The organism is Ancylobacter crimeensis (assembly GCF_023016805.1).
GTDB classification, from domain to species: domain Bacteria; phylum Pseudomonadota; class Alphaproteobacteria; order Rhizobiales; family Xanthobacteraceae; genus Ancylobacter; species Ancylobacter crimeensis.
In genome coordinates, this window is the sequence record NZ_JALKCH010000005.1 from 342,697 (window position 1) to 389,515 (window position 46,819).

Annotated in this window: 32 protein-coding genes and 1 tRNA gene; 18 read left to right on the forward strand and 15 right to left on the reverse strand. The window is 66.8% G+C overall.

Translation table 11 applies throughout. The annotated features are described in order from the left end of the window. Positions 1-142 precede the first annotated feature (142 nt). The 6 genes from MWN34_RS09630 to MWN34_RS09655 all read left to right on the forward strand — a co-directional run bounded on the left by MWN34_RS09630 (position 143) and on the right by MWN34_RS09655 (position 8,329). Positions 143-613: an RNA polymerase sigma factor gene (locus MWN34_RS09630; RefSeq protein WP_247028784.1), complete on the forward strand. Its 471-nt coding sequence runs from the start codon at positions 143-145 to the stop codon at positions 611-613. Positions 614-806: 193 nt separating this feature from the next. After that, complete coding sequence (locus MWN34_RS09635) at positions 807-1,823, forward strand: FecR family protein (protein WP_247028785.1); 1,017 nt, start codon at positions 807-809, stop codon at positions 1,821-1,823. 133 nt (positions 1,824-1,956) lie between these two features. Beyond that, on the forward strand, positions 1,957-4,380 hold the full coding sequence (locus MWN34_RS09640; protein WP_247028786.1) for a TonB-dependent siderophore receptor: 2,424 nt from the start codon (positions 1,957-1,959) through the stop codon (positions 4,378-4,380). After that, positions 4,377-5,423 (forward strand): ABC transporter substrate-binding protein, encoded by a 1,047-nt coding sequence (locus tag MWN34_RS09645; protein ID WP_247028787.1) that lies wholly within the window; start codon positions 4,377-4,379, stop codon positions 5,421-5,423. Before MWN34_RS09640 ends, MWN34_RS09645 begins: the two co-directional genes overlap by 4 nt. A gap of 8 nt (positions 5,424-5,431) precedes the next feature. After that, positions 5,432-7,417: a Fe(3+)-hydroxamate ABC transporter permease FhuB gene (gene fhuB / locus MWN34_RS09650; RefSeq protein ID WP_247028788.1), complete on the forward strand. Its 1,986-nt coding sequence runs from the start codon at positions 5,432-5,434 to the stop codon at positions 7,415-7,417. A 9-nt stretch (positions 7,418-7,426) separates the two neighbouring features. Beyond that, positions 7,427-8,329: an alpha/beta hydrolase gene (locus tag MWN34_RS09655; RefSeq protein WP_247028789.1), complete on the forward strand. Its 903-nt coding sequence runs from the start codon at positions 7,427-7,429 to the stop codon at positions 8,327-8,329. Between the two features lie 64 nt (positions 8,330-8,393). Here the strand turns inward: MWN34_RS09655 and MWN34_RS09660 are convergent, their stop codons facing one another. Both MWN34_RS09660 and MWN34_RS09665 read right to left on the reverse strand, forming a co-directional pair. Next, positions 8,394-10,394, reverse strand: coding sequence for a MacB family efflux pump subunit (locus MWN34_RS09660; protein WP_247028791.1), 2,001 nt, complete (start codon positions 10,392-10,394; stop codon positions 8,394-8,396). Between the two features lie 13 nt (positions 10,395-10,407). Further along, positions 10,408-11,658, reverse strand: a complete 1,251-nt coding sequence (locus MWN34_RS09665) for an efflux RND transporter periplasmic adaptor subunit (RefSeq protein ID WP_247028793.1) — start codon at positions 11,656-11,658, stop codon at positions 10,408-10,410. 337 nt (positions 11,659-11,995) lie between these two features. On the opposite strand from MWN34_RS09665, the gene MWN34_RS09670 reads away from it, so the two are divergent. Continuing rightward, on the forward strand, positions 11,996-13,252 hold the full coding sequence (locus MWN34_RS09670; protein WP_247028795.1) for a DUF763 domain-containing protein: 1,257 nt from the start codon (positions 11,996-11,998) through the stop codon (positions 13,250-13,252). Between the two features lie 8 nt (positions 13,253-13,260). Here MWN34_RS09670 and MWN34_RS09675 read toward each other — a convergent pair whose 3' ends face one another. After that, positions 13,261-13,551: a hypothetical protein gene (locus MWN34_RS09675; protein WP_247028797.1), complete on the reverse strand. Its 291-nt coding sequence runs from the start codon at positions 13,549-13,551 to the stop codon at positions 13,261-13,263. 18 nt (positions 13,552-13,569) lie between these two features. Further along, complete coding sequence (locus tag MWN34_RS09680) at positions 13,570-13,971, reverse strand: hypothetical protein (protein ID WP_247028798.1); 402 nt, start codon at positions 13,969-13,971, stop codon at positions 13,570-13,572. On the opposite strand from MWN34_RS09680, the gene MWN34_RS19610 reads away from it, so the two are divergent. Further along, a complete protein-coding gene (locus tag MWN34_RS19610) occupies positions 13,896-14,321 on the forward strand; it encodes a 4-oxalocrotonate tautomerase (protein WP_281502944.1) in 426 nt (141 codons plus the stop codon). The two genes, MWN34_RS09680 and MWN34_RS19610, sit on opposite strands and share 76 nt — an antisense overlap. A 179-nt stretch (positions 14,322-14,500) precedes the next feature. Here MWN34_RS19610 and MWN34_RS09690 read toward each other — a convergent pair whose 3' ends face one another. Beyond that, entirely contained in the window at positions 14,501-14,758 is a 258-nt protein-coding gene (locus tag MWN34_RS09690; protein WP_247028800.1) for a hypothetical protein, read from the reverse strand. 199 nt (positions 14,759-14,957) lie between these two features. On the opposite strand from MWN34_RS09690, the gene MWN34_RS09695 reads away from it, so the two are divergent. Continuing rightward, a complete protein-coding gene (locus MWN34_RS09695) occupies positions 14,958-15,266 on the forward strand; it encodes a hypothetical protein (protein WP_247028801.1) in 309 nt (102 codons plus the stop codon). A 60-nt stretch (positions 15,267-15,326) separates the two neighbouring features. Here the strand turns inward: MWN34_RS09695 and MWN34_RS09700 are convergent, their stop codons facing one another. The 3 genes from MWN34_RS09700 to MWN34_RS09710 form a co-directional block, all read right to left on the reverse strand. Further along, entirely contained in the window at positions 15,327-17,663 is a 2,337-nt protein-coding gene (locus MWN34_RS09700; protein ID WP_247028802.1) for a Tex family protein, read from the reverse strand. Positions 17,664-17,761: 98 nt separating this feature from the next. Further along, entirely contained in the window at positions 17,762-18,823 is a 1,062-nt protein-coding gene (gene selD, locus MWN34_RS09705; protein WP_247028803.1) for a selenide, water dikinase SelD, read from the reverse strand. Between the two features lie 184 nt (positions 18,824-19,007). Further along, complete coding sequence (locus MWN34_RS09710; RefSeq protein WP_247028804.1) at positions 19,008-19,316, reverse strand: TlpA family protein disulfide reductase; 309 nt, start codon at positions 19,314-19,316, stop codon at positions 19,008-19,010. Positions 19,317-19,612: 296 nt separating this feature from the next. On the opposite strand from MWN34_RS09710, the gene fdnG reads away from it, so the two are divergent. From fdnG to MWN34_RS09745, 7 genes are all read left to right on the forward strand, one after another. After that, complete coding sequence (gene fdnG, locus MWN34_RS09715; protein ID WP_247028806.1) at positions 19,613-22,702, forward strand: formate dehydrogenase-N subunit alpha; 3,090 nt, start codon at positions 19,613-19,615, stop codon at positions 22,700-22,702. 15 nt (positions 22,703-22,717) lie between these two features. Further along, complete coding sequence (gene fdxH, locus MWN34_RS09720; RefSeq protein ID WP_247028808.1) at positions 22,718-23,707, forward strand: formate dehydrogenase subunit beta; 990 nt, start codon at positions 22,718-22,720, stop codon at positions 23,705-23,707. Between the two features lie 98 nt (positions 23,708-23,805). Continuing rightward, a complete protein-coding gene (locus MWN34_RS09725; RefSeq protein ID WP_425532088.1) occupies positions 23,806-24,459 on the forward strand; it encodes a formate dehydrogenase subunit gamma in 654 nt (217 codons plus the stop codon). Between the two features lie 162 nt (positions 24,460-24,621). Then, positions 24,622-25,533 (forward strand): formate dehydrogenase accessory protein FdhE, encoded by a 912-nt coding sequence (fdhE, locus tag MWN34_RS09730; RefSeq protein ID WP_247028810.1) that lies wholly within the window; start codon positions 24,622-24,624, stop codon positions 25,531-25,533. Between the two features lie 7 nt (positions 25,534-25,540). Beyond that, on the forward strand, positions 25,541-26,980 hold the full coding sequence (gene selA, locus MWN34_RS09735; protein WP_425532080.1) for an L-seryl-tRNA(Sec) selenium transferase: 1,440 nt from the start codon (positions 25,541-25,543) through the stop codon (positions 26,978-26,980). After that, positions 26,977-28,974, forward strand: a complete 1,998-nt coding sequence (gene selB / locus MWN34_RS09740) for a selenocysteine-specific translation elongation factor (protein WP_247028811.1) — start codon at positions 26,977-26,979, stop codon at positions 28,972-28,974. The genes selA and selB overlap by 4 nt, the downstream gene beginning before the upstream one ends. A gap of 194 nt (positions 28,975-29,168) precedes the next feature. Beyond that, a tRNA-Sec gene (locus MWN34_RS09745) sits at positions 29,169-29,264 on the forward strand. Positions 29,265-29,347: 83 nt separating this feature from the next. Here the strand turns inward: MWN34_RS09745 and MWN34_RS09750 are convergent. Genes MWN34_RS09750 through bcsA form a run of 4 tightly spaced genes read right to left on the reverse strand, consistent with a single transcriptional unit; the run spans position 29,348 to position 37,825 of the window. Further along, positions 29,348-31,912 (reverse strand): hypothetical protein, encoded by a 2,565-nt coding sequence (locus MWN34_RS09750; protein WP_247028812.1) that lies wholly within the window; start codon positions 31,910-31,912, stop codon positions 29,348-29,350. Then, the gene (locus MWN34_RS09755; RefSeq protein WP_247028813.1) at positions 31,903-32,958 is read right to left on the reverse strand and encodes a family 8 glycosyl hydrolase; all 1,056 of its coding nucleotides are present in this window, start codon (positions 32,956-32,958) and stop codon (positions 31,903-31,905) included. Before MWN34_RS09755 ends, MWN34_RS09750 begins: the two co-directional genes overlap by 10 nt. Continuing rightward, the gene (locus MWN34_RS09760) at positions 32,958-35,627 is read right to left on the reverse strand and encodes a cellulose biosynthesis cyclic di-GMP-binding regulatory protein BcsB (protein WP_247028814.1); all 2,670 of its coding nucleotides are present in this window, start codon (positions 35,625-35,627) and stop codon (positions 32,958-32,960) included. Before MWN34_RS09760 ends, MWN34_RS09755 begins: the two co-directional genes overlap by 1 nt. A 5-nt stretch (positions 35,628-35,632) precedes the next feature. Continuing rightward, entirely contained in the window at positions 35,633-37,825 is a 2,193-nt protein-coding gene (bcsA, locus tag MWN34_RS09765) for a UDP-forming cellulose synthase catalytic subunit (protein WP_247028815.1), read from the reverse strand. 256 nt (positions 37,826-38,081) lie between these two features. Between bcsA and bcsN the strand changes: the two genes are divergently transcribed. Continuing rightward, positions 38,082-39,140 carry a cellulose biosynthesis protein BcsN gene (bcsN, locus tag MWN34_RS09770; protein WP_247028817.1) on the forward strand — a complete coding sequence of 353 codons (1,059 nt, stop codon included), beginning with the start codon at positions 38,082-38,084 and terminating at the stop codon, positions 39,138-39,140. 163 nt (positions 39,141-39,303) lie between these two features. Here bcsN and MWN34_RS09775 read toward each other — a convergent pair whose 3' ends face one another. Further along, positions 39,304-40,413 (reverse strand): hypothetical protein, encoded by a 1,110-nt coding sequence (locus MWN34_RS09775; protein ID WP_247028819.1) that lies wholly within the window; start codon positions 40,411-40,413, stop codon positions 39,304-39,306. After that, complete coding sequence (locus tag MWN34_RS09780; protein ID WP_247028821.1) at positions 40,407-41,837, reverse strand: hypothetical protein; 1,431 nt, start codon at positions 41,835-41,837, stop codon at positions 40,407-40,409. Before MWN34_RS09780 ends, MWN34_RS09775 begins: the two co-directional genes overlap by 7 nt. 350 nt (positions 41,838-42,187) lie before the next feature. On the opposite strand from MWN34_RS09780, the gene MWN34_RS09785 reads away from it, so the two are divergent. After that, the gene (locus tag MWN34_RS09785; RefSeq protein ID WP_247028823.1) at positions 42,188-44,632 is read left to right on the forward strand and encodes a transketolase; all 2,445 of its coding nucleotides are present in this window, start codon (positions 42,188-42,190) and stop codon (positions 44,630-44,632) included. Positions 44,633-44,712: 80 nt separating this feature from the next. On the opposite strand, the gene pyk is transcribed toward MWN34_RS09785, so the two are convergent. Then, positions 44,713-46,305 carry a pyruvate kinase gene (gene pyk, locus MWN34_RS09790; RefSeq protein ID WP_247028825.1) on the reverse strand — a complete coding sequence of 531 codons (1,593 nt, stop codon included), beginning with the start codon at positions 46,303-46,305 and terminating at the stop codon, positions 44,713-44,715. Positions 46,306-46,819: the final 514 nt, after the last annotated feature.

Sequence of the window (46,819 nt, forward strand, 5' to 3'; positions counted from 1 at the left end):
CGGTTGACGGCATTACATTAGAGTATCTCTAAATCATTGATATTGTGCGGCTTTTTCTGTCCGTCTAAAACGACGCGAGGCTGGTGGCGGCGGCGCGTTCGAGGGGAGGCAGATGGCGGGAGAGCTGAAGGCGGCATTCAGCATGCACGCCCCCGAGCTCGGCCGCTTCCTGCGGCGACGGCTGGGCGACCCGCATGCGGCGTCCGACCTCGTGCAGGACACCTTCCTGCGCGTGGTCGAGCGACCGGAGACGCGGGTGCAGGATCTGCGCGCCTATCTGTTTGCCATTGCCCGCAACCTGCTGCTCAACCACGTGAAGCAGGAAGCCCGCCGACGCACCGATGCGGTGCCGCATGAGTGGATGGCGGAGGTTGCCGCCGACGTTCCCACGCCGGAGGACGAGGTGCATTCCCGCCTCGAACTGGAGCGCCTGCACCGCCTCATCGCCGCCTTGCCGCCCCGCACCCAGCAGATCTTCGCGCTCAACCGCATCGACGGGCTTTCCCACGCCGATGTTGCCCGTCGGCTCGGCCTTTCGGAGAGCGCGGTGCAGAAGCATCTGGCGCAGGCCGTCCTGCATGTGACCCGCGCCCTGCGCGGGCAGGGCGCCTGAACGGGCGGCATCCGTCACCGCGACCGCCTCACATGCCTGCGCCTCATCTCCCGGCCGTTCTCCCTACCGTCCTTCCCGCCGTTCTTCCCCCCTCGCCATCCGCCCGCGACATCGTCTAAAAGCGCAAAAATGTCCCGCGCGGCAGTGTGGAATTTCCGTCCCCGGTTGTCTTAACCATCAGGGGCGAGGCTGGATGATGGACGAGACGGTGAAGGCGGCGCAGTGGGAGGCGATCGAGGCGGCGGCGGCCGAATGGGTCGCCCGACTGGATGGCGGCCCGCTGGATGCCGCCGAGCGCATCGCCTTCCGCGACTGGCTCGACGCCCATCCCGACCATCGCCCGGCCTTCGACGAGGTGCACAGCGCCTGGCGCAGCCTTGATCCGCTGCGCGGGCGGGGCGAGGACTGGCGCAGGGCCGGGCCGCCGGCGGCGCCCCCGGCGCGGGGCCGCGCGGTGCGTCGCGGCGCGGCGGTGCTCGGCCTGCTGGCGGTGCTGGCGTTGGGCGCGCTCGGCCTCGACAGCCTCGGCTTCGGCATTCGCGACCTCGCGATCGCATGGCGGGCCGACCACCGCACCCTGGCGGGCGAGCGCCGCCATCTCTCGCTGCCGGACGGCTCGGAGGTCGAGCTCGGACCGGACAGCGCGCTCGCGCTGCATTATTCGGCCACCGAGCGACGGGTATCGCTGCTGGCGGGCGAGGCCTATTTCGCTGCCCGGCCGGTGTCGCAGGACGAGTCGCGCGCCTTCGTGGTCGAAGCCGGCGGCGGCTCGACCACCGCGCTCGGCACCGCATTCACGGTCAATCTGGAGGATGACTGTGCCGAGGTGGTCGCCCTCGAGCACAATGTGCGCGTCGCGCTGTCGACCCCGAAGCCGGCCGCCGGCGAGGAGGTGGTGCTCGCCCCCGGCGACGCGGTGCGTTATGGCGAGGCGCGCGGCCTCGGCCGGGTCCGGCGGGTGGATGTCGCGCGCAAGACCGCGTGGCGGCGCGGGGTGCTGGTGTTCGACGAGGAGAGCCTCTCCGATGCGGTGGCGACGCTGAACCGCTATCGCACCGGCCGCATCCTCGTGCTGGGCAGCGCGCTGAAGAGCCGCGAGGTGACCGGCGTGTTCCAGGCCAGCGATCTCGGCGACGCCATCGACGCCATCGCCGGCGAACTCGGCGCCCGCCGCCGCAGCCTGCCGGGTGGGCTGACTGTGCTCTATTAGCCACAGCCCGCACCCGACCGTCAAAAAATCGTCGCGGGACGTACGGTCACGGCGCCGTGAGTTGTCTCCCCCTTCGAGAGGCGGGCGCGAGGCGCCCCGACCGGGGGATGACGAGGCGATGGCGAGCGGCAGGATGGGGATGTTTTCGGGGCGCGACGGACACACGGCGCGGCGGCGCTTCACAGGCGGGGTCGCCCTTCGGGTTCTGGCCGCGGCCCTGGTGCCGGCGGCGGCCGGCCTGTTGCCCGTCGCTCCCGCCGCCGCCCAATCGGCCCAGCAGGTCGCCTTCAACATTCCGGCGCAGGACCTGAACGGCGCGGTGCTGGCCTTCGGGCAGGCGAGCGGGGTCTCCGTGTTCTCCGACGCCAGCAAGCTGCGCGGACGCCGGTCCTCGCCGGTGGTCGGCACCATGACGGCGCAGGAAGGTCTCGGCCGGCTGCTGGCCGGGACGGGCCTCAGCTATCGCTTCACCGGCGCCAACCGCGCCACCATCGTCGACTCCTCGAGCGCGGCGACTGGCGGGGCCGGGCAGGGCGAGACGCTGGACACGGTGGATGTCGAGACGGCCGGCAACGGCACGGTCGGCTATGTCGCCACCCGCAGCACCGCCTCCACCAAGACCGACACCCCGCTCATCCAGACGCCGCAGTCGATCTCCGTGGTCACCCGCGAGGAGCTCACCGATCGCGCGGTGCAGAGCCTGATCGACGCGGTCGCCTACACCCCCGGCGTGCGCACCGGGCAGAGCGGCTACGATCCGCGCTACGATGCGTTCTCCATCCGCGGCTTCGACGTGACCTATACCGGCATCTATCGCGACGGGCTTCGCCTGCCGGGCGCCAACATGTCGGTCTTCAAGATCGAGCCCTACAATGTCGACAGCGTCACCGTGCTGCGCGGCCCGACCTCGGCGCTGTACGGCCTCGGTTCGCCCGGCGGCCTCGTCGACGTCACCTCCAAGCGCCCGGTCGACAAGGAGTTCGGCGAGATCGAGGGCAGCGTCGGCAGCTGGAACTGGTTGCAGGGCCGCTTCGATGTCGGCGGCCGCCTCGCTTCCGACGGTTCGGTGCTCTACCGCCTGACCGGCGTCGCCCGCGATTCCGGCTCGCCGAACACGCTCGGCGAAGGCGACAACGACATGTACTCCATCGCCCCGGCGGTGACGTGGCTGCCCAACGATTCGACCCGCATCACCTTCCTCGGCGAGCTGCAGAAGTCGAAGACCCCGGCCTCGCTGCCCTACTATGCCTGGACCGGCGAGGGCGACACCTTCAGCAACGGTTCGTCCGACTACAACGCCACCGACCAGGAACAGGGCCGGATCGGCTATGCGCTGGAGCACGACTTCAACGACGTCTTCACCTTCCGCCAGAACCTGCGCTACGGCGCGGCCAGCACCTATGTGCGCTACAATGGCATCTCGGAGGAGGACCCGAATGCGGGCACGGCGAGCCGCTACACCGGCTTCGTGCACGACAACATCAATTCCTTCGTGGTCGACAACCAGCTCCAGGCCAAGTTCAACACCGGCGCGATCGAGCACAAGGTCCTGGTCGGCCTCGACTATTCCTATCTGGCGCTGAATGGCGGCATCGGCTACGGCACCGCCTCCGACATCGACCTCGCCAGCGGCGCGCCGCTCGGGCCGGTCTACGACCCGCCGATGAACGCCTCGCGCTACCGCCAGAAGACGAACCAGACCGGCATCTATGTGCAGGAGCAGGCCAATATCGACCGCTGGATCGTGACCCTGACCGGCCGGCAGGACTTCGTGACCCAGCGCGACAATGATCTGCTTTCCGACACCTCGGAGAAGACGGACGACACCGCCTTCACCTACCGCGCGGGCCTGACCTACCAGTTCGACAATGGCATCGCGCCCTACGTCTCCTACTCCACCAATTTCGCGCCGAACACGGGCGTCGACGCCAACAACAACAGCTTCGATCCCACCACCTCGCGCCAGATCGAGGGCGGCGTGAAATTCGCTCCGCAGGGCTTCGACGGCTTCTTCACCGCCTCGGTGTTCCAGATCGACCAGGAGGACGGGCTCGTCACCGACGAGAACAACCCGTTCTACCAGGTGCAGACCGGCAAGGTGCGTGGGCGCGGCTTCGAACTGGAGGCGGTCGCCAATCTCGGCGCCGGGCTCAAGGTGCGCGGGGCCTATTCCTATCTCGACATCGAGAACACCGGCGGCGACCCGGAGACGGTTGGGCTGAAGCTCAGCGGCAATCCCGAGCACAGCTTCTCGGCCTGGGCGGATTACGAGTTCCAGCCGGGCACGGCGCTGGCCGGGCTCGGGATCGGCGCGGGTGTGCGCTATATCGGCTCGTCCTTCGGCAATTCGCTCAACACCATCGAGAACAGCGCGGCGACGCTGGTGGACGCCAAGATTTCCTATGAGCTGGAACATCTCGGCACCCGCTTCAAGGGCTGGAGCATGCAGCTCAACGCCACCAACCTGCTGGACGACGACTACATCACCTGCGATGCCGGCTATTGCTACAAGGGCCAGCCGCGCACCCTCGTCGCGGGCCTGAAGTACCGCTGGTGAGAACGGACGGCCTGCAGGGCGCGGCATTCGGGCCGCGCGTGCCGCCGGCCGCCTTTTCGCGGCGCCGGCTGCTGGCCGGCGGCCTTGCGGCGGCGGTCTTCGCCGCGGGGAGCCTGCCAGCGGGGGCGGTCTTCGCGGAAGAAGGCCTCGCGGCACGTTTCGCCGGGCCGGCCTCCGCGGCGCCGCCGCGTGTCGCGGTGCTGGACTACGGCCTCGCGGAAACCATGCTGGCCTTCGGCCTGCCCCCCGTCGCGCTGGCGGAGGCCGACGACTGGGAGACATGGGTGGTCGAGCCCGCCTTGCCGGAGGCCATCGTCAATCTCGGCGCGGCGCAGGAGGCCAATCTCGAACTTCTCGCCGCGCTCGCGCCGGACCTCATTCTCTCCACCCCGTGGCTCGCCCGCAGCGAGGCCCGGCTCGCCCGCATCGCCCCGGTCGAGACCTATGCGATCTATGCGCCGGGCGTGACCTCACCCTATGAGGCGAGCGTGACCCAGACCCGTCGCCTCGCGGCCCGCCTCGGCCGCGCGGCGCAGGGCGAGGCGCTGGTCGCCGCGGCCGGCGCGCAGATGGACGCCATCCGCGCCCGGCGCACCGCGCGCGCCCCGGAGCCGGCGCTGCAAGGGCCGGTGCTCCTCGTCAGCTTCCTCGATGCCCGCCATGTCCGCGTCTATGCGCCGAACGGCCTGTTCGGCGAGGTGATGGCCCGCTGCGGCGTCGCCAATGGCTGGACGGGCGAGACCAATTACTGGGGCTTTGCCGCGGTGGGCATCGAGCGGCTGGCCGAGATGAACGCCGCCCGCCTCATCGCGCTGGAGCCGGTGCCGTCCGACGCCGCCGAGGTACTGGACCGCTCTCCGCTCTGGAACAGCCTGCCCTTCGTGAAGGCCGGCCATGTGCAGCGCATTCCCGCGGCGCTGATGTTCGGCATGCTGCCCTCGGCCATGCGTTTCGCCCGGCTCCTCGACGCGGCGCTCGACGCCCCGCCCGGCAACCGGCTGGGCTGGGCCGCGCCGCGGCAGGGGATGCACGCCCATGGGTGACGCGCCCCATGGCTGAGCCCCGCCGCCTCGTGCTGCCGGCGGTGGCCGGCGGGTTGCTGCTGCTCGCCGCCGCGATGAGCCTCGCCGCGTTCGGCCGTCGCCTGCCGCTGCCGTTGGTGCCGGGCGCGCTCATGGCGCCGGACCCTGCCGACATCCGGCAGATGCTGGTCGCCTACAGCCTCGCCCCGCGCATGGCGAGCGCGCTGATGGCCGGGGCGATGCTCGGCCTTGCCGGAGCGCTTCTGCAGGCGGCCTTGCGCAACCCGCTGGCTTCGCCCTCCACGCTCGGCATCGCGGCCGGAGCCAATCTGGCGCTCTCCGTGGTCACGCTCTGGGCGCCCGGCCTGCTGGCGTTGGGACGGGAATGGGTGGCGCTGGGGGGCGGGCTCGCCGCCGCCGGGCTGGTGCTCGCGCTCGCCTGGCCGAGGCGCCTGGCTCCGCTCTCTGTGGTGCTGGCCGGCATGGTGAGCGTCGCCTGCGGGGCACTGGCGGCGCTGCTCGCTCTGTTCAAGACCCATTATCTCGCGGGTCTCTTCATCTGGGGCGGCGGTTCGCTGTCCCAGCAGGACTGGACCATCCCCGCCTTCCTCGCCCCCCGTCTCGCACTGGGCACGGGCCTTGCCGTGCTGCTGCTGCGCCCGCTCACCCTGCTCGGGCTGGACGATGCCCATGCCCGCAGCCTCGGCGTGCCGGTGGCGCTGGTCCGGCTTTGCGCGCTGGCGCTGGGCGTCGGGTTCGCGACCTCGGTGGTGAGCGTGGTGGGCGTCATCGGCTTCATCGGGCTGGCGGCGCCCGCGCTCGCCCATGCCGCCGGGGCGCGCCGTCTCGGGGAGCGCATGCTCGCCTCGGCGGTCATCGGCGCCGGGGTGCTCTGGCTCACCGACAGCACTGTGCTGCTGGCGACCGGGGAACTCGGGGAGATGGTGCCGACCGGCGCGGTTACCGCGCTGTTCGGCGCCCCGGTGCTGCTCTGGCTGCTGTCGCGGCCCCGATTGGTGGCGCTCGCCCCGCCGGAACTCGCCGAGCCCCTGCCGCGCCACGGCCGGCCCCGCCGGGTACTGGCGGGACTCGTCCTTGCGCTGCTCGCGGTAGTGGCCGCCTCGCTCATGATCGGCCGCGGGCTGGAGGGCTGGAGCCTCGACCATGGCGCCGCGCTCGACGCGCTGCTGCCCTGGCGGGGCCCGCGGGCCTTCGCCGCTCTGGCCGGCGGGGCGATGCTGGCACTGGCCGGCAGCCTGTTGCAGCGGATGACCGGCAACCCGATGGCGAGCCCGGAGGTGCTCGGCGTCAGCGCCGGTGCGGCGTTCGGGCTCATCGCCGTGCTGCTGGTGGATTCCGCGCCGGGGCGGAGCCTTCAGCTCGGCGGCGCGGCGCTGGGCGCGGCGGTGGCGCTCGCCGCTATTCTCGCTTTCGCCCGGCTCGATCGCGGAGCGCCGGAACGGGTGCTGCTGGCGGGCGTAAGCCTCGGGGCGATGTTCGACGCCCTCGTCACCGCGCTGCTGGCGAGCGGCGATCCGCGCGCGGCGCTGCTGCTCGGCTGGATGACCGGCTCGACCTATGCGGCGGAGCCGATGGATGCCGCGCTCGGCCTCGGCGTCGCCGCGCTCGGCCTCGCCAGCCTGCCGCTGCTGGGGCGCTGGCTCGACATCGTGCCGCTCGGGCCCTCGGTGGCCGGGGGGCTGGGCCTGCCGGCGCGGGTGAGCCACGGCGTCATCCTGCTGGCGGCGGCGGGCCTGAGCGCGGCGGCGACGCTGATCGTGGGTCCGCTCACCTTTGTCGGGTTGCTGGGCCCGCACCTCTCCCGCCGTCTCGGCCTCGGCCGCGCGCTGCCGGAACTGCTCGGCGCCGCACTGGCCGGCGGCCTCGTCATGGTGCTGGCCGACTGGGTGGGCCGGCTCGTCGCCTTTCCCTGGCAGATCCCCGCCGGCCTTGCCGCCACCTTCATCGGCTGCCCGGTGCTGATGCTGCTTCTGGCCCGAACCCCGTCCCGCTGAACGGCAGAGATGATGACACACGCCACCGACGCCCCCCTCGCCACCGAGGCGACCCCCGCTTTGATCGCCGACACCGTGCAGTTCGATCTCGCCTCCGCGAAGGGCGGCGAGCCCTGGCGGATCTTCCTCCATGTCCCGCGCAGCGAGCCCCCGGAGGCCGGCTGGCCGGTGCTGCATCTGTTCGACGGCAATGCGGTGATCGCCACCGCCGTCGATGCGTTGCGGATCCAGTCGGCGTGGCCCTCCGGCACGGGGGTCCATCCCGGCGTGATCGTGGCGGTCGGCTATCCGACCGACGGCGCCTATGACGGGGTGCGCCGCTCGTGGGATCTCGGGCCGCCGCCCGGCGAAACCTATCCGCCCTTCACCAAGGACGGTCCCCCCGTGCGGACCGGAGGCGCCGACGATTTCCTCGCCTTCCTCGAAGAGGAGCTCGCCCCCGAGATCGCCCGGCGGGTGAAGGTGGACCCGTTGCGGCGCGCGGTGTTCGGCCATTCCTTCGGGGGGCTGTTCGTGCTGCACGCCCTGTTCCGCCGCCCGCAGGCCTATAGCCGGCTCATTTCCGCGAGCCCGGCGATCTGGTGGGAGGGCGCCGGCATCGTGGCACGCGCGGAAGGCTTCCTTGCCGAACCCCCCGCGGGCCTCGACGCCCGGCTGCTGCTGCTGGCGGGCGAATATGAGCAGAAGCTGGCGCCGTTCCAGATCGGAGCGCAGGACGCGGAGAAACGGCAGGCAGCGTTCAAAGACAGCCGCATCGTCGACTACACCGCCGAGATGGCCGGGCGTCTGGCCGGCGTGCCGGGCCTCGCGACCTCCTATGAGCTGATCGGCGGGGAGACCCACATGTCGATCCTGCCGCAGGCGGTCAACAAGGCGGTGCGCTTCGCCTTCGGGGTCGACGGCGCCGCCTGACGACGACAGGCCGGCATCGCCTGCGCGATGCTGGCCTCATCGTCCACCTCACTGCACTGATCGGTCAGTCGCGCGCCAGCGCTGCGACGGGGTCGAGCAGGGAAGCGTTGCGGGCCGGCAGATAGCCGAAGACGAGGCCGATCACGGTCGAGCACAGCACCGCCGCGACGATCGAGACTGTGGAATAGACGAGCTGGAAACTCGCGCCGAACAGCGCGAAAGCCGCCCCGAATCCCAGCGCAAGCCCGATGCCGAGCACGCCGCCGATGAGGCAGACCAGCACCGCCTCGATGAGGAACTGCTGCAGGATGTCCGCCCGCCGCGCCCCCACGGCCATCCGAACCCCGATCTCGCCGACGCGTTCCGACACGGACACCAGCATGATGTTCATGACCCCGATGCCGCCCACGACCAGCGAAATCACGGCGATCGCGGCAATCAGCAGGGTGAGGGTTTCGGTCGTGGCGGTGATGGTCTTACGGATGTCGTCGGTGTTGATGATGAAAAAGTCTTTGGAACCATGGCGTTGTGTAAGGAACTGGGTCACCGCCTGCTCGGCGAGGTCGGTTGAGGCATCATCGGCGACGCGCACCGTGATGCTGCGCAGCGACATCGAGCCGAGGAAGCGGGCCTGCACCGTCGTATAGGGCAGGTAGACCGAGAGATTCTGGCTGGAGCCGAATCCGCCCTGCTGGGGCTGGGTGACGCCCACCACCCGGCACGGCACCTTGCCGACCAGAATGACCTGCCCGACCGGGCTGCCTGGAAGATCCGAGAACAGCGCCTTGCGGGTGTTCTCGTCGATCACGGCGTCCTGCGAGCGGTTGATGATCGCCTCGGCGTCGAAGAACCGGCCCTCCGCCAGCTTGGTGCCCTTGGCGATGAAATATTGCTCGCTGACCCCGTTCACCAGCGCGCTCGCCTCCTTTGAGCCCACCCGGACGGTGGATGAGGTCGAGACCGTCGGCGTCACCGCCGCCACATAGGGCAGCGTCGCCAGCGCATCGGCATCGGCCACGACCAGCGTGGTGATCTTGGCCGAGCGGACATCGCCGAAATCCTTGCCAGCAAAGATTTCCAGCGTATTGGTGCCGAGCCCGGAGATGTTCGCCAACACCCGCTGCCGCGAGCCTTCGCCGAGCGCCACCACGCACACGACCGAGGCGATGCCGATGATGATGCCGAGCATGGTGAGCACGGTGCGCAGCCGGTTCGCCATCATCGCCAATACCGCCATGCGGAAGGCCTCGCCCACCCGGCCGATATAGGCGCGCATCCGCTCGAAACGGCTCGGCGGAACCGTTGTGGAGGGCGCCTCGTTCTCGACTGGCGGCGATGCCTCTTCGCGGCGGCGGTCGGCGATGATCTCGCCGTCGCTGATTTCGACGATGCGCCGTGCCCGGTTCGCCACCGCCATGTCGTGAGTCACGATGATGACGGTGCGACCTTCGGCGTTCAGTTCCTCGAGAATCCTCAGCACCTCCTCGCCGCTGCGCGTATCGAGCGCGCCGGTCGGCTCGTCGGCGAGGATGACGGCGCCGTCATTCATCAGCGCGCGGGCGATGGAAACGCGCTGCTGCTGGCCGCCGGACAGCTGGCCCGGCCGGTGGCCGAGACGTTCGGCCATGCCGAGCCGTCCGAGCAGGGCGGCCGCCCGTTCGCGCCGGGCCTCCGGCGAACGGCCGGCGTAAATAGCGGGAATCTCGACATTTCCGAGCGCGGTGAGCTCGTTGAGCAGGTGATAGCGCTGGAAGATGAAGCCGAAATGCTCGCGCCGCAGCGCCGCCAACTCGTCCGGCCCGAGGGCACCGGTCTCGCTGCCGGCGACGCGATAGCTCCCCGTGCTCGGGCGGTCGAGGCAGCCGAGAATGTTCATGAGCGTGGACTTGCCGGAGCCCGACGCGCCGACGATCGCCACCATCTCGCCGGCCTCGATGGTGAGGTCGATGCCCTTGAGCACCGTGAGGACACCTTCGCCGGACGGGTAGTCGCGGCGGATGCCGGAGAGGCGGATCAGCGGTTCGCGGGGAACGGAACCGGCTGCGGTGTCTCCGCGTCGTGTCACGGCGTGCATCGGCTCAGAACCCCATGGGCGGGGGTGGCCCGCGGCGCGGTTCCGTGCTCGCGGCCGCCTGCCCGGCAACCGCTGCGCCGATCACCACGCGTTCGCCTTCGGAAAGCCCCGAGCGGATTTCCGCGGTCACCTTGTTGTTCAGGCCGACCTCGACCGGGCGGACGCTGACCTGCCCGTTGCCGTCGAGCACTCGCACGACGACCTTGCCGTCGGCTCGCGTGTCGAGGGCCGGGGAGGGAACGACGAGCACGCCCTGCGCGGCGCCGAGCACGATGTGGACCTCCGCCGTCATGTAGGTGCGCAGCGTGCCGTTCGGGTTTGGAACGGTGAAGATGCCGTTGTAGTAGATGGCCTCCGAGCTCGATGAACTGGAGGACGAACTGGAGCTCGAACTCGTGGTCGAGGACGAGAAGCTGGAATCGCTGCGGATCGATTCCGGTGCGGGCTCGATAGCCTGGAGCGTCGCCTCGATGCGCTTGGTGGCATCGCCGAGAATGGTGAAATAGACCTTCTGACCCGGCTTCACATGCACCACGTCGGCTTCCGAAATCTCCGCGCGCACGATCATCGTGTCGAGTTCGCCGAGGATCATGATGGTCGGGGTCGACTGGTTGGCATTGACCGTCTGGCCTTCCTGGCTGGTCACGGCAAGCACCGTGCCGTCGATCGGCGCGGTGATGCGGGTGTAACCGAGATTGGCCCTTGCGGTCGCGACCGCGACCTCGGCTTCGGCGATCTGGGCGTCCAGCGCAGCGATCTGGGCACGGGTCACCGCCACATTCGCGACCGCGGTGTCGTAATCGGTACGCGAGACCGCGTTCTTTTCCACCATCTGGCTCTGCCGCTCCAGCGTGGCCACGTTGAGTGTGAGGGTGGCCTGCTTCTCGGTTTGCTGGGCCCGGACATTGGCGAGCGAGGCTTCCGCAGTCTTGAGGTCGTTCGATTGGGTGGTCGAATCGATTTCGGCCAGCAGGTCGCCGCTCTTCACGGTATCGCCGACCGCGAACTTCACCGCGGTGATGCGCCCGGAGACCTGTGCGCCGACGGCGACGAGCTTGACCGGCTTCAGCGTGCCGGTGGCGAGCACGGTCTGTTCGACATTGCCGCGTCCGACCACCGCCGTGAGGTAGGATGGCGCAGCGGGGCGTGCATAGCGCTTATATCCATACCAGCCGCCGGCGGCGAGGGCTGCGAGAAGGATGAGGAGGACGATGCGCCGGCCGGTTCGGCGCGGGAGCGTGGCAGTTCCGTTCATTGCGTTCCGTAACGTTGCGCAAGGGCCTTCATGGCCGAAGGAGGAGCCGGGCCGGCGCCCGGCGGAAGACAGTCGCTTCGCATTTGCGAAGCCAATCGACGCGAGATGTAACGGTAATCCGTCTTTGTTGCAGCCATAGCTCGCAACATTTCTGAAGATTGCCGGGGTGAAAAATGCGACGGAATCGACGAGCAACCGCTCCGAAGAGCAGAAGGCCGCGTTTCTCCTTTTTTCTGTGACCAAGACTTCGGCTTCAATTCTATGCCGGAACGCGATATGTTCCCGATTTGATCGCGGATGCGGATTTTGCGCCGCGATGAGGAAGACAGGTCCGGTCATGGCGAAACGCAGCGGCAGCGCGGATCTTCCGCTCCATGGCGGCCGGGTGCCGGCCTGGTTGGGCGACCGGATGACCCGACTCGGCACCGTGATCACGCAGGCCATCATCCAGCATTACGGACGCGACGAATTCCTGCGCCGCCTCGCCAACCCTTTCTGGTTCCAGTCCTTCGGCGCGGTGATGGGGATGGACTGGCACTCCTCCGGCATCACCACCAGCGTGCTCGGCGCATTGAAGCGCGGACTGGCACCGCTGTCGGGCGAACTCGGCCTGACCCTATGCGGCGGCCGCGGCAGGCACTCCCGCCGCACGCCGGACGAACTCGTTGCGGTGGGCGAGCGTGTCGGGCTCGACGGCGGTGCGCTTGCCCATGCCAGCCGGTTGGTCGCCAAGGTGGACAGCGCCGCGGTTCAGGACGGGTTCGATCTCTATCTGCACGGTTTCATCATCGCCGATGACGGCGCCTGGGTCGTGGTGCAGCAGGGCATGAATGAGGAGCGGCGGCAGGCGCGGCGCTACCACTGGCAGTCCGAAGGGCTGAAGAGCTTCCTCGACGATCCGCACAGCGGCATAGATGGTGCCTCGCGCGGCGATATCATCAATCTCGCGGATCGCCGTGCGCGTTCCTCGCGGAACGGGCAGCTCTCTCTGCTGTCTGATCTCGGGCCGGACGGGATCGCGCGCGAATGGGGGGCGCTCGCCCGGCAGGCGCCGAACACCGCGCCGGAGCCGGAGGAAGCGCCGCAGCTCCTGCTGCCTCATCTCGTCATGCCGGCGCGCCACGAGGTGCGGGCCGAGGATATGGTGCCGCGCCGGCTCCACGCTGCGCTTGCCGCGGCGGCCGAACGGGGGCCGAAAGACTTCGCCGAGCTGCTGCTGGTGCCCGGTGTCGGAGCACGGACGGTCGAGGCGCTGGCGCTGGTGGCCGAGGTGGTGCATGGCGCGCCGTGCCGGTTCAGTGACCCGGCGCGATTCTCCTACGCCCATGGCGGCAAGGACCGGCATCCCTTCCCGGTGCCGCTGAAGGTCTATGACGAGACTATCCGGGTCATGGGAGCGGCGGTTGCCAAGGCGAGGCTCGGTCGCGAGGAAGAACTGGCCGCACTGCAGCGACTGGACCGCGAGGCCCGCCGCATCGAAGGGCTTGCCGGCGGGCGGAGCTGGGACGACATCGTCGCGGACGAGCGCGCCCGCTCGCCCGGCTATGGCGGACGCAGCGTGTTCGGATGGGAAGGCCACGCCGCCGGGTCATGAGACCGTGCTCAGGAGCGCGTCCTGCCGGCGGCGTGAATCCTGGAGGTCAGGCTGGCGAAATCGAAATCGCCATCGGTGCTGTCCATCGCGGCGCGCAGGAATCGGATGGGAAACTGCACCGCCTCGCAATTCGCCGGACTGAGCACCGACCCGTTGGCCCGGCTCGGTGCCGCCCGTTCCGCGGTGTCGAGCACGGCGGCGATCTCTTCGTTCGAAAGCACACCCTTGCGCCGCAATGCGTCCATGAGGGCGGTAAGCACCACGATAAGGCCTTCGAGCTGCAGATTGGCGGTGTTCATGGAAGCTCCTTCCGGCGTTCAGCGAACCCTGCGCGTGCCCGCGACAAGCGCAAGGGCGGCGATGATGCAGGTCGCGATGATCGTCCTTTTTGCCGGCGCTGTCCCGTCCGCCTCGGACGCCGGTCGCAGGGCATGATCGACCCCCGTCCCGAGCGCGGAGAGGATCGCGGCATCGATGACGGGATGGAAACGCAATGGTCGCCCTGCATGACGCTGCCAGCGCTCCACAAGAGCCATCCACAGCGTCGTCACGGCCTGTCGGTTGGCAAAGCCGAGCGCGGCTTGGAGTGTCTCGCCATAGCGCCGGTGGGCGGGTCGCAGGACGCGTGTTCGGCCGGTAGCGGATGTCGCGAGCAGGCACGCCGCGACTGCGCTCGCGGCCAGTCCCGAAAGGAGGATGCGGGTGGAGCAGGAGGGCATCGGTGGCCTCCGATAATGAGCAATGGGCGGCATGTGCACAGGCAGTCCGACAATCACGCGGGCGGCGTACGTGTTCGCGATCCCACTGCCGCTCTCGACGCATTGGATCGAATGGGCGATACCGACGCTCCAGTCCTTTTCAGCGAGAGAGTGCCATGCCGTCGATCCGTGTCGAACTTCTTCCGGGCCGCACCAATGACCAGAAGCGGGCCTTCGCGGAGGCCGTGACGCGCGAGAGCGTGCGCATCCTCAATTGCGTGCCCGAAGATGTGGAGATCATCTACACCGAAGTGTCGCGCGACGATTGGGCGGTGGCCGGAAAGCTGCTGAGCGATCCCAAGGGCGATTGATCCGTAGCGCTGGCAACAAGAAGCCCCGGCATAGGCGATGTTGGGGCATAGAGCTGGAGGTTCGGGCGGACCGCTTGGGGTTTTCCGGCGCTGCCTCAGGGCGTTGGCGGCTGAACGTGTCCGACACATGAAAATGGCGCCCGTTGCATCGCACCGGGCGCCATTTTCTCGAGCTTACGTCAGTTGGTGACGGCGCGCTTCAGCTTCTGGCCCGGGCTGTTCTTGCCCTTGTAGAGATTGTGGGTCAGCGGCTCGTAGACGGGACGGTGAGCGTTCTTGCGCACCTGCTCCTTGCGGATCTGCTCATGCGTCTTCAGCTGGGCATTGCGGTTGCTGGTGCCGAACTTCTTGAGTTCAGGGGACTGCGCATAGGCAGCCGGCACCGCAACCGAAAGCGCGACGGCGGCAGCGAGGGCGGTGATGAGGTGGCGCTTCATGAAATCCTCCGGTCATTCGACACTGCGGGTCGGCTGACCCCGCGTTCATAGCCATTCAACGCCCGTTGGAGGTTTCCGGTTCCCGTCGAATCCGCCGACTTCCGCTGGGGCATGAACGAGGGACATCGCTCGTGGAGTGGAACGTTCGCAACCGGCGCGGGCTTATTCCGGCGACATCTCAAAGCTGAAGGACAGTCCCATGCGCGATCCCCGTCTGCTCGACCAGAACCCCGTCGTGGTCGATCCCGCCAATGTCGATGCGGTGCTCGACGACCGCCCGACGCCCGTCACCAGCCCGAAGGATCCGCCGCTCGCCGAGGTCGACGATAAGGATGTCGATGCCTCGGACAAGGCCGACGCCGAGGCCCAGAACGAGGAAAGCGATGTGCCGGCAGGCGAGGGCAGGCCGGTCGCGGATGTGGCGCGCGAGGATGCCATGCTGATCGACGTGCGGCCCGACGAGCCGGAGCTCGATCTACCGGTCGAGGACGACGACAAGCTGGCGTAACGACCAGCGTCCTGTATGAGAGCGAAGGCCCGGCGCATTGCCGGGCCTTTTTGCGGGCCTCTATTTGCCGCGTTTCATCGCTTCCGCCAAAGCGGCGGCCAGCGCGCCGGAAGGGCCGGCATTGCGTGCCGTGTCCGGTTGCCGGGGCACGCGGGCCGCTCCCTTTGGCGATGTCCGGTCTTGCTGGGGGCCGGCGTCGCGCGTCTGTGCCGCGCCATCCTTGCGCATGGACAGGCTGATGCGCTTGCGCGGCACATCCACCTCCAGCACCCGGACCTTCACCACGGCGCCGGCCTTGACCACCTCATGGGCATCCTTGATGAAGCGGTCGGCAAGCTGGGAGACGTGGACCAGACCGTCCTGATGCACGCCGATATCGACAAAGGCACCGAAGGCCGCGACGTTGGTGACGGTGCCTTCCAGCAGCATGCCGGGCTTCAGCTGCTTGATATCGTGAACCTCGTCGTTGAAGGTCGCGGTGCGGAATTCCGGCCGTGGGTCGCGGCCCGGCTTTTCCAGCTCGGCGATGATGTCGCGCACCGTGGGCAGGCCGAAGGTGTCGTCCACGAAGACGCGCGGGTCGAGCGCCTTGAGCGCCGCGCTGTCGCCCATGAGGGTGCGCACGTCCCGCCCGCAGGCGGCGACGATCCGCGCCGCGACGCCGTAGGCCTCCGGGTGAACGGAGGAGGCGTCGAGCGGCTCCTTGCCGTTCGGAATGCGCAGGAAGCCGGCGCATTGCTCGAACGTCTTGGGGCCGAGCCGGGCGACCTTGAGCAGTTCCCTGCGGGAGCGGAATGGCCCGTTGGCGTCGCGATGGGCGATCACGGCCTCGGCCAGTGACGAGCCAAGCCCGGAGACACGCGCGAGCAGCGAGGCCGAGGCGGTGTTGAGGTCGACACCCACCGCATTCACCGCATCCTCGACCACGGCGTCCAGGGCGCGGGCGAGGCGGTACTGGTCGACATCGTGCTGGTACTGGCCGACGCCGATCGACTTGGGGTCGATCTTCACCAGTTCGGCCAGCGGGTCCTGCAGCCGGCGGGCGATGGAAACCGCGCCGCGCAGCGACACGTCGAGGTCGGGAAACTCGTTGGCTGCCGTCTGCGAGGCGGAATAGACCGACGCGCCGGCCTCCGAGACCACGACCTTCATGGGACGCTTTTCCGCCGGCATCTCGGCGAGGAGGTCGGCCACCAGCCGATCGGTCTCGCGGCTGGCCGTACCGTTGCCGATGGCGATGAGCTCCACCTTGTGCCGGACGATGAGAGAGGCCAACTCGGCCTGTGCCCCTCGCACGTCATTCTTCGGTTGGAACGGGTAAACGGTGGAGGTGCCGAGCAACTTGCCCGTGCCGTCCACCACCGCGACTTTCACGCCGGTGCGGATGCCGGGATCGAGCCCCATGGTGCAGCGCGAACCGGCTGGCGAGGCAAGCAGCAGGTCCTTGAGGTTGCGGGCGAAAACGCGGATGGCTTCCTCCTCGGCACGCTCGCGCGCCTCGGTCATCAAGTCTATGGAGAGGTTGAGCGACAGCCGAACCCGCCACGCCCAGCGCGCCACCTCCGCCAGCCACTGGCTGCCCGGCTTTCCGTCCGCCGCGATCTGCAGGGCGTTCCCGATCATGCGCTCCACCGGCTTGAGCGGGGAGGCGTCGTCGGCATCGACGTCGAGCGAGAGGTCCAGCACCTCCTCATTGCGCCCGCGCAGCATGGCGAGAACACGGTGGCCGGGGGCGCTGGACCACCGCTCGGTGTGGTCGAAATAATCGGCGAATTTGGCACCGGCCTCCTGCTTGCCATCCACCACCTTCGCTCGGAGCATCGCCTTCTCGCGCATATGGGTGCGCAGCGAACCGAGCAGGTCGGCATTCTCGGAGAGGCTTTCAACCAAGATGTCGCGGGCGCCCTCGAGCGCGGCCTTCACATCCACGACCTCGCCGGTGACGAACGGAGCCGCAAGTTCGGCTGGAACCTTGCCGCGATCGGCGAGGATGGCCTCGGCCAGCGGGCCGAGCCCGCGTTCGCGGGCGATCTCGGCGCGCGTGCGGCGCTTCGGCTTGTAGGGCAGGTAGATGTCTTCGAGCTCCGCCTTGGTCGTCACCGTCGCGAGGCGGCCTTCGAGCTCGTCGGTGAGCTTTCCCTGGGTGCGGATCGACTCGATCACCGCCGTCCGCCGCGCCTCAAGCTCGCGCAGATAGGAGAGCCGCTCCTCCAGCGTGCGCAATTGGGTGTCGTCGAGGCCGCCGGTCACCTCCTTGCGGTAGCGCGCGATGAAGGGAATGGTCGCTCCGCCGTCGATCAGCTCTACCGCCGCGGACACCTGCGGCGGACGCGCCCCGATCTCCTCTGCGATGAGGCGGGCGATCTGGATGTTCTGGGCGGGGGTGGTCGCGGCCATTCCGGTCTCGTCGGTTCGTCACGGGGCGCGAAGTCTAGGTGCGGCAGCGCTGCCTGCCAATGGTCGGCTCCAGCTTGTGGATGAACGCTGCTGCGGACCTAAAGAACCCGCAGGACGGGCTCGCCCGCAGCCGCCCGGCCGATGATTGCGGCGGCGGGATAACCCTCGGCGATCATCCGGGCGACAAGCCCGGATGCCGCTTCCGGCGCACAGGCCACGAGAAGGCCGCCCGACGTCTGGGGGTCAGTCAGTACATGGCGGGCCGCGTCCGGCAGGCCCTCCGGCAGAACGACGCCCTCGCCATAGCTCGCCCAGTTTCGGTGCGACGCGCCGGTGACGTAGCCGGCTTCCGCGAGTTCTCCGGCGTGGGCGAGCAGCGGTAGCCGGTCGCGCTCGATCTCGATCGTCAGCTCCGAGCCGCGCGCCATTTCGAGCCCGTGGCCGAGGATGCCGAAGCCGGTCACATCTGTGATGGCGTGCACGGCCGGATCGCCGCCGAGCACCGTGCCGATGCGGTTGAGCAGCGTCATGCTGGCCACCATCTCGGCATAGGCCGGTGGCGACAGCGCCTCCTTCTTGAAGGCCGCGGAGTAGATTCCGACGCCGAGCGGCTTGGTAAGGATCAGCGCATCGCCCGGACGGGCATCGGCATTGCGGCGGATGGCGCTGCGCTTCGCTGTTCCGATCACCGCAAGGCCGTAGATCGGCTCGGGCGAATCGATCGAATGGCCGCCTGCCACAGGGATCCCCGCCTCGCCCGCCACGCTGGCGCCGCCCTTGAGGATCTCGCGCACCATCTCGATCGGGATCTTGCCGAGCGGCATGCCGAGGATGGCGAGGGCGAGGATGGGCCTGCCGCCCATCGCATAGACATCCGAGATGGCGTTGGTCGCCGCGATCCGGCCGAAGGTGAAGGGGTCGTCCACCATCGGCATGAAGAAATCGGTGGTGGCGATGATGCAGGTCTCGTCGTCGAGCGCCCAGACCGCCGCATCGTCTCCGGTTTCGGTGCCGACGAGAAGATTGGCGAACGGTCCCGCAGCGGGCTGATCGGACAGGAGGTCGCGCAGCACGGCGGGCGCAAGCTTGCAGCCGCAGCCGCCGCCATGGGCCAGGCTGGTGAGGCGCAGAGGTGGGGTGGCGGTCGGGGTGTCGAGCATGGCAGGTCCTCGGGGGTGCGTCGGCCGGATGCGGGGTGACGGGCAGGAAGCGAGTGCTGCGGCAGCGGCAGGCGACGTCCAGTCGACAGGATCATCAACGACCCGCGCATTTCGGCCGGTGCCGTCGCTGCCGAAGCTGGTGCGCGGCGTGTCGAAGCCCCAGGCACGGAATGCCACGCGGTTTTCATCGACGAGAATCGGAAAGTCTACGGGAGCGGCGTGGTAAAGATGGGCTCGCCGGTTCCTCCCCGCATGGCGCACACCAGGTGGCGAAGAAATGCACGATCACCGCGCGGTCGTGCAACGCGTCGAAACGGTATTCGACACCATCGAGATCCCGCGGTGAAAGAGCAGGTGCCTGGGATCCGCCCAATGAAGAGGCGCACGCGCCGGGCGGCGCGAGCATCAGAAACAGCGTCACTGCCGGCAGCAAGGCGTGAGCAGCGATGCGATCCTTCGAGCCCCGGCACGCGGGAGCGACGATCTCGTTCACTATGACGTGCACTTTGCCGTCTCGGCATCAGCATCGTCAACCGATCGGCAGGCTCGGGCGGCTCACATGACGTTGAGGATATTACGTAAAGTCATAACGTTATTTTCGGTGAGGAATAACGAATTTCACTTCGCCTGAAACGCGTTCGAAACGGCTTCAATCTCAAGCGCTTGTGTTGAGTGCTCGACCTTTTGCCTGTTTGACATTGGACAAGGTCAAAAATAGCTTTGGAACCGATCGTACCCCGTCGGGGTCAATCCTGCGGCGACTCGAGAGCTGGTCGGGAGGGACTTGAGATGAACATGGAGCTGTCGCGGCGCGCGTTCTTGCGAACGGCGGGTGCGGGGCTCGCGGGGACCACGTTGGGAGCCATGGGCTTCGGCGCGGTCGAGGAGGCGATGGCGGCGGCCATCCGGCCCTTCAAGCTCGCGAACACCACGGAGACACGCAACACCTGCACCTATTGCTCGGTGGCCTGCGGGATCATCCTTTATTCGAAGGGCGATCTCAGGAAGGGCGAGCGTGCGGAGATCACCCATGTCGAGGGTGACAGCGATCACCCGACCAATCGCGGCACCCTGTGCCCCAAGGGTGCGGCGCTGCTGGATATCATCCATTCGAAGAGCCGCCTCCAGTTCCCGATGCTGCGCAAGGCTGGCTCCGACCGGTTCGAGCGGGTCTCATGGGACGAGGCGCTCGACAAGATCGCCCGGGCCATGAAGGATGATCGCGATGCCAATTTTATCGCGACCAACAAGGACGGCGTGACGGTGAACCGGTGGACCACCACCGGCTTCCTCGCTGCCTCCGCGACCACCAACGAAACCGCGTGGTGCACCTATAAGGTGGTGCGCTCGATGGGAATTGTAGCGTTCGACAATCAGGCACGCGTCTGACACGGCCCGACGGTGGCGAGTCTCGCCCCAACATTTGGCCGTGGCGCTATGACGAACGCCTGGACGGACATCAAGAATACCGACCTTGTCGTGATCATGGGCGGCAATGCGGCGGAAGCTCATCCGTGCGGCTTCAAATGGGTCACCGAGGCGAAGGCCAATCGCGGTGCGAAGCTGATCGTCGTCGATCCGCGCTACACGCGCTCGGCATCGGTGTCGGACTATTACGCACCGATCCGGCAGGGTTCGGACATCGCCTTCCTGATGGGCGTCATCAATTACTGCATCCAGAACGACAAGGTGCAGTGGGACTATGTCAAGGCGTTCACCAACGCCGCCTACGTCGTGAAGGACGGCTTTGCCTACAAGGACGGCTTGTTCACCGGCTATGACGAGACCAAGCGCGACTACGATCGGTCGAGCTGGGACTACGTTATCGGCGAGGACGGTTATGCAGTGGTGGACGACACCCTGCAGAATCCGCGCTGCGTGTGGAACCTGCTGAAGGAGCACGTCTCGGTCTACACGCCCGAGATGGTGAACCGCATCTGCGGCACCCCGAAGGACAAGTTCCTGAAGGTGTGCGAGATGGTGGCCGAGTGTTCGTCCAAGACCAAGACCATGACCTCGATGTACGCGCTTGGCTGGACGCAGCATTCAAAGGGTGCGCAGAACATCCGCGGCATGGCCATGCTCCAGCTCATCCTGGGCAATATCGGCGTGCGCGGCGGCGGCATGAATGCGCTGCGCGGACATTCCAACATCCAGGGGCTCACCGACCTCGGCCTCATGTCGAACCTTATCCCGGGCTATCTCAATATCCCGACCGAAAAGGAGAAGGACTTCGCCACCTACATGTCGACCCGCGGCTTCAAGCCGTTGCGGCCGAACCAGATGAGCTACTGGCAGAACTACAAGAAGTTCTTCGTCAGCTTCCAGAAGGCGATGTGGGGCAAGGCGGCGACCCTCGAGAACGACTGGAGCTATAGCTGGCTCCCGAAGCTCGACGTGCCTTCCTACGACATCCTCCGCGCCTTCGAGATGATGAAGAACGGGCAGATGAACCTCTATTTCTGCCAGGGGTTCAATCCGCTGCAGGCGGTGCCGAACAAGGCCAAGCTCGCCGAGGCGCTCGGCAAGCTGAAGCTGCTCGTCATCATGGACCCGCTGGAGACCGAGACCGCCCGGTTCTGGGAGAACCACGGCGTCTACAATCCGGCGGACCCCTCCGCGATCAAGACCGAGGTGCTTCAGCTTCCCACTACATGCTTCGCCGAGGACGAGGGCTCGCTCGTCAATTCGGGGCGCTGGCTGCAGTGGCATTGGCCGGGCGGTTCGCCTCCCGGCGAAGCCAAGACTGACAGTGCGATCATGGCAGGCGTCTTCCTGCGCCTGCGCGATCTCTATGCGAAGGAAGGTGGCGCCTTCCCGGATCCCATCGTCAATCTCGACTGGCGCTATGCGGACCCGAAGGAGCCGAAGGCGGAGGAACTGGCGAAGGAGATGAACGGATACGTCATTTCCGACGTGATGGATCCTGCCGATCCGACAAAGAAGGTGCTGGAGGCCGGCAAGCAGCTCGCGAGCTTCGGCCTGCTGCGCGACGACGGCACAACGGCCTCGGGCTGCTGGATCTTCACCGGTTGCTTCACCGAGGCCGGGAACATGATGGCGCGACGGGACAATTCCGACCCCGACGATACCGGCATGTATCTGAAGTGGTCGTTTGCCTGGCCGGCGAACCGGCGCATCCTCTACAACCGCGCTTCGTGCGACATCGACGGCAAGCCGTGGGATCCCTCGCGCAAGCTGATCGAATGGGACGGCGCGAAATGGGCCGGCTATGACGTGCCGGATATCGCGCCGACCGCCAAGCCGCATGATGTCGGGCCGTTCATCATGAACCCGGAGGGCGTTTCGCGCCTGTTTACCCGAGGCATGATGCGGGACGGGCCATTCCCCGCGCATTACGAGCCGTTCGAAAGCCCGGTGGTGAATGTCGTTGCCCCGAAGATCAAGGGCAACCCTGTCGCGCGCGTGTTCAAGGATGATCTCAGCCAGTTCGCCGAGACCGCGTCGCCTGAATTCCCCTATGCCGCGACCTCCTATCGTCTGACGGAGCATTTCCACTACTGGACCAAGAACAATCACGTGAACGCGGTCCTTCAGCCGGAGTCCTTCGTCGAACTTTCGGAGGAGCTGGCGAAGGAGAAGTCGATCACCAATGGCGGCTGGGTGCGGGTCTGGTCAAAGCGCGGCTCGCTCTACGCCAAGGCCATGGTGACGAAGCGCATCCGTCCGCTCACCTGCGACGGCAAGACGATCCATGTGGTTGGCATCCCGATCCACTGGGGCTTCATCGGCGCCGCGCGCAAGGGCTTCCCCGCCAATGTGCTGACCCCCTTCGTGGGTGACGCCAATATCGAGACGCCGGAGTTCAAGGCCTTCCTCGTGAACCTTGAAGCGTCCAGCGGACCGGCAACGAGTTGAGGGAGGCGGAGAACCATGTTTCCACCCATTCCGAATCCCTCCGTCGATCCCGCGGCAGCCAAGGCGCGGTTCAGCGACGCCGACCTTATCCGCCGTTCGGCTTCCGAGATCACGCCTCCGGCCCAGCGGCTGACCGAGGTCGCCAAGCTGATCGACGTGACGAAATGCATCGGCTGCAAGGCGTGCCAGTCGGCATGCCTTGAGTGGAACAACCTGCATGAAGAGATCGGGATCAGCGACGGCACCTACACCAATCCGCCGGACCTGACCGAGAACAGCTTCACGCTGATGCGCTTCACCGAGTGGGTGAACCCCGAGACGGAAAATCTCGAATGGCTCATCCGCAAGGACGGCTGCATGCATTGTGAGGATCCGGGCTGCCTGAAGGCCTGCCCCTCGCCCGGCGCGATCGTGCAATATTCCAACGGCATCGTGGATTTCATCCACGAGAACTGCATCGGGTGCGGTTATTGCATCAAGGGTTGCCCCTTCAACATACCGCGGGTCTCCAAGGCCGATCATCGCGCTTATAAATGCACGCTCTGCTCGGATCGCATCGCCGTGGGGCAGGGACCGGCCTGTCAGAAGGCCTGTCCGACGCAAGCCATCGTGTTCGGCACCAAGGAAGAGATGAAAGGTTGGGCGGATTTCCGCATCAAGGACCTGAAGTCTCGCGGCTACGCCAATGCCGGGCTCTATGATCCGCCGGGCGTCAGCGGCACGCATGTCATGTATGTGCTGCATCACGCCGACAAGCCCTCGATCTATGCCGGGCTGCCGGACCATCCGCGCATCTCGCCCATCGTCGAGACGTGGAAGGGCGTGACCAAATATGTCGGCCTCGCCGCTATGGGCTTCGCGGTGGCAGCGGGCTTCATCCACCATCTCATCGCCGGCCCGAACCGGGTTTCTCCCGAGGATGAGGCGAATGCCGAACGGCTGACAGGCGTGGCGCCTTCCGGCTCCACACCCTCCGATGGTCATGAGGCAGGGAGGACGACATGACCGGCACGCCCTCGGACGAACGGCACTCCACCGTCCCGCCGCCGGCCTCTGAAAAATATGATGTGGAAGCCGGGGATGCGGTGCATCCCGGCCGCCCGGTGACGGTGGATCGCTATTCGGGACCCGCGCGGTTCAATCACTGGATCACGGCTGCCAGCCTCGTGCTTTTGGCCCTGTCCGGCATGGCGTTGTTCACGCCGAAGCTGTTCTTCCTTACCGCGCTGTTCGGCGGAGGGCAGTGGACGCGAGCGATCCATCCGTGGATCGGCGTCGTACTCTTTTTCTCCTTCCTCGGTTTGTTTTTCCGATTCTGGCGGGCGAACCTGCCGGCGCGTGAAGATGTGGACTGGGTGGCCCATTCCGGAGACCTGCTGGCCGGGCACGAGGAGAAGATGCCCGAAGTCGGCAAATACAATGCCGGGCAGAAGCTTGTTTTCTGGTCGATGTCCGGGCTCATCGCGGTCCTGATCACCAGCGGCATCGTGATGTGGGACCAGTATTTCTATCCCTTTACCACCATCGAGCAGAAGCGTATCGCGATCCTTGTGCACTCCATCGCGGCGGTGCTCGCGATCTGCGTCTGGATCGTCCACGTCTATGCGGCGATCTGGGTGCGTGGAACCTTCAGCGCAATGACTAGGGGGCACGTCACCGGCGGCTGGGCGTGGCGGCATCATCGCAAATGGTTGCGGGAACTGGTGGCACGACCGGGGAACGGTCGCAATGCGCCGCCGCATTCTCCCGCGGAGTGACGGTTCTTGAGCTTCACGTGCTCGCCGGAACGGGCGGTCGCGCTAGGTTAGGGTGATCGGTAAGCGTGGTCCGTCTCTTTCTCTTGGAGAGATGACAGAGGCGCTGCCCAATTGGTTGCTGGGCTTTATGACACGTGGCCCGTGGGGTTCGTGGAGGTTTGCTTGTCGAGTTCTATCCAGCCGGATCCGACCGCCATTGGCGAGGTCTCGACGCCGCCCTTCGTGGTCCTTCCGGATCCCGCGCAGTTGTTCGCGAGCCGGGCCGATCGGCTCGATTATGCCGCGCCTTACAGTCCGCTTGGCCCTTATCTGCGTTTCCTTGCCGGTCTTTCGCGGGCACAAGCTGCAATCCTTCCGGGTCTGCCCGAACTCGATCCGCCGGCAGACGCGGCTGTGGAGCGCGCGCGCGCGCATGGCATGCCGCCGCTGAACCGCGGAACCATCGAATGTGATGATGCGCTGGAGATAACGCTGCGCCGGCTGTTTTCGGAAGTCGCCCCCCTGCCGAAGCCGGAAGCCGCCGCCGATGCCTTGCAGGCGGTGGCTGCGGCCGACCGGGCCGCCCTTGGCGAGATGGTGGGCGATCTGCTTGGCCACGCCGTTGCCGTAGAGCGCCTCGCCGAGCATGTCTATGTCGCGGCGGCCCTTGAGCTCCATGTTTCGCGCCTTGCAGCCCGCCTTGATGCCGAACGGCTGGTGCCGGTGGGCGATGGCCTCTGCCCGGCTTGCGGAGGGCCGCCGGTCGCCTCGCTCATTGTCGATCGTCCGCATGCCCATGGCAGCCGCTACTGCGTCTGTTCGCTCTGCAACGTCCAGTGGAATTTCGTCCGTATTCGCTGCGTGTCCTGCGGCGAGACCAAGGGCATTGGGTATCAGGGGATCGACGGCGGGCCGGAGACCATAAAGGCCGAAACGTGCGACCATTGTCGGTCCTATGTGAAGGTGTTCTACCAGAACAAGGATCCCAGCCTCGATCCGGTAGCGGATGATGTGGTGAGCCTTGGGCTCGACCTGCTCATGAAGGAGGGCCCCTATCGGCGCGCCGCCTTCAATCCCTATCTGCTCGGCTATTGAGGGTGCGATGAGTGAGGACGCCGTCGGCGAGGACGCCATCAGTGACGACATGTCTCGCGCGTTGCGCGCTCTGCCTTCCGTCGATGTCGTGCTGAGGAGTGGGGCCGCCGAACCCCTGATCGATCGGCATGGCCGCGGCGAGGCGACCCGCGCCGTGCGCGAGGAAATTGACCGCCTGAGGCAGGCCGTGCGGCGTGGCGCGGCCGTGCCGAGGGCGGACACCGTCGCGGAGCTGGCGCTTGCCGCCCTCGAGGCGAGTGGGCGATCCGGCCTACGCCCGGTCTTCAACCTGACCGGCACCGTCCTTCACACCAATCTCGGCCGAGCCCTGCTGGCCGAGGAGGCGATCGAAGCGGCGACGGCAGCCATGCGTGGTGCACTGGCGCTCGAATTCGACCTTGGAACTGGCGGGCGAGGGGAGCGCGACGAACATGTTCGCGAGCTGCTGCGCGAGCTGACCGGGGCCGAGGATGCCACCATCGTCAACAACAACGCGGCGGCCGTGCTGCTGGTGCTCAACACGCTGGGCGCCGGGCGCGAGGCGGTGGTCTCCCGTGGCGAACTCATCGAGATCGGTGGCGCCTTCCGCATGCCGGACATCATGGCGCGCGCCGGCGTGCGACTGGTCGAGATCGGCACGACCAACCGCACCCATTTGAAGGACTATGTAGCGGCTGTCGGACCCGAGACGGGCCTTATGCTGAAGGTCCACACCTCGAACTATCGGATCGAGGGCTTTACCCGCGAGGTAAGCGCTCGCGATCTCGCCCGGCTGGCGGCAGAGCGGCGTGTGGCGCTGATCAACGATCTCGGCTCCGGCACGCTGGTCGAACTCGCCCGATACGGCCTCAAACATGAACCGACCGTCCGCGAGGCGGTAGCCGAAGGAGCGGACATCGTCACCTTCTCCGGCGACAAGCTGCTGGGCGGTCCGCAAGCCGGCTTCATTGTGGGGCGGAAAGACCTCGTCGCGGCCATCAACCGCAACCCGATGAAGCGGGCGCTGCGCGTCGACAAGCTGCGGCTGGCGGCGCTGGAGGCAACGCTGCGGCTCTATCGCGATCCCGATCGGCTCGCGGCCCGATTGCCCACGCTGCGCCTGCTCGCGCGGCCGGAAGCGGAGATCGCGGCACTGGCGGAGCGGCTTCTCGAACCGGTTGCTCGGCATGTCGGCCCTACCTTTCAGGTTGAGGTCGTGTCCTGCCGCAGCCAGATCGGCTCGGGCGCATTGCCTCTCGAACAGATCCCGAGCGAGGCACTCTCCTTTCGCTCCAAGGCCGGGGGTGGTGCCCTGAACCGACTGGCCGCCGGATTGCGGGCTCTGGACGTGCCGGTGATCGGTCGCATTTCTGAAGGTGCGCTGCTCCTCGATCTGCGTTGTCTTGAAGACGAGGCCGGTTTTCTTGCCTCGCTTTCCGGGTTTCGGCTGGAAGAGGGCGGTCCATGATCGTCGGTACGGCGGGACATATCGATCACGGCAAGACGACCTTGGTGCGCGCGCTGACCGGCGTCGATACCGACCGGCTGAAGGAAGAGAAGGCGCGCGGCATTTCCATCGACCTCGGCTTCGCCTATCTGCCGACCGAGGCGGGCGTTCTGGGCTTTGTCGATGTGCCCGGGCACGAGCGCTTCATCCACACCATGCTGGCGGGCGCCAGCAGCATCGACGTTGCGCTGCTCGTGGTGGCTGCCGATGACGGGGTGATGCCGCAGACGCGGGAGCATCTGGCGCTGCTCGATCTGCTCGGGATCACGGAAGGTCTGGTCGTGCTCACCAAGGCCGATCTGGCCGATGACACCCGCAGGGCGGAGGTGGCGGCCGCGATCGAGGCCTTGCTGGCCGATACGGGGCTCGCCGGCGCACCGGTGCTTGCGGTCTCGGCCACGGCCGGCCAAGGGATTCCGGAACTCAAGGCGCGCCTTGTGGAAATGGCTGCCCGCCGTGCGGCGCGCAATGCCGAAGGCCGCTTCCGGCTCGCCGTCGATCGGAGCTTCAGCCTCCCGGGCGCCGGCACGGTGGTCACCGGCACGGTGCTGTCCGGCGTCGTGCGAGTGGATGACCGGGTGATGGTCTCGCCCGCGGGCCTGCCGGCGCGGATACGCTCCATTCACGCGCAGAACTGTCCCGCTGCAGAGGGGCGGGCGGGAGAGCGCTGCGCACTCAACCTCGCGGGCGACGGTATCACGCCGGATCGGGTCGGCCGCGGCGACGTGGTGCTGGCTCCGAGCCTGCACGCGCCGACCGATCGGTTGGATGCCACGCTTGCCGTGCTGGGAACCGAACCGAGGCCGATCGGAACCTGGTTTCCCGTCCGCTTTCATCACGGCGCCACGGAGACCGGTGCGCGGCTGGTGCCGCTCGACGGCGAGACGATTGCGCCGGGCGTGACGGCACGCGTGCAGATCGTGCTCGATCATCCTATCGCTGCCGCGGTCGGGGATCGCTATGTGGTTCGTGATACCTCTGCCCAAAGAACGGTAGGCGGCGGGCGGCTGCTCGATCTGCGCCCGCCGGCCCGCAAACGCCGGGGGCCTGGGAGGCTCGCCCAGCTCGACGCGCTCGCCCTGGCGCAGCCGGATGAAGCACTTGGTGCGCTGTTCGGCATCTCGCCGTTCTTTGTCGAGATCGACGCCTTCACCCGGGATCATGCCCTGTGCGAATCGGCGGCGGATGTTCTGGCAGGTGCGCTCGATCTCGTATTGTTGCCACCGGCGCAGGAACGGGTTGCGCTTGCCGCGGCGCGCTTCGAGACCGTTCGCCGGGACGTCGTGGCGACGCTCGAGACCTTCCACGGGGAAAATCCCGACCTGCCTGGAATGGGGATCGAGAAATTGCGGCTTGCGCTCACGCCGCGTCTTCCGAAGGTCGCCTTCATCGGTGCACTGCGTATGTTTGCCACGGCCGGAGCGGTGGTGATTGACGGAGCCTGGCTACGGCTGCCCGAACATGAGGTTCGCCTCACCGCCGGGGACAAGGCACTCTGGGAAGCGATCGCGCCGCTCCTCGACGGGGAGGGCCGCTACAGGCCGCCGAGGGTACGCGATATTGCCGGCCTCATCGGGAGTGAAGAGCCGGAGGTGCGTCGGCTCATGAAGCTCCTTGCCCGGATGGGGCGGGTGGACGAGGTGGCGCATGACCACTTCTTCCGCCGCTCGACCGTTGCTCACCTCGTTGCGATGGTCGGCGAACTAGCGGCACAGGGCGAGAAGGAAGCCTTCACCGCAGCTGGCTTTCGCGATCGGATCGAGCGCGAGGAACTCGATGCCGGTCGTCCTCAGGTCGGGCGTAAGGTAGCGATCCAGATCCTGGAATTCCTCGATCGTCACGGCGTCACCCTGCGGCGGGGCGATCTGCGGCGCATCAATCCGCACCGGCTTGACCTGTTTGGTGCGTCGCCACAGGAGGTTGGCGAGGTTCGGGATCGACCTGCGGCGGAATAGGGCGGCGCGCGGCATACTGCCTTGCCGGACGCTGCAAGGATCGCCTGGTGCATGTCCCGCCGATCGATTTCTGCGATCGGAAACGGGTCAGGATATGTGAATCTGGAGCACTTTCTCATCGCTCAGGTTATTGTACCTGATCGGAAAGCTTTCCAGAGCTGTTCGACGGAAGACCGACTCGCGCGAGGTCGGATGGAGGAGAAACATCGCCGGTGCGATGTCCGGACTTCAAATCCGGGAGAGGCTGCGAGCCGGTCTCTGGTGGGTTCGACCCCCACTCTCTTCCGCCATCCTCCCGGCTACGCGGACGGCACCGGATGTGCGTGGCCGCAGACGCACCATCGGTGCGGCGCGTCTGCTGGGCCGTGCAGGATCAATAGCGGTATTTGCGGGTGTAATCGAGGATGGCAAAAACGCCAGCCTGCGCGTCCTTGTTCCCGGCGGCGGCCAGCGCCTTGAAGATCCGATCTGCCGACTGCATGTCGCGCAGGTGGAAATAGGACCAGCCGCGAATCATCATCAGGCCTTGATCCTCCGGCACCAGCCGTGCCCGTTCGTCGAGCGCGATGATGGCCTCCACGAAGCGATCGTCCTTGTAGGATGTGATGGCCCGCTGGGCGAGGATGTCGACGTTGAGCTGAGTAGCGCGGCGCGGCGTTTGCGGTGTTTCAGTCGCTGCGATCTGCGCATCGTTGGTCAGATTCTTGCGCATATAGGCGAGCGACTTGCCATAGGCAGCGTCTTCCGCCGTCTTGCCGGATGCGCCATTCTTCAGCGCCAGATCGAAGGCCTCGACCGCTTCCATCGGCCGGTTCAGGTCCATGAGGCACCAGCCGCGCGACACCGCCGCACCCGGCGTGATCCGGCCGGAGCGATAGGCGTTTTGCGTGTTCGCAAGGCAACCGCGGCCCGAACGAGTAGCAACCTGGCCCCGTGAGCGCGTCGTGGAGACACGCGGTTCGGGCGCGCCCTTGCGGACGATGACCGATGTGCCGGCCGGTTCGACGGCAGGGCCTGAGGCCTGAGCCGAAAGGGGCGCCCGCGCTGTCTGCATAGGCACCGCCTGTGCCGCAACGGCAGAGGTACCGTAGGCTCTGGCCGTGGTGCCGAGAGCCGCCGGGAATGCGGGCCCGCCAACGGCCGCCGGCATATTCTGCTGATAGGACATGACGTTGGATGAAGCCGCCGGCTGGCTGCCAACGGCCGCCGGCGCCGTCCCATAGGCCGCGGGTATGCGGCTGGCCGCTGGTGCCGGTGCACCCACGGCTCGGGCAGCGTTGACCGGACCGACACTGTTCATGTCCAGTCCTGCACGCGCCCTAGCCGCAGCGGCGCCCACCGGGTCGATAAGGCGGAGCTGCTGCTGCTGGGCCTGGAGCTGCTGGTTGAGCTGCGGGTTCGCCGCCGCTTTGGCGGCTTCCTCGGCCGCAAGGCGCGCCCGGAGCACAGGATCGGTCAGCGCCATGATGCGCTCCGATCGGCCGCGCCAGCGTGCGACGACGTCGTTCAGCGCCGCGGTCTCGTTGAGGCGAAACAAGGTCAGCGCAAGGCCATAAGCCGAGGGCTCGTCGTTCGGAGCCCAGTTCACGGCCGTCTGGAACCAGGTGAGCGCGATGGGCAACTGGCCGGTGTTGTAAGCGTACCAACCGAGTGCCTGGGCACCCGAGACATATTTCGAGCCCAGCACGATCGGGCTGAAATGATCGATGACCGACTGGTCCAGCAGGATCGGGGGATCGGTGGTGAGCAAGCTGACGACGGTGTCGAGATAGGCCTTGCGGTTCTCGGGGGAAGAGTCACGCCATTGATAGGCGATGGGTTCGGCCTCAACGGCGCGGCCCTGCGCCACCATGGTAAGTACGTAGCCTTCCGCAGCCTTCGCGCCGCCGTCACGATCCAGCGCCAGCTTGAACCATTCGAGAGCCGCAGCCTGCTGGTCGTGGCGATAGAGATACCAGGCAAGAACCAGGGGGTCGCCGGCGCCCTTGGCGGCGCGCGCGAGTTCGCCCATCGCGGTCAATTCGTCCTGGGAGATGAGCGTCTTGGAATCAAGAGCCGCCTGCCCAACCTTGCGGCGCAGCATTTCCTCGCGCAGAGCCTTGAACTCACCGACGCTGTCGGGGTTCTTCCGTTCCAGGGTCATGAGCTGGTCGATGCGCTTGTCGTCCAGAGTGCCCATCGCCTTCTGAATGGTCGCGACCCGCTCGGCCGAATTGGTGCAATTGTTCAGGACATAGGTGTAGGCGTCCTGGGCACGATCCGGCTGGCTGGTCTTCACGAAGGCCTCGGCCACGCGCCAGATGACATCGACGCTGGCACAGGTGAGCAGGGCCGGGGTATCGGTGGCGACCCGCAGGACGGTCGCCCATTGCTGGGCGTCGGACGCGTTCACCAGCCGGCGTCGCGCCTCGGCCTCGTCGAGCCGGGCGAGCAGATCCGCGGGCGGCGTCCATCCGGTCTGGGAGGCCTGGCGCGCCGCGATGGCACTGCGCACGTCGCTGTATTTCCCCTCACCGAAAAGGCGCCACATATTCTCCAGCTCGGCATCGGATTGTGCGATGGGCGCATAGAGATCGGACGGCGGGTTCCAGTCGGGATAGAGGGCGCGCAGGCGGGCGATTTCCGCGTCCATGCGACGGGTGTCGCCCTGCGAGGCGAAATAGCGCAAGGCTGATTCGTCCACCGTTACCTTCGGCCCGGCCTTGACGGCGGCATTGGTGCCGCTCGCGGGCGTTCCCGCCCCGGGGCTGGTTGGCGCGGGATTGCCGGCAGGCGGCGCAGGGGTGGTGCCGGCTGCCTGAGCGGCACCGCTGGTTTCCGGTTTGGGCGTGTCCTGCTTGTCCGCAGACTTGGAGCCGGGCAATTCGATTTGCTGGGCAATGGCCGGCACAACCGCCGTGCCCAGCAAAACCAGAAGGAGAGCTCGGTTCAGAGACATTGCGGATATTTCTCGAGGACGAGGGCCAGGCTGAGGAGATGCAGCGTCGAAGGATAGTACAGCGTCGGCTGGAACTGGCGAAGGTCGTCGGGGATGTTTACGCCATCGGTGGTGCAGGCAAGCAACGCTCCCAACATGCGGTAGCCGGGTTCCGTCAGCCGGGTCACGATCCGCCCGCTCTTGATGTCGACGACGGCGACTCCTCCGTTCGTTGTGAGCCAGTTCCTCTGAAAAGTCGCGAGCACCGTTGCATCCTTCATGCCGGCGCGCAGGAGGTAAAGGACGATCCGCAGTGAATTATAGCCGAAGACGGGTGGGAAGCCGTCGGCGAGTCGGGGGGTGCCGTTCGCATAGGAGATCCAGTCCGGCGGCAGTTTCGCCGGCCCCATGAGGCTCGCCCTGATGATGTCGAGCCCGGATCGGCCGAGAGCGTTCCAGTTGGTCTCCGGCGCCAACTGCGCCATGACCGGCAGAGCCTCGAAAATCCAGTAGGACGGATTGAGAATGGGTCCGTCCGGGCGTTCCGCGGCAGAGAAGCCCTTCGCGCCGGGCAGGAGCAGCGTCTGGTCATGGGCCTGGATCACCATGACCTTGCCGATGGCCTTGGCGATGCGCCGTGCGCTGGTGGTATAGCCGGGTTCGTTCCAGCTCTCGCCGGCCCGCGCGAGCGCATAGGCGATCAGCAGGTCGCCATCGCTCGCGGCATTCACGTCCGTTATGTGAGGACTCTTGCCGGGATCCCATCGCCAGGCGGCCAGCCCGTCGTCGCGTATCAGCAACTCCGTGCGGGTAAAGCTCCAGATTCGCTCGAACGCGGCACGGTCGTCGGCCAGGAAGGCCAGAAGCATACCGTAGCCCTGGCCTTCGGAATGGCTGATCTGGTTATTGGCATCGTCAACGACCCGACCGCTGCTGTCGACGAAACGCGCCAGATACTGCTTCCACGCGTCGTTCGGAATCATGGCATCGCGGGGTTCTGCCCTGAGCGGGTGGATGCTGACCGCCAGCATCAGCGCGCCGGCGAGGAAAGCGGCCAATCGCTTCATCAATTGCGCCCCAGTCGCCGCAGGAGGAAAGCCGTCGAAACCCCGAGCACGCTGCCGCACAGTACCAGGATGAGCGCATAGGTGACGATGTTGACCGACAGCCAGTTGGCCGCGACCATGCGGAAGTTCGCAAGGCCGAGCGGCTCGGTGATCATGAAACGGAACGTCACGATGTTCTGGTTCTCGATCGTCCCTGCGGTGGACTGGTAGACCGAGGCCCGGCCTGCTACCCGATCCCACAGCTCCGGCACCACAAGCTCGGCGAGCCCGGTGGCCAGGCTGTCCGAGGTGCGGCCGGTGACGAGCGTCCAGGTGCGGTTGCCACTCGGCGAACTGCCCTGGGCAAGCAGCACGGTGGTGCGCGAGGGCGGCTCGAACATGGCCTGCTCCTGCCTGCCGATGCGCAGCGAGGCGTAGGAGATGTCGAACGTCTTCTGCATCCAGTTCTCGAAGCCGTTCAGGATGCTGCGCAGGCTGATGCCGGAAATGTTGTCGCGCCAGCGCTCATAGGTGTCGTTGTCGGATGGGCTGGTGGGCGCGCTCGGGCTTTGTCCGCCCGGGTTCTGGTTGGCGTTGCCCACCTGTTCACTGGCACGTTGCCGGTTGCGGAAACGCTGCAGCACGTCGTCATATTGCGCGCTGGTGCCGGAGGCGCGCGCGCCGCCTTCAGCGGGCCCGGCCAACCAACTTACCCGCGACGTTTCGGCAATGCCGACCTGTCCGAGAATGCCGCTGGCCAATTGCCCGACGCCGCCGACGAAGATTGCGGAGCGATCGGCAACGGAGGTGGTCGCGGCGAGAGCCTCCACCGGAACCGGCATGCGGTTGTTCAGCGCAAGGCGGGCCATAAGGGTCGCGGCTGCCGAGGCGGTCGGCAGGTCGGGGCGGGCGAGCACAAGCGCCAGCGGATCTGTCTCCCGGTTATAGGGAAAGGCCGCGGCTGCGAAGGCGGCGAGGTCTGGCACGCGGCCGATGCGGGCGAAGTCCGGCATGGTGAATTCGGACGAATCGAACAGCACGAAACGATCATCGCCGGGCAGGGTCGCGCCGGGCAGGCATCGGTCGTCGGCCTCCGTGTCGAGGACGACTTCAAGCCAAAGGCGGTTGAGACCCGGACGGAAATTGTGGAGCGGAATCTTGATCGGCTGCCGCTGGAACAGGCCGCCGCCACGGGACGTGATCGGCAGATTCGAGGCGATCTGCCCATTCACATAGAGGTCGACGTGGCTGCCGGGCTGCACGGACGCGGTGAAGGCGGCATCGAGCAGGAAGATCGCCTGCCCATAGACGGAGGCATAGAAATCGTCCGGGAGGCCGATGTTGAAGCGCACCCGCAGGCGGCGGCCGGAAAATTCCTGTGTCGGCACGCCGAGATCGGCAAGGCGCACGCTGCGCGCTCCAACGAAGAGGGGAGCATCCGGCGCGGTAAATGTCGCGGTGCTCAGCGAGGTCGGGGACGGCGGCGTTACCGCGTTCAGCCGTTCGATCGCCGCATCCATCGACTGTGCGTTTGGACCGGAGACGACGAGGACCGGACCGTCGATCCGGTTGTCACGCACCAGTCCCGCCACGGCCCGCTGCTGGGCTTCCGTCGGCGGCGCGCCCATCAGCTTGGCAAGCTCGGGCGCCGGCGCCATCACCATGGTGATGACCCCCGGCGTCGCAGGGCCGCTCGCGGAAGCGAGGACGGACACGGTCGGCGTCGCAAAATGGCCTCGGAGCGCAAGACCCTGTACCGCCCGCATCACGCGCGAAAGAGTGGTTGGGTCGGACGGATTGGTCGTGATGACCCGCACGGCAGTCGTGCCGTCGACGTTTACGCCGACGGCAGGAAGATTCTCCAGGCCGCCGACGAGGGGAACGCGGCCACCGGAGAAGGTGAGGCCAGTGCCTGCATTGTCGATCTCGGTCCAGAGCTCATAGGTGGCCTGCACGCCGCAATCCGTGCGGTGCCGTTGCAAGACCTCGAAACGGACCAGATTGGCGCCCGCACGCAGGATGCCCTTGCGGACGGCCATGGAAAGCCGCGACGGGCCAGTCGAGGAGGCGATCGGCGTCTCGATCACCGGCTGGCCGTTGATCGAGACCTTCAGCCTGGACACCTCCGGCATGACGAGGACGGCATTCACATAAGCAAGCATCAGGGTCGCCTGCTTCGCGACCTCGTCCTCGGTCAGATAGACGGTCCAGGAGCGGGAATCATACTCGCCCTGCAGAGAGAGTCGATCGAAGGGGATGATGAAGCGATCCGGCCCCTTCGGCGCCTGCGGCGTGGCCGCCTGCTGCTGGGGGGCGGGCAGGGCCGGGGCACCCGGCATGTGGAATGGCGCATCGGCGGGTGGCGCTTGATTCGGCAGCTCGTTCGGCGCGCCGACGGGCGGCGTCGGACGGGCCAGCGCGTCCGGCGCGCCTGCGGGAAGCTGGAAAGCCGGGCTCGACCCGGAGTTGCCTTCCGATGCCGGCGCATTGCCGGCCGGGGTCATCGTGAAGGGAGAGCCGCTGGTCTGGGCAATCCTGATCCGACCGGTGGTCTCCGGTCGCGTGGCGGCAACCGTTGTAACGACCGGGGAACGGACAGCCGGCTCCTCGCCTGCTGCCGTTGCGGCGGCGGGAAGGAGGGAGACGAGGAGCAGAAGCGGCGAGACGACCGCGGAGGAGATGCGCAACATCGTTCTCACGAGGATTTTGCGGCCGCCGGCTGGCCAGTGCTCGAACGGGAAATCTTGTTGAGGCGGAGGAAGTACGAAAGGCCACGCCCGGTCTGGTAGAGCGCAATGACGAGGAAACGGAACGTTCCGCGGAGCACACCGGGATTATAGCGCCGCGACTCCTGGAATTTGCTCCATTCCGCGGCGTTTGCGAACATGAGATCGGCAATGAGCCGGTGATGGAGCGGCACCTGTGCCTCGAACTGGCAGCCGAACAACTGGCCGTTGCCGTCGCGCTTCATATTGCGGATCTGGACCGGAAGGTCCGACACCTCGATATCCGCCTGCGGCTTGAAACGGATCGCCGCCATCTTGCCGCGCTCGACCTGGGGCAGATTTGCGCCGGCCGCACGGACGCTGGCGCCGCCGATGGACACGTCCTCCACCACTGCAGGATAGCTGACGTCGTCGAGGATGAATTCGCAGCGGCGGAACAGGTTGACGCGATGGGTGCGGCGGCGGTTCTGTCGCTCCGACACCACGCCGAGCGCGCAGCCGGCGATGATCATGTTGAGAATGTTCCAGCCGCCCACTACGGCAGTGACGTCCGCGGTGAAGGGATCGTTGATCACGCGCCAGACCGTCAGTACGGCGGCAAGCGTCATCAGGCCGAAGAGGATGAAGAACGGCTTGCCGATCTCCGACACGTGGCTCTCGGTCAGCGTTTCGCCCTTCGCCGTCACCTTGAAGGTGGGCTTGCGCGGGTTCATCATCACTGAAAGCAATGCCGGCAGCAGGTAGACCGACTGAATGTATTCGTAGAGCTCGGAAATCCATGGCCAGCGGTATCGGCCATAAAGGTAATTCTGCATCAACAGGTTCACGAGCATGTAGGTCGACGTGTAGGCAAGGAACTCAGCGCCGGACGCATTGAAGATCTCGAGGCCGAAGACGAGATAGAAAAGCGGCGAGATCAGGAAGATCATGCGCGAAATGGGGAAGAACCAGAACAGCATGCTCGACATGTAGCAGAGCCGCTGCGCGAAGGTGATGCCACGCTTCAGGGGCGGGAAGCGGAAGCGCAGGATCTGGTACATGCCCTGCGCCCAGCGCGAGCGCTGGCCGATGAAGCTGGCGAAGGTTTCCGGCTGGAGGCCTGCGATCAGGGGCTTGTCGACATAGACGCTGTGCCAACCGCGGGAGTGCAGTTCCAGCGCCGTTTCGCAGTCTTCGGTGATCGAGATGCCGGAGAAGCCGTTGGTTTCGGCAAGCGCCTCGCGGCGCAGCAGCGCGGCGGAGCCGCAGAAGAAGGCTCCGTCCCATTTGTCCAGGCCGCGCTGGATGATGCCGTAGAACATCTCGTTCTCCGACGGCATATGGTCGAAGGTATCGAGGTTGCGCTCCAGCGGGTCCGGATTGATGAAGAAGTGCGGCGTCTGGACCAGGAACAGCCTCTCGTCCTGGCGGAAATAGCCGACCGTCTCATGCAGGAAGCTGCGGGCAGGGGCGTGGTCGGCATCGAACACGGCGACCAGTTCGCCCGTCGAATTGGCAAGGCCATTGTTCAGGTTGCCCGCCTTGGCATGCTCGTTGCGGCGGCGCGTAAGGTAGCGCACGCCGAGCCCTTCGCAGAGCTCGCCGAGTTCGCGGCGGCGGTTCTGCGCCTCCTGCGCGCCCAAGGGGTCGTCCTGATGGCATTTCTGGTCGGTGCCGCCATCATCCAGCAGCCACACCGTGAACTTGTCCGCAGGGTAGTCCATGGCCTTGGCCGCAGCCAGGGTCGAGGCCAACAGCGAGGCGTCCTCATTGTAGGTCGGCACGAAGACGTCGACAGTGGGAAGCTGTTCCGGCGTAAGGGCGGGTGCGGTTCGCGGAGGGGCGGGCGAGGATACGACGAACAGCGACAGGCACAGCATGCCGACGCTGTAGAGCTCCGCCAGATAGAGCATGATGCCGGGGATGAAGTCCTCGATCTGGCTGATCGGCGGCAGCGTGCTCGTGGTGCGCCAGTAGATGTAGCGCAGCACGATGGTGCTGCCGAGCGAAAGCGCGATGAGGCGTGGCACGCCGACCGGAGCAAAGAGCTTGAGCAGGATGATGACCAGAACGACAATGCTGCCGGCGATCAGATGCGCCTGCAGACTGATCGGCAAGGTGATCAGGAACACCGTCAGCGCGCCGGTGATCCCCCACAGTGCCGCTATCCAAGCCTTGCCCATGCCTACTCCCTCACCCTTCCCGGCGCCTGTCTAGCGCAAACCAAATCAAAATGCTTGCGATTTTGAACTAATTTTTGCACATGCAGAGCAGGGGCGGTTTTGGCCAGCCTTGCTGCGTTTCGTACCGTCCAACGGCAGGGTAGAGTCCTCCATGTCAAGTGATTCGCCGTATTGTCGCTCGAAAATGCGCGTTCAGCTATGGACTTGGGATGTGAAGCACCGCTATTCGAGACGTAACGCACCGATCGCTCGACCGATGTTCCGCGGGCTCGGTCTCGGCCTGTTTGCTTGCCTCTCCTTTGCGCTCGCCGGCTGCATGGCACCCTATCCGCTGGTTGGTCACGATCCCCAGGTCGCCACGCAGACGATCGAGGTGCCGGTCAACGAGGCGCTCATTCTGCCGGAACCCGGCGGCCCGCGCACCCTCTCCGTTTTGGAAACGCGCTATATCAATGCGCTCGAGCAGGAAGTCGTGCTGGCAACGGATACGATTGCATCGGGACAGAACGCCTTCCACGTCGTTTTCTTCGGTCCCGTTCCCGGCCGCACGGGGTGGAGCAATTTCAAGGGCTACGACCTTCTCAGCACGGATGCCATCGACGCCGACATGGAGGCGGCGCTGCCCAACGTCTATATGCAGCGTTCCGGCTACTTCACCCAGAACCGCTACGGGCCCTTCGGCTATGCCATCGGTCGCGCCGGTTCGAATGATCTGTGCATCTATGCCTGGCAGCGGATCCAGTCGCAGGTGCAGCTCTATGCCTTTTTGCGGGACCGTGGCGTGATGACGGTGCGTTACCGCATGTGCCAGGCCGGCGCGACGGAAAGCCAATTGCTGCGCGGCATGTACCGCTTTTCCATCAACGGCTATTTCCTCCCGCGCTCGTGGCAGCCCTATGGCCGGCCGATGAGCGAGCCTGAGGGCATAGGGCGCATTGGGGGCCCGCTTGCCTATCCCTCGGGCATCGAGGGTGATGCGACGGTGCTGAACGGCGTGATGGGCCCGGAGCCTGCGGCTGCTCCCCGCCGTGTGGTTCGGCGCGCACCCGCTCCACGGGCGCCGGTCGTGCCTGCCGGTCCGCAAAAGCCTTCGGAGCCCCTTCCGGGCTATCCGATGGTGCCTGCGCCCAACCAGATCACGCCACAGGCTTCGCCCGTTTCGGGGGCTGGAAACACGGCTGCTCCCATGCCGGCAGGCACCCTGCCGAGCGGCGCGGCGGCCGCCAATGCCGGCAATCCCAATGTGCCGCGCGTCATTCCGTTGCCTTCCGGAAACGCCCCGCCGCCGTCCACCGCACCGTCATACGGCAACTGACTCGCGGCTCCCGCTGACTGAGGACCATGCTGCCTGCACAAAGGCGGCCGAAGGGATGCCGGCTGGGGACCGTTCCCCATGCATGTGTGGTTTTGCCCGCCGGGTCGCACCGTCGCGACCGGGTCGTGGCGACATCCATCCCCAGCCCCGTGGCCGGACGGCTTTATGGACCGGTGGGGGCTGGCGTCGACAGATCGGTTTCCCGGCGCATCTGGAAAGGGGCCGGCACGGCGGTAGCGCCACCGGAGGACGGGACGGCTGCCGCCGTCTGCGCGGCGGCGGTTCCCGGAGCGAGTGCCGTCGAACTTTCGATCTGTAGGGGAGGTGCGTCGGTATTGCGGAGAGCCGGTGGAGCCGAAGCCGCCGCAGCGCTCGCGGCCTGACGGGCTGCCGCCTCCTCGGCTGCGGCGGCACTGGCCGCCGGGCCGGGAAGCGGGGCGATGAGTGTCGCGCCGGGCGGCGTCGATCGGTTTGCGATCGGGGTCGGCATCGCGGGGTTTACGGCCTTCAAGGGTGCCCCGGACGTGGCCGGCATCTGCACGGATGGGCTGGGCGCCGGACCTTGGGGCCCCCGTGCGGCTGGCAGCGCTGCGTCTCCGGATGCCGGGCGTGCATCAAGCGAGAGCGTGGCCAGCCGCCAATGCCCGTTCACCGGCTCGAAGCGCAGGTCGAATCCGATCCGCAGCGGCGACGTTGGAAAGAAGCCGATGAGATGCAGCGCCCCGACCGATTCGATTTCCGGAGGCCGGGACAGCTTTGCATCGAGAAGAAGCACCGCTGCGAAATCGAGCGACTGTGCCCGCCAGGAGCGGAATTGCTCGGCAAGCTCGGCCACGGTGTAGCGTTCGCGGAAGGTAGGGGAGCCGAGGTCGCGCAGCACCGAATAATTGCCGGTGATGTTCGCCTGGTTCACCGAGACGAGGGTGCCGCGCAGCAATGCCAACAGGACGGGCGCAGGCGGAACGCCGGACGTGGCGCTCTCCGCCGACGGCGTGGCGGTCGGCTTCTCTTCGGTTGGTTTTGGGGGATGACTGGCACCGGTCGCAGGCTTTTTGCCGGAGGCCGCGATGCGTGTGGGTTGCACCGGCGCGACGGGCACGGCTTCATTGGCGGTAGATGCCGTAGCGGCCGCAACAATCGCGCTGCGGGCCTCAGGCGTGCTCGCCGGGGCGGATGATGACCGGAAAATCTCGACGCCGGATACCGCAACCGGCAGCAGCACAAGTCCGATGGCTGTGCCGAGCGCAATTCGCGTCGGCGCCACGGTCACCATGCGAACACCAGGCCCGCCTTTCCGCCGATCGACCCTTCCTTGAGGCCGAGACCGACGCCCCCGGTGAGGAACAGGCTGTCCTCATAAAGCCGCGCGATGCCGGAGAAGGCGACCGCGTTCTGGCCACCGAACGTGCCCCACTGGGCGCTGACCGCCATGTTCTTGCCCATCGGCAGGTTGGGCGTATCCATCGCCATCGCCATGGCGACGCCTTCCTGGACGCGGTCGATATCATTGTAGATGCCGCTGAGATCGACCAGTTCGTTGACGCTGGCGCTGGCGAGATTGCCGCTCGAATCCGTGGTCACGATCTGGATGGCGCCGGACTGCGCTGCCTTGCTGGCGGAGGAGGTGAGGCCGGGCATGGTGTAGGTTGTCTCGCTCGTACCCAGTGCCATCTGGTAGGCGCGGGTGGTGGTCGCGCCATAGCCGATCGCAGTCGAGCCGGTATAGGCGGCGGTGGTGCCATAACCGATGGCGGTCGCATCGTCCGCCGCCGCATTGGATGACTGGCCGACCGCGGTGGAGCGCTTGCCTGCCGCGATGGAGGCCTGCCCCAAGGCCGTGGAGCCGACCCCATTTGCCGTTGCGTTCTGGCCGAGCGCGGTCGCGTTCTCGGCATTGGCGGTTGCGATCTGGCCGATGGCGGTGCCGCCCGAGCTGTTCGCCGTCGCGTTCTGACCGATGGCGGTACTGTTGGCGCCGTTCGCGATCGCCTCCTGGCCGACGGCGGTAGAGGAGGTGCCGTTGGCGCGAGCATTCTGGCCGAGTGCGGTGGAGGCCGTCGTCGAGGCGATGGCGCCTTCGCCGAGCGCCGTCGCGTTGTCGCCATTGGCCTGAGCATTGTTGCCGAAGGCCGAGGAATTGCTGCCCTGCGCGCCCGCATAGGCGCCGATCGCCGTGCTGGCGGAGCCATTGGCCTGCGCGCCATAGCCATAGGACGAGGCAGCGGTACCCTGTGCGGCGGCGCCGGTGCCGACCGCGGTGGTGTAGTCGAGATTGGCCGCGCTGTTGGCGCCGATGGCGATGGAGCCGGAGCCGTTCGCCGCCGACGTGTCGCCGATCGCCGTGGAAGACACGCCGTTCGCAGTTGCCGCATGGCCGATGGCGACGGAGGACACGCCGTTGGCGGTTGCGGATTCGCCGACCGCGGTCGATGCGGTCGCAGCGGCGATGGAGGAAGTGCCAATGGCGGTTGCGTTGTCCTGCGTCGCTTGCGCAGCCTGCCCTATCGCGGTCGAGCTCACTCCGGAGGCGACGGAGAGCTGACCGAAGGCCGCCGAATCATTGCCGCTGGCCTGAGCTTGCGCGCCATAGGAGGTGGCGGCGGTGCCGCTCGCGGTACCGCCGCAGGACAGTGACTGGGCGGTGAGGTCGCAGGCGACATCGGCGGCGTGGGCGGCCGGCTGAAGGCCGGGCGCCAATGTGAACGCCGCCGCGAGTCCGGCAAGGACCGATACCCCGATAAACGTTCTCGGCTCGCCCGGCTCCATGCATCTTCCCCACTGCGCGCCACGGCGTGGGCGCGGCGTCGCCTGCCGGCCTTACACCAATGCGACTTCCGCCCCACCCGAGCGCTGCTGCGGCATGGTTAACCACAGCCTACGAAACATGATTCACAGCATACAGCATGAACATGTCCATTTGGGTAGCCTGTTTCACCCAGAGCGGATTTTCTCATGTGGGACCGTGTGTTGTGCGCTGCACCACATTTGCTCCCTTGCGCCGCCCGATGCGCCCGACAGATGCTGAAAGGCAAGCAGGAGGGCGCATCATGTCGCGCGATACGGGAGTGCCGGTCGACCTCGCGGCGTTGGAGGCGCTGGAGCGCAAGGTATCGTGGCTCTCGGCCTGGATCATCCATCACGCCAATCACGTACGCCCCAATCGCGACGGCCTGAAGGTCGGCGGCCATCAGGCCTCGTCGGCCTCGCTCTCCACGGTGCTGGCCGCGCTTTATTTCGCGGTGTTGCGGCCGCAGGACCGGGTGGCCGTGAAGCCCCATGCGAGCCCGATCTTCCATGCCATCCAGTATCTGCTCGGGAACCAGAGCCGCGACAAGTTGATGGGGTATCGCGGCTATCGCGGTGCGCAGTCCTATCCCTCGCGGACCAAGGACGTCGACGACGTGGACTTCTCCACCGGTTCGGTCGGGCTCGGCGTGGCGCAGACTCTGTTTGCCAGCCTGGTGCAGGACTATGTCCATGCCCATGGCCTGGCCGGTGGACGCCCGGAAGGACGGATGGTCGCCCTCGTCGGCGATGCCGAGATGGATGAGGGCAACATCTACGAGGCCTTGCTGGAGGGGTGGAAGCAGGGCCTGCGCAATTGCTGGTGGATCCTCGACTACAACCGCCAGAGCCTCGACGCCGTGATCCGAGAGGGGTTGCCGGCACGGCTGGAGGCGCTGTTCCGAGCTTTCGGCTGGGAGGTGGTTACGCTGAAATATGGCGCAAGGCTGCTGGAGGCCTTCGCCGAGCCGGGCGGGGAGCGCCTGCGCGATTTCATCGACCGCTGCCCGAACCAGCTCTATTCGGCCCTCACCTTTCAGGGCGGGGCTGCGTGGCGGCGTCGACTCATGGAGGAGATCGGTGACCAGGGCCCCGTCAGCGCGCTGATCGAGCGCCGCAACGACGACGAGCTTGCCAGGCTCATGACCAATCTCGGTGGCCATGACCTGCCGACCCTTATCGAGGCGTTCGACCGGGCGGGCGACGACCGGCCGGTTCTGTTCATCGCCTATACGGTGAAAGGACACGGCCTGCCGCTCGCCGGACACAAGGACAATCATGCCGGGTTGATGACGCCGACCCAGATGGAGATGTTCCGCCGCTCCATGAAGGTGCGGCCCGGCCACGAATGGGAGCCCTTCGAAGGTCTGGACCTGCCGGACGAGCGGCTGCGCGCCTTTCTCGACCGCGTCCCCTTCAATGCCGAGGGCAGCCGTCGCTACAGTGATCGGCACATCGCGATTCCCGCGGCGCTGCCGGTGCCCGCCCAGCCTGAGATGTCGACCCAGCAGGGCTTCGGCCTGCTGATGGCGGAGTTGGCGCGCCTTGGCGGACCGCTGGCGGACCGCGTCGTCACGACGTCGCCGGACGTGACGGTCTCGACCAATCTCGGCGGCTGGGTAAACCGGCGCGGCCTGTTTGCCCGTGAACAACTCGCCGACCTGTTCCGCTCCGAGCGGATTCCCTCGACCTTCGACTGGACCTTCTCCCCCAAGGGCCAGCACATCGAGCTCGGCATCGCCGAGATGAACCTGTTCATTCTGCTCTCCGCGCTGGGCCTGTCGCACAGCCTGTTCGGGGCGCGGCTGATCCCGGTCGGAACGCTCTACGATCCGTTTATCCAGCGCGGGCTCGATGCGCTGAACTACGCCTGCTACCAGGATGCGCGTTTCCTGCTGGTCGCGACCCCGTCGGGCCTGACGCTGGCGCCTGAAGGCGGTGCGCACCAGTCGATCGGCACGCCCCTGATCGGCCTCGCGCAGGACGGTCTCGCGGCCTTCGAGCCGGCCTATGTCGACGAACTGACGGCGATCCTGTCCTGGTCGTTCGACTATCTGCAGCGCGAGGGAAGCCAAGGGCAAGCCGGTGAGCAGTCCGGCGAGGACGCCGGCGAGGAAAGCTGGCTGCGCGACGAGCACGGCGGCTCGGTTTATCTGCGCCTGTCCACCCGCAGCCTCGCCCAGCCGAAGCGCATCCTTTCGCCGCGGCGTTCGCGCGACATCATCGATGGGGCTTATTGGGTCCGTCCGCCGGGGCCGAACGCCGAGATCGTCGTCGCCTATCAGGGCGCGGTCGCGCCCGAGGCGCTGGAGGCGGTGGGGCTGATGGCCGAGGATCGGCGCGACGTCGGCCTGCTGGCCGTCACCTCGGCGGATCGCCTCAATGCCGGCTGGACCGCCGCGGCTCGGATGCGCGAGCGTGGCCTCGTCCATGCCCGCAGCCATGTCGAGCGGCTGCTGGGCGACATGCCGGCACGCTGCGCACTGGTCACCGTGCTTGATGGCCACCCGGCGACGCTCGGCTGGCTCGGTGCCGTCGCCGGTCATCGCACCCGTGCGTTGGGCGTCGAGCATTTCGGACAGACCGGCTCGATCACCGAGCTCTATCGCCATTACGGCATCGACGCCAACGCCATCGTCGCTGCGGCGGCCGGCCTCGCGCCGGGGCGCCCGATCCGCCATCTGCGCGACCTCGGCGCGGACGCATGAGTGAGGCAAACGCAAACGGCGCCCGGAGGCGCCGTCGCTTTCTTCGAAGGAGGTGAGACGGGTCAGTCTCTCTTGGAAGGTCAGTCCTTTTTAGACTTGGCCTTCTTTCCTTCCTTCTTGCCGTCCTTCTTTGCCCGCTTGCGCTCGGCGCCGACCTTCTGGGTGGCGGTGTCGCCATCGGCCGCCTTCTTCGCGGCTGCACGCGGAGCGTCGTGGTTTTCCCCACGGGGCAATGCCGCCTTCACCTTCTTGTCGATGGTGACGAGGCGCAGCACATTGGTGGTGCCGGGATGGGCGAAGGGGACGCCCGCCGTGATGGCGATGCGGTCGCCGAGGCCGGCGAAGCCGTGTTCCACGGCGATCTGCGCGGCCTTGGTCGCCATCTCGCCGAAGGTGTGGATCTCCTCCGGCATGTGGGCGACATGCACGCCGTAGGACATCACCAGCCGACGCGCGGTGGAGAGCTTGCTGGCAATGCCGAGGATCGGCATCTTCGGCCGCTCGCGGGCGGCGTGCAGCGTGGTGGTGCCGGACATTGTGTAGGTGACGAGCGCCTTCGCGTCGACCGCCAGCGCCGCCTGATAGGCCGCCGCCGTCACCGCGTCGGCCACCGTGCCGCCGGGGGCCGGGCGCTGCGAATCGATGATGACGCGATAGGCCGGGTCGAGCTCCACCTGCTTGATGATCTGGTCCATCATCGCCACGGCCTCGACCGGATACTGGCCGGCGGCGCTTTCGGCCGACAGCATCACCGCATCGGCGCCTTCATACACTGCATTGGCGACGTCGGAGACCTCGGCGCGGGTCGGCACCGGGGCGGTGATCATGGATTCCAGCATCTGGGTGGCAATGATGACCGGCTTGCCCAGCCGGCGGCACTCGCGCACCACGCGCTTCTGCAGGGCGGGCAGTTCCGGGAGCGAGAGCTCCACGCCGAGATCGCCGCGGGCCACCATGATGCTGTCCGAGAGTTCGATGATCTCGTTCAGGTGCTCGACCGCGGCTGGCTTCTCGAGCTTCAGATTGATCTGGGCACGATCCTGGATGAGTTCGCGCGCCTCGATGATGTCGGCCGGCCGCTGGACGAAAGACAGCGCAATCCACTCGACGCCGAGATCGAGCGCGAAAGCGAGGTCGGAGCGGTCCTTGGCGGTCAGCGGGGAGAGCGGCAGCACCACGTCGGGAACGTTGAAGCCCTTGTTGTTGGACAGGCGGGTGCCGGCGATGACCTGGGCTTCGAGGAAGCCGGCGCCCTTCTTCACCACGCGTACCCGCACCTTGCCGTCGTCGAGCAGGACGGTCGAACCTTCGTGCAGCGCTTCGATGATCTCGGGATGGGGGATCGGCACGCGCTTCTCGTCACCCGGCGTCATGTCGGTGTCGAAGCGGATGGTGGTGCCGGGCGTCAGCGTGATCGCGTTGTCGACGAAGCGGCCGACGCGCAGCTTCGGGCCCTGCATGTCGGCGAGCACGCCGATCGGGCGGCCGGCTTCCTTCTCCACCTCGCGGACGAGGTTGTACACGCGGGCGTGGTCGGCCTGGGTGCCGTGGCTGAAATTCTGCCGGAACACGTCCACGCCAGCCTCGAAGAGCGCCCTGATCTTCTCGGGGCTCGAGGATGCGGGGCCGAGGGTCGCCACGATCTTGGTCGCGCGTTCCCGCCTGCTATACATGGATTCCTCCGTTGGGTTGCCGGTTCGCGCCGGCTGCGGCCGATGGTCGGCCAAGGTGCGTCGGGGGCCTGATATGGACCAAAATCGGACGGCTGTCTTGCACCTCTTATCTTGCACTGCAGCGTGTCAGTCCGATGGCAAGAGCGTCTTTCGTAGGGGCTCGGAGTGAGGTGGAAGCCGTCCGGCGGTCCGATTTGGATTTCAGGTGCGATACAATCCGTCCGGCATTGCCCGGATGTCGCACCTTGGCTCTTGCTGGCATTTTTAATTCCATATACCAATAATCACAGGAGCGTTGCGAGGCGCCGGGATCAGGTTTCGAACTCGCATCGCCAGACCCCGGCCGGCGCAGCGGTATGGGGCAGGGGCCCGCAGAAGGTCCGCTACGATACAGGGAGGAGGACGGGATGCAGATATCGGTAATCGTGGAGAGCTCGGCCGGGGAGTCTCGTGTTGGGGGAACGCCTGACACGGTGAAGCGGTATGTCGGGCTTGGTGGGGACGTTGTTGTTGC

Bases quoted from the DNA above. Each gene is read 5' to 3' on its own strand.
- MWN34_RS09665 (WP_247028793.1), bottom strand. From the start codon at position 11,658: ATGAACGGAACTGCCACGCTCCCGCGCCGAACCGGCCGGCGCATCGTC.
- MWN34_RS09680 (WP_247028798.1), bottom strand. From the start codon at position 13,971: ATGCCCTCCTGCTCCACCCGCATCCTCCTTTCGGGACTGGCCGCGAGC.
- MWN34_RS09785 (WP_247028823.1), top strand. From the start codon at position 42,188: ATGTCGCGCGATACGGGAGTGCCGGTCGACCTCGCGGCGTTGGAGGCG.
- MWN34_RS09755 (WP_247028813.1), bottom strand. From the start codon at position 32,958: ATGAAGCGATTGGCCGCTTTCCTCGCCGGCGCGCTGATGCTGGCGGTC.
- selA (WP_425532080.1), top strand. From the start codon at position 25,541: ATGAGTGAGGACGCCGTCGGCGAGGACGCCATCAGTGACGACATGTCT.
- bcsA (WP_247028815.1), bottom strand. From the start codon at position 37,825: ATGGGCAAGGCTTGGATAGCGGCACTGTGGGGGATCACCGGCGCGCTG.
- MWN34_RS19610 (WP_281502944.1), top strand. From the start codon at position 13,896: ATGTCGCGAGCAGGCACGCCGCGACTGCGCTCGCGGCCAGTCCCGAAA.
- selB (WP_247028811.1), top strand. From the start codon at position 26,977: ATGATCGTCGGTACGGCGGGACATATCGATCACGGCAAGACGACCTTG.
- bcsN (WP_247028817.1), top strand. From the start codon at position 38,082: ATGTTCCGCGGGCTCGGTCTCGGCCTGTTTGCTTGCCTCTCCTTTGCG.
- MWN34_RS09695 (WP_247028801.1), top strand. From the start codon at position 14,958: ATGCGCGATCCCCGTCTGCTCGACCAGAACCCCGTCGTGGTCGATCCC.
- MWN34_RS09690 (WP_247028800.1), bottom strand. From the start codon at position 14,758: ATGAAGCGCCACCTCATCACCGCCCTCGCTGCCGCCGTCGCGCTTTCG.
- MWN34_RS09640 (WP_247028786.1), top strand. From the start codon at position 1,957: ATGGGGATGTTTTCGGGGCGCGACGGACACACGGCGCGGCGGCGCTTC.
- fdxH (WP_247028808.1), top strand. From the start codon at position 22,718: ATGTTTCCACCCATTCCGAATCCCTCCGTCGATCCCGCGGCAGCCAAG.
- MWN34_RS09760 (WP_247028814.1), bottom strand. From the start codon at position 35,627: ATGTTGCGCATCTCCTCCGCGGTCGTCTCGCCGCTTCTGCTCCTCGTC.
- pyk (WP_247028825.1), bottom strand. From the start codon at position 46,305: ATGTATAGCAGGCGGGAACGCGCGACCAAGATCGTGGCGACCCTCGGC.
- MWN34_RS09655 (WP_247028789.1), top strand. From the start codon at position 7,427: ATGATGACACACGCCACCGACGCCCCCCTCGCCACCGAGGCGACCCCC.
- MWN34_RS09700 (WP_247028802.1), bottom strand. From the start codon at position 17,663: ATGGCCGCGACCACCCCCGCCCAGAACATCCAGATCGCCCGCCTCATC.
- MWN34_RS09630 (WP_247028784.1), top strand. From the start codon at position 143: ATGCACGCCCCCGAGCTCGGCCGCTTCCTGCGGCGACGGCTGGGCGAC.
- fhuB (WP_247028788.1), top strand. From the start codon at position 5,432: ATGGCTGAGCCCCGCCGCCTCGTGCTGCCGGCGGTGGCCGGCGGGTTG.
- MWN34_RS09775 (WP_247028819.1), bottom strand. From the start codon at position 40,413: ATGGTGACCGTGGCGCCGACGCGAATTGCGCTCGGCACAGCCATCGGA.
- MWN34_RS09750 (WP_247028812.1), bottom strand. From the start codon at position 31,912: ATGTCTCTGAACCGAGCTCTCCTTCTGGTTTTGCTGGGCACGGCGGTT.
- MWN34_RS09670 (WP_247028795.1), top strand. From the start codon at position 11,996: ATGGCGAAACGCAGCGGCAGCGCGGATCTTCCGCTCCATGGCGGCCGG.
- MWN34_RS09635 (WP_247028785.1), top strand. From the start codon at position 807: ATGATGGACGAGACGGTGAAGGCGGCGCAGTGGGAGGCGATCGAGGCG.
- selD (WP_247028803.1), bottom strand. From the start codon at position 18,823: ATGCTCGACACCCCGACCGCCACCCCACCTCTGCGCCTCACCAGCCTG.
- MWN34_RS09675 (WP_247028797.1), bottom strand. From the start codon at position 13,551: ATGAACACCGCCAATCTGCAGCTCGAAGGCCTTATCGTGGTGCTTACC.